The sequence below is a fragment of the Cryobacterium sp. TMT3-29-2 genome, assembly GCF_004564305.1.
GTDB classification, from domain to species: Bacteria; Actinomycetota; Actinomycetes; order Actinomycetales; family Microbacteriaceae; genus Cryobacterium; species Cryobacterium sinapicolor.
The window spans coordinates 1-57,211 of record NZ_SOGK01000136.1; the positions used below are offsets into that span (position 1 = coordinate 1).

Here is a 57,211-nt window from a genome sequence, read left to right on the forward strand (position 1 = left end):
GAGACTGCCGTTGCCGCTGGCGCTGCCGGTGGTGTTGCCGCTGACGCCGTTGCCGACCCGGCCGGCCCCGCGGCGCGGCCGTTCGCCGACTACCCGGCCGGCACCCTCGACACGGCCGTCGCCGACCGCGCCCGCCTCTGCGTCGCGGCAGTGCCCGACCTCCGGCTGCTCCCGGACGGGCAGACCATCGGGCAGTGGGCGATCACCCTGGCCGAACTGGCGGTGGCCAGCCTGGCCGCCGGGCACAGCGCGATCCTGGTCGTGCCGGACTACCGCGATCAGGACCAGCTGCAGGCCGCCCTCGACCTGGTGGCCCCGACCGGCTCGGTCAGCCGGGTCGACGCGCGGCAGTCGAACCCGGACCGCTACCTGGCCTTCCTGGCCGCCCTCGCCCCGGCTCCGCGAATCGTGGTGGGCAACCGTTCGGCCGTCTACGCGCCGGCCCACGACCTCGGTCTGATCGCGCTCTTCGACGACGGCGACCCGCTGCACGGCGAACCGCTCAGCCCTTACGTTCACGCGCGCGACGCCGCGCTCGTGCGCCAGGGCCAGTCCGGTTGCGCCCTCGTCTTCCTCGGTCACACCCGCACCGTCGAGGTGCAGCGGCTGGTCGAGCTGGGCTGGCTCACCGCGGTGCACCCCGCCAGGAACCGGCATCCGCGGGTCATCCCCACCGACTTCCAGTCCGAGCCGGACCAGCAGGCGCGCGCCGCGCGCATCCCGACGGCCGCGTGGCGGGCCGCGAAGGAGTCGCTCGCCCAGGGGCCCGTGCTGGTGCAGGTGGCCAGCCCCGGCTACGCGCCGATGCTCGCTTGCCAGAGCTGCAAAAAGGCCGCCCGCTGCATCACCTGCCAGGGGCCGCTCGCCCTGGCCTCGAAAAACTCCACCCCGTCGTGCCGCTGGTGCGGGGCACTGGCCGCCAACTGGAGCTGCACGCATTGCGAGGGGCGGTCTCTGCGGGTCGTCACCCTCGGCACCGGGCGCACCGCCGAAGAACTCGGCCGGGCGTTCCCCGGTGCGCGCATCATCGTCGCCGACGGCGACCACCCGCTGCAGCACCTCGGCCCCGAACCGGCCCTGGTGATCGCCACCCGCGGCGCCGAGCCCATCCCCACGGGCGGGTACCGGGCCATCCTGCTGCTCGACGGCGAACGGATGCTCGCCCGGGAGTCCCTCCGGGTGGGGGAGGACTGCCTGCGCTGGTGGTGCAACGCCGCGGCCCTCGCGGCCCCGGGCGCCGCCGTGGTCCTGGTCGGCGTGGGCGGTCTCGTTGCACGGGCCCTCAACTCCTGGCAGCCCGAGATGCTCGCCGCGTCGGAGCTGGCCGACCGCCGTGCGCTGAGGTTCCCGCCTGCCGTGCGGGCGGCATCCGTCACCGGAACCGACGCGGATGTGGCCGCGGCCCTGGCAGACCTCGCCGCAATGGACGGCATCGACGTGCTGGGCCCGGTCACCACGGAGGACCCTCTCGTGCGGGCGATCGTCAGGCTGCCCTACGCCAGTGGCGACGAGGTGGCCCGCGCCCTCAAGGCCGCCATCGTGCGGAACGCCGCCCGCCGCCGGCGCCCGAAGGGGGCCGCCTTCCGCCCCGCACCTAAACTCAAAGTACGATTCGACGACCCGGAGCTGCTCTAAATGAAACTCGTCTTCGCCGGCACGCCCCAGGCGGCCGTGCCCAGCCTGGTCGCCCTGGCCCAGTCCCACCACGACCTGGCGGCCGTGATCACCCGGGCGGATGCCCCACTGGGCCGCAAACGCGTGCTCACCCCGTCGCCGCTCGCGCGGGCGGCCGCGGAACGCGGATTGCCCCTGATCAAGACCAACCGACTCGACGAGGCTGCGACCGCGGAGATCGCCGCGCTGCAGCCCGACCTCGGCGTCATCGTGGCCTACGGCGGGCTCGTGCGCGAACCGCTCTTGTCGGTGCCCCGGCTCGGCTGGATCAACCTGCACTTCTCCCTGCTTCCGCGCTGGCGCGGCGCCGCGCCCGTGCAGCACGCCCTGATCGCCGGCGATGAGCTGACCGGGGCCGCCGTGTTCCAGTTGGTGCCGGAGCTTGACGCCGGAGCCGTGTTCGGCCAGTCCGAGCAGACCATCGCCGAGGGCGACACTGCGGGCAGTCTGCTGCAGAGCCTCAGCGACAGCGGCGCTAGTCTGCTGCTGCAGGTGATCGATGCCCTCGAGGCGGGCAGCATCCAGGGGACCCCGCAGTCCGGCCCGGTCACCCTGGCCCCCAAGCTGACCCTCGCGGATGCCCGCATCGACTGGACCGGCTCGGCGGACTCGGTGCGCAACCGGGTGCGCGGCGTCACCCCGGAACCGGGCGCGTTCACGGTGCTCGGCGACGCCCGCCTCAAACTGCAGGCCGTTGCCCTGACCCAGGGTTGCGAGCCCCAACCGGCCGGCCTGATCCGCGAGATCGACAAGAAAGTGCTGATTGGTACGGGGACCGAGCCGCTCGAGCTGGTCACCGTGCAACCGGCCGGAAAGACACAGATGAAGGCAATCGACTGGTGGCGTGGAGTGAATGTGACGGAGGTGGTCGCCTCATGAGCGACGACCGCGGAGTGAGCCCCGCGCAGGGCGGCCGGCGGCCGGCGACGAAGCAGACCGACTTCGTGCAACCGGCCCGACGGGTGGCCTACGAGGTCATCGCCGCCGTGCGGGAATCCGACGCCTACGCGAACCTGCTGCTGCCCACCCGCATCAAGCGGGCGGCGCTCGGCACTGCGGATGCTGCGCTGGCCACCGAACTGACCTACGGAACCCTGCGCATGCAGGGCTTCTACGACCGAGTGATCGCCGACGCGGCCGGTCGGCCGGTCAACGCCATCGACCCGGCCATCCTGGACGTGCTGCGCCTCGGCGCGCACCAGCTGCTCGCCACCCGGGTCGCCACCCATGCCGCCGTGAACGAGTCCGTCGAACTCGCCCGTCAGGTGGGCTCCCGCGCCGCCACCGGCTTCACGAACGGGGTGCTGCGCACCATCTCGCGCTCCAGCGCCGAGGAATGGCGTGAGCGCGTGCTCAGCGAAGCCGGCAGCGACGACGACCGCCTCGCCGCGGAACACTCGCACCCGGTCTGGGTGGTGCGCGCATTCCGCCAGTCCCTGCGCCTCGAGGGCCGGGAGGCCGAGCTCGAGGAGCTGCTGGCCGCCGACAACGCCGCGCCCAAGGTGAACATGGTGATCCTGCCCGGCCTCAGCAACACTGAGGACACGGATGGGCTAGGTGTTCCCAACGACTTCTCGCCCACCGGCTTCATGCTGGCCGGCGGCGACCCGGTGCACCTGATGCAGGACAGCGGCGGCCGGCTCCGGGTGCAGGACGAGGGCTCCCAGCTGGCGGCTCTCACCCTCAGCCGGGCCCGCCCGGTCACGCCGGGGGAGCGCTGGCTCGACCTGTGCGCCGGACCCGGCGGCAAGGCCGCGCTGCTCGCCGCCGAGGCGCTGGCCGGCGGGGCCACCCTCGTCGCCAACGAGATCGTCCCCGCCCGCGCCGCCCTCGTGCGCAAGGCGCTGGCCGCCGTGCCCGCCGAGGTACCGGTCTGGGAGCAGGACGGCACCCGGTTCGGCGACGACCACCCCGGGGAATTCGACCGGATCCTGCTCGACGCGCCGTGCACCGGGCTCGGCGCGCTGCGCCGCCGCCCGGAGGCCCGCTGGCGCAAGCAGCCCAAGGACGTCGCCGAACTCTCCGACCTGCAGTCCGGCCTGATCCATGCGGCCCTCGGCGCGCTCAAGCCGGGCGGGGTGCTGGCGTATGTCACCTGCTCGCCGCACATCGCGGAGACTCGCGGGATCGTCGCCACCGCCCTCAAGAAGTGGGAGGGACGCGTGAGCGCCCTGGACACGGCATCCGTGCTGCAGGGGTTGAGCAGTTCGGAGCTCGACCTGGCCGGCGCCGAAGGAAGCGTGCAGCTGTGGCCGCACCGGCACGGCACCGACGCCATGTTCATCACCCTGCTCGAGCGCACCGCGTAGCCGCCGGGCCGGCCGCAGTAGGGTGAAGGCATGGTCACCCGGATAAACCCCAGCATCCTCGCCGCCGACTTCGCCAATCTCGAACGGGACCTGGGGCGCATCCGCACCGCCGACCTCGTTCACGTCGACATCATGGACAACCACTTCGTGCCGAACCTGACGTTCGGCCCGCCGGTCGTCGACCGCCTCGCCCAGGTCTCCCCGCTGCCCTTCGACCTGCACCTGATGATCGAGAACCCGGAGCGCTGGGCGCCCGGCTACGCCGAGGCGGGCGCGTTCTCGGTCACCTTCCACGCGGAGTCCACCACCAACCCGGTCGCTCTGGCCCGCACACTGCGCTCGATCGGCGCCCGGGCCGGTATCGCCCTCAAGCCCGGCACGGCCATCGAGCCCTACCTCGAGCTGCTGCCCGAGTTCGACCAGGTGCTCGTGATGACGGTCGAACCCGGCTTCGGCGGGCAGAGCTTCATGCCCTCCACCATGCGCAAGCTCCGCACTCTGTCGGACGCCGTGAGGAAGTCCGGCCTGGACGTCTGGTTGCAGGTCGACGGCGGTATCACCGAGGACACCATCGTGATCGCCGCCGAGGCCGGGGCGAACACCTTCGTCGCCGGCTCCAGCGTGTTCAACGCCGCCGACCCGGCGAAGCAGATCGCCCTGCTGCGTGCCGCCGCGACCGAACACCGGCACGCGCACTAGTACCCTAGACAAGTGAAGACTTTTGACGACCTGTTCGCTGAACTGAGCGACAAGGCACGGACCCGCCCCGACGGCTCGGGGACCGTGCGTGAACTCGATGCCGGCGTGCATGCCATCGGCAAGAAGATCGTCGAAGAGGCCGCCGAGGTCTGGATGGCCGCCGAGTTCCAGAGCGACGACGAGACCGCCGCCGAAATGAGCCAGCTGCTCTACCACGTGCAGGTGATGATGCTGGCGAAGGGGCTGACCCCCGCCGACCTGTACCGCCATCTGTGACGCGTCACCTTGTCCGTGACGCGTCAACCGAGAGACCCCACCCGGTTCACCCCGTGAGACCTGCTAGCCAGAACCTGAAGACGCAGAGAGTGCCCCAATGCTGAGAATTGCCGTGCCCAACAAGGGCTCGTTGTCCGAAACCGCCGCGCAGATGCTGTTCGAGGCCGGATACACCGGCCGCCGCGACCCGCGCGACCTCGTCGTCGCCGACCCCCGCAACGACGTGGAGTTCTTCTACCTTCGTCCCCGCGACATCGCCACCTACGTGGGCTCCGGAGCCCTTGACGTGGGCATCACCGGCCGTGACCTGCTGCTCGACTCCGGCTCCACCGCCCAGGAGATCGCCAGCCTCGACTTCGGCGACTCCACCTTCCGCTTCGCCGGCCCGCACGGCCGGTTCACCGACCTGGCCGACCTGTCGGGCCTCCGCGTCGCCACCAGCTACCCCGGTCTGGTCGAGGCTTTCCTGGCCGAGAACGACGTGAGCGTGACCCTGGTCACCCTCGACGGCGCGGTCGAGTCCGCCGTGCAGCTGGGCGTGGCGGATGCCGTCGCCGACGTCGTCTCCACCGGCTCCACCCTGCGCAAGGCCGGCCTCGAGATCTTCGGCCCGGTCATCCTGCAGTCGACGGCCGTGCTGATCAGCTCCGAGAATGACAAGCCCGGCATCGCGACCCTGCTGCGCCGGCTGCAGGGGGTGCTCGTGGCCCGCCAGTACGTGCTGATGGACTACGACATCCCGCAGGTGCTCCTCGACGACGCGTGCCTGCTGGCGCCCGGCATCGAGTCGCCCACCGTGTCGTCCCTGCACGACCCGGAATGGGTCGCCGTGCGCGTGATGATCCCGCGCCTGAACACCAACCACGTCATGGACGCCCTCTACGAGCTCGGTGCCCGCGCCATCCTGATCAGCTCCATCCACAACGCGCGGCTGTAACCGGCGAAATGCAGATGCGGCGACACACAATGGAGGCACAATCGTGAGTCTTTCGGTGCGGGTCATTCCCTGCCTCGACGTGGCCGACGGCCGCGTGGTCAAGGGCGTGAACTTTCAGAACCTGCGCGACGCGGGCGACCCGGTCGAGCTCGCCCGCCGGTACTACGAGCAGGGCGCGGACGAACTCACCTTCCTCGACGTGAACGCCACCGTCGACAACCGCGCCACCACCTACGACGTCGTGCGCGCCACCGCGGAGCAGGTCTTCATCCCGCTCACGGTGGGCGGCGGCATCCGCACGGTCGAGGACGTGTCCCGGCTGCAGGCCAGCGGTGCCGACAAGGTCGGGGTCAACAGTGCCGCCATCACCCGGCCGGCCCTGATCGGCGAGATCGCCGACCGGTTCGGCTCCCAGGTGCTCGTGCTCTCGCTCGACGTCAAGCGCAGCGGCCGCACCGAGTCCGGCTTCGTCGTCACCACCCACGGCGGCCGCACCGAAACCGACCTCGACGCGCTCGCCTGGGCGCGGACGGCGATCAAGCTGGGAGTCGGCGAGCTCCTTGTCAACTCCATCGACGCCGACGGCACGAAGGCCGGCTTCGACGTGGAGCTCATCACGCTGATGCGCGCCCTGAGCACCGTTCCGGTGATCGCGTCCGGCGGCGCCGGCCGGGTCGAGGACTTCCCCCCGGCCATCGCGGCGGGGGCGGACGCCGTGCTCGCGGCATCCGTGTTCCATAGCGGTCAGCTGACCGTCGGCGACGTCAAGGCGGAGCTCCGGCACGCCGGAATGCCCGTGCGCTGATGACGACCTGCCTCACCCGACCTGAAACGGCTCCCCGATGACCGACGTGCCCTCCAGCAGCGACGATGCCCTCTCCCGGGCCGGGTTCAACTCCGACGGACTGCTGCCGGCAGTGATCCAGCAGTGGGACACCGGCGAGGTGCTGATGCTCGGCTGGATGAACCGGGAGGCCCTGCGCCGCACCCTGAGCGAGGGGCGCGTGACGTTCTGGTCGCGCAGTCGCCAGGAATACTGGCGCAAAGGCGACACCTCCGGTCACGGGCAGTACGTGAAGTCCGCCGCGTTCGACTGCGACGCGGACACCCTCCTGGTCCAGGCCGACCAGGTCGGCGCGGCCTGCCACACCGGGTCACGTACCTGCTTCGACGGGCGCGGCGTCGAGGTCGTGACCGGCACCCGCCCCGCGGACCCTGCCGTGGCACCCGAGACGGCCTCCACCGACGAGCTCAAGGACTGACCATGGCACCGAACAGCTCCAGCACAACCCCGTCGACCAGCGCCGAGCAGTTCGCTCGCCAGATCGACGACCACCGGGTGTTTCCCGTCGTGCGCGAACTGTTCGCCGACGGCGAGACCCCGGTGGGCATCTACCGCAAGCTCGCGGCCGGCCAGCCCGGCAGCTTCCTGCTCGAGTCCGCCGAGCAGGGCGGCATCTGGTCCCGGTTCTCGTTCGTGGGCGTGTCCTCTTTCGGCGTGCTCACCCAGCAGGGAGACGAGACCCGATGGCTCGACTACGGCCTCTCTGCCGAGCGCGCCCTCGGCGACGCTGCGGGCCTCGGCCCGCTGGCAGCCCTCGCGGCCCTCCACGAACGCTGGGAAACCCCGCGGATGCCCGGCCACCCGCCGCTGACCGGCGGCCTCGTCGGATTCATCGGTTGGGAAGCGATCCGCCAGATCGAGCTCCTGCCGAACCGTCCGCCGGCGGACTACGACGTGCCCGGCCAGGCCTTCAGCTTCGTGGCCGACCTCGTCGTGATCGACCACAAGTTCGGCACCGTGCAGCTCATCTCCAACGTGCTCAACGACGGCCACGACGAGACGGATGCCCTCTGGGCGGCCGCCCAGGAACGGCTCGACGCCCTGCAGACCCGCCTGGCCGAGCCTTCCGAGGCTTGGCTGGCCGAGGTCGACCTCGGCCAGCCCTCCGCCCCGACCAACCGCACCCGGCGCGAGGACTTCCTCGCCGCGGTGGACTCGGCCAAGGAGCACATCGTCGACGGCGACGTCTTCCAGGTGGTCATCTCCCAGCGCTTCGATCAGGAGTGCACGGCCGACCCGATCGACGTCTACCGGGTGCTGCGCAGCCTCAACCCGTCGCCGTACATGTACCTGCTCAGCCTCGAATCGCCGGAGAAGGAGGCCTACTGGATCGTGGGCTCCTCCCCGGAGGCGCTGGTGAAGGTGCAGAACGCCCGGGTGTTCACGCACCCGATCGCCGGATCGAAGCCGCGCGGCGCGACCCCGGACGCCGATGCAGACTACGAAGCCGAGCTGGCGGGCGACCCCAAGGAACGCGCCGAGCACCTGATGCTCGTCGACCTGGCCCGCAACGACCTGCTCAAGGTCTGCGCGCCCGGCTCGGTCGAGGTGACGGAGTTCATGCGGATAGAGCGGTTCAGCCACATCATGCACCTGGTCTCCTCGGTCGAAGGGAACCTGCTGCCGGGCCGGTCCGCCATCGATGTCTTCCGCGCCACGTTCCCGGCCGGCACCCTCTCCGGGGCCCCAAAACCACGCGCGCTGGAGATCATCGACGCGCTCGAGCCCGCACAGCGGGGCGTGTACGGGGGAGTGGTCGGCTACTTCGGGTTCGCCGGGGACGCCGACCTGGCTATCGCCATCCGCACCGCCACGATCATGAACGGCGTCGCCCGCGTGCAGGCCGGCGGCGGACTCGTCGCCGACTCCGACCCGGCGTCGGAATACCAGGAGTCGCAGAACAAGGCGGCGGCGCCCCTCCGCGCGGTCGCGGTCGCGAACGCCATGAAGCGGGTGCGCTAGGTGGCATCCGCTCGGCGGCTCAAACTCGGGCACATCCTCGTGGTCCTGGCGGCCAGCGGGCTGGCCCTGCTGGCCTGGACCCAGGTTTGGGTGAATGCCACCGTGGGGCAGTCCGGCTCGGCGCTGCAGATCCTCGAGGTATCCGGCTCCACGGCCGCCCCGGGCGTGACGGCCCTGGCCCTCGCCGGCCTGGCCCTCGCCGGCGCCCTGAGCATCGCCGGTCCCGTCATCCGGGTTGTCCTCGGTGTGCTCGAGGTGCTGCTCGGCTTCTCCGTGTCCCTCTCCGCCGTCCTGGCCATCACCGATCCGGCGGCGGCCAGTGCCGGAGCGGTCACCGATGCGACCGGGATCTCCGGCGCCGACTCGGTCGTCGACGCCGTCGTCTCGGCCGCGGTGACGCCGTGGCCGTTCGTCGCGTTGGTCGCTGGCGTGGTCATGGCCGGCGCCGGGATCGGGGTCCTCGTCACGGCCAGGAGCTGGCCTGGGCCGACGTCCCGCTACCAGGCCGTGCGCTTCGAGCCGGCCGAGCCCGCCGGGGCAGTGGATGCCGGCGGCCCCGGCCCGGCCGCTCCGACCTCCGACGCCGTCGACGACTGGGATGGCCTGAGCCGCGGCGAAGACCCCACCGCGCCGCGCTGAACCCCTACCTGATTCCCGGTTTCACCTGGTGCGTGGGGGAGGCCGGGGAACCCTGGGGCCGCTAGACTTGATCTGCCCGTCAACGCATAAAAGGAGAACCATGAGCTTCGAATCGGTAGACCCAGGAGAAGGCCACTCCATCGCGGCCTGGACCGCCGTCACCATCATGCTCCTCGCCGTCGCGATCGGCACCGTCGCCTTCTTCCTCGTGATCCCGTGGCTCGTGTGGGCGTCCGTCGGACTGCTCGTGGTCGGCCTGCTGGTCGGTTGGGTCCTCGCCAAGATCGGCTACGGCGTGGCCGACACCCAGTCCACCCACCAGGGCAACTAGTCGAGTGCTGTCTGACCTTCTAGCCGGGGCCGTCGCCGACGCCGAACAGCGCCGGGCGGTCCGTCCGTTCTCGATCGTGGAGGCAGCGGCCCTGTCGCAGACGCCCGCGATCGACGCCCTGTCGCTGCTCGCTCCCGCAGAGCGCGTCAAGATCATCGCGGAGGTCAAGCGCGCCAGCCCGTCCCGGGGCACTCTGGCGGAGATATCCGACCCGGCTGCCCTTGCCGTCTCTTACGAGTTCGGCGGGGCCAGCGCGATCAGCGTGCTCACCGAGGGCCGCAAGTTCCTCGGCTCCCTGGCCGATCTCGAGCAGGTGCGGTCCGCCGTCCGCATCCCCGTGCTGCGCAAGGACTTCATCGGCCTGCCGTACCAGGTCTTCGAGGCGCGGGCGGCAGGCGCCGACATGGTCCTGCTCATCGTCGCCGCACTCGATCAGGCCACTCTGGTCTCCCTGCACGACCTCGTGCGCCAGCTCGGCATGACCGCGCTGGTGGAGACTCACAGCGCCGACGAGGTCGATCGCGCCGTGTCCATCGGCGCCAGCCTCGTCGGGGTGAACGCCCGCGACCTGTCCACGTTCGAACTCGACCAGGACCTGTTCGGTCGGCTCGCCGACGGGATCCCCTCCGGCGTCGTCCGCGTCGCCGAATCGGCCGTCAAGACCGCCGTCGACGTCGCTCACTACCGCGCCGCCGGCGCCGACATCGTGCTCGTCGGCGAGGCCCTCGTCACGAACGATCCCATCCGCACCCTCTCCGAATTCCTGGCGGTATAAATGTCAACGTCCCTCAGAACAGAAGCAGGTCCGTACTTCGGCGACTTCGGCGGGAGGTTCGTGCCGGAATCACTCGTGGCAGCTCTCGACGAGCTGACGGACGAGTACGCGATCGCGCGGCAGGACCCGGCCTTCGCGGCCGAACTGATGGAACTGCACCGCAGCTACACCGGTCGCCCCTCGATCATCACCGAGGTGCCCCGGTTCGCCGCGCACGCCGGCGGCGCCCGCATCATCCTGAAGCGGGAAGACCTCAACCACACCGGTTCGCACAAGATCAACAATGTGCTCGGCCAAGCGCTGCTCACCAAGCGCATCGGCAAGTCCCGCGTCATCGCCGAGACCGGCGCCGGGCAGCACGGCGTGGCGGCCGCGACGGCCGCCGCCCTGTTCGGGCTCGACTGCGTCGTCTACATGGGCGAGGTCGACACGGAACGCCAGGCCCTGAACGTGGCTCGGATGCGCCTGCTCGGCGCCGAGGTCGTCCCGGTCAAGACCGGGTCCCGCACCCTGAAGGACGCCATCAACGACGCCATGCGTGACTGGGTCACCAACGTCGAGACCACCAATTACATGTTCGGAACCGTCGCCGGGCCGCATCCATTCCCCGCAATGGTGCGTGACTTCCAGAAGATCATCGGTGAGGAGGCCCGCCAGCAGGTGCTGGACCTCACCGGCCGCCTCCCCGACGCGGTCACCGCCTGCGTCGGTGGCGGGTCGAACGCAATGGGCATCTTCCACGCGTTCCTCGACGACCCGGAGGTGGCCCTGGTCGGCTACGAGGCCGGCGGCGACGGCGCGGAGACCCTGCGTCACGCGGCGACGATCACCAAGGGGCGCCCCGGCATCCTGCACGGCGCCCGCAGCTTCCTGCTGCAGGACGAAGACGGGCAGACCGTCGAGTCGCACTCGATCTCCGCGGGCCTGGACTACCCCGGGGTTGGCCCGGAGCACGCCTGGCTCGCCAGCATCGGCCGGGCCACCTACCTCCCGGTCACCGACGACGAGGCGATGAGCGCCCTCCGGCTGCTCAGTCGCACCGAGGGCATCATCCCCGCCATCGAGTCGGCGCACGCCCTCGCCGGCACCCTCGATCTCGGCAAGCAGCTCGGGCCGGACGCCACCATCCTGGTGAACCTCAGTGGGCGCGGCGACAAGGACATGGAAACCGCGGGTCGGTACTTCGACCTGCTCGACAAAGGCGCGGCACAGGTATGAGCACGGAAACAGGCACGCACCCCACGAGCGGAATGACGAGCACGGTCGAGGCGACCATCATTCGCCGCCGCTCCGAGGGAGGCGGCGCCCTGATCGGCTACCTGCCCGTCGGGTTCCCGACCCTGACCGAGAGCATCGACGCGGCCGTCGCGCTCGCGCACAGCGGCGTCGACATCATCGAGCTGGGTCTGCCGTATACCGACCCGGTGATGGACGGGCCCGTCATCCAGGCGGCGACCCAGCAAGCTTTGGCCAACGGCTTCCGGCTGCGCCACGGTTTCGAGGCCGTCGCGGCGATCACCGCGCAGGTGAACGTCCCCGTGCTGGTCATGACCTACTGGAACCCGATTCTGCAGTACGGCGCGGACCGATTCGCCGACGACCTGGTCGCTGCGGGCGGCGCCGGGCTGATCACGCCCGACCTCATCCCCGATGACGCCGCCGCCTGGATGGGCGCCAGCACGCGCACGGGGCTCGACCGCGTCTTCCTCGCCGCGCCGTCGTCGTCCGACGACCGCCTGCGCCAGGCAGTGGATGCCAGCCGCGGATTCGTCTACGCGGTCTCCACCATGGGGATCACGGGTGCCCGCGGCGACGTGGACTCCGCCGCGCGGGTGCTCGTCGACCGCCTCCGCTCCGTGGGCTCCACGAGCGCGTGCGTCGGACTCGGCATCTCCACACCGGAGCAGGTGCGGGAGATCCTCGCCTACGCCGACGGCGCCATCGTCGGTTCCGCCCTGGTCAAGGCCTTGGCCGACGGGGGAGTGCCCACCCTCGCCGCTCTTGCCCGTGACCTCGCAGCGGGCGCCCGGGATCTCCGCCCCGCCAGCTCGGCCCCCACTCGCTAAGGTAAGTTGACCGAGGCGGTCTCGGTCACTCCGGAGTGCCCGCGCCACGATGAAAGGTAGTTCCCAGGTGTCTTTTCTTCTGAGCATCCCGAGCCCGAACCCCGAATGGAGCTCGTTCACCCTCGGCCCGTTCACCATCCACGCCTATGCCCTGTGCATCCTGGCCGGGATCATCGCCGCCACCGTCATGACGAGCCGTCGGCTGACCTCGCGCGGCGGTGAGCCGGGCGTGGTGCTCGACATCATCCTCTGGGCCGTCCCCCTCGGCATCGTCGGCGCCCGTTTCTACCACGTGTTCACGCACCCCTCCGACTACTTTTTCGAGGGTGCCAACCCTCTGGAGGTGTTCGCGATCTGGAACGGCGGCAACGCCATCTTCGGAGCGCTTCTGGGTGGGGCCGTTGGCGCGTACATCGGCTGCCGCATGTCGGGCATCCGTTTCTGGGCCTTCGCCGACGCCCTGGCGCCGGGGATGCTGGTGGCGCAGGCCATGGGCCGCCTCGGCAACTGGTTCAACGAGGAGCTCTTCGGACTGCCGACCGATCTGCCCTGGGGCCTCGAGGTCTCTGCGGCGAACCCTGCCTTCCCGATCGGTCTTCCCCCCGAAACCCTGTTCCACCCCACCTTCCTCTACGAGATGATCTGGAACGTGGTCGGTGTCGTCCTGATCCTCGCGATCGAACGCACGGTCTCGCTCCGCTGGGGCAAGGCCTTCGGCGTCTACCTGATCTGGTACGGCCTCGGCCGCAGCGTCTTCGAGTCGATCCGGGTCGACCCGAGCGAAATCTTCTTCGGCCTCCGCACCAATGTGTGGGCCGCCTTCGCAGCCATCCTGTTGGGGATCATCCTGATCGCCGTGCAGAGCCGGCGGCACACGGGCCTGCCCGCCAGCGTGTATGTTCCCGGCCGTGAGTGGAAGGGCCCCGACGCTGAGGTAGAATCTGAGGAGTTTGATTCGGACCCCGAGGATCACGGTGATGAGGCCGCCGGTCCCGCCGGAGCAGACGACGTTGCAGCCACAAGCACCAGCAACTCGCGCCTCTAAGCTCAGGTTATCGTCAACCTGTTCCACGGCTTGTGACCCGGTATGACGGGCCGCCGCGCAAATGTCTACCTGAGCGGGCCAGCGTCGTCCCCACTTGCCAGTTACTTTCGTGAGGACGGTCCAATGCCGCAAACACCCCTCTTCTCGCGCTTCAGCGCAGTGCCGAAGCCGCAGGGCCTCTACAACCCGGCCGAGGAGCGCGACGCCTGTGGCCTCGCCATGGTCGCCACGCTTCGCGGCACCGCCGGGCACGACATCATCACCCTCGCCCTCGACGCGCTCCGAAACCTCGAGCACCGCGGCGCGGTCGGCTCGGATGCCGGCACCGGTGACGGGGCGGGAATCATCACCCAGGTTCCCGACGAATTCCTGCGGGAGGTAACCGACTTCGCCCTGCCCGAGGCGGGCCGTTACGCGGTCGGCAATGTGTTCCTGCCCGTCGATCCCACCAAGCGCAGCGGAATCAAGCGGCAGATCAACCGGATCGCCCTGGAAGAGGGGCTCGTCATCCTCGGCTGGCGCGAGGTTCCCGTGCGCCCCGACGAGGTCGGCAACCTGGCCCGCGCGGCCATGCCGGCCATCCAACAGCTGTTCGTGCGGAGCACCCGCACGACGGACGCCGGAGACACTCTCGGCGACATCGCGCTCGACCGCCAGGCCCTCCGGTTGCGGAAGCGCGCCGAACGCGAGCTGGAGATCTACTTTGCGTCTCTGTCCTGCCGCACCGTGGTCTACAAGGGAATGGTGACGACGCTGCAGCTGGAGCCGTTCTACCCGGACCTGTCCGACCCGCGATTCGTCTCGAAGCTCGCGCTCGTGCACTCCCGCTACTCCACCAACACGTTCCCGTCCTGGCCGCTCGCGCAGCCGTTCCGGATGATCGCCCACAACGGCGAAATCAACACCGTGCAGGGCAACCGCAACTGGATGCAGGCGCGCCAGTCCCAGCTCGAAACGGAGCTGCTCGGTGACCTGGCGCCGCTGCTGCCGATCGTCACCCCCGGCGGCAGCGACTCGGCCTCCTTCGATGAGGTCGTCGAACTGCTCAGCCTGTCCGGGCGTTCGCTCCCGCACGCCGTGATGATGATGGTGCCGGAGGCCTGGGAGAACCAGGCCGACCTCGACGCCGAGCGCCGCGCGTTCTACGAGTACCACTCCATGCTGATGGAGCCGTGGGACGGCCCGGCCGCGATCGTGTTCACCGACGGGTCCCTCGTCGGCGCCACCCTCGACCGTAACGGGCTGCGTCCCGGCCGCTACGTCATCACCGACGACGGTCTCGTCGTGCTCGCCAGCGAGATCGGTGTACTCGACATCGACCCCAGCCGCGTGGTGCGCAAGGGCCGCCTGCGTCCCGGCAAGATGTTCCTTGTCGACACGGTCGCCGGCCGCCTGATCGAAGACGACGAGATCAAAGCCGACCTCGCGGCGAGTGAGCCGTGGGGAACCTGGCTGGACGCCGGGCGTATCAACCTCAAGGACCTGCCCGACCGGGAGCACATCGTGCACCCGCCGGCATCCGTCGTGCGGCGTCAGCGCACCTTCGGCTACACCGAGGAGGAGGTGCGGATCCTGCTCGCGCCGATGGCTCGCATCGGCGGGGAGCCGCTGGGCGCGATGGGCTCCGACACGCCCATCGCGGTGCTCAGCGACCGACCCCGGTTGCTGTTCGACTACTTCACGCAGCAGTTCGCCCAGGTGACGAACCCGCCGCTCGACTCCATCCGCGAGGAAGTCGTCACCTCCCTCAAGCTCGGGCTCGGCCCGGAACGCAACCTGTTGTCGGTGGGCCCCGAGCACGCCCGGCAGGTCGTGCTCGACTTCCCCGTGATCGACAACGACGAGCTCGCGAAGATCCAGCACATCGACCCCGCGCCGGGCAGCCGCACCACCACGACCATCCGCGGGCTCTACCGGTTCGAAGACGGGCCAGACGCGCTCGAGGCCCGCATCGCGGAGATGTGCGCCGAGGCCGACGCGGCCATCGACGACGGAGCGATGTTCCTCGTTCTGTCAGACCGGGACTCCAACAAGGACCTGGCCCCGATCCCGTCGCTGCTGATGATCGCCGCGGTGCACCACCATCTGATCCGCACGCAGAACCGGATGAAGGTCGGCATCGTGGTCGAGGCCGGCGATGTGCGAGAGGTGCACCACGTCGCGCTCCTGATCGGTTACGGCGCCTCCGCCGTCAACCCGTATCTCGCGATGGAAACCTGCGAAGACTTGGTGCGCAGCGGCTACATCACGAACGGCACGCCCGAACAGGCCGTGCGCAACGTGATCAAGGCCCTCGGCAAGGGCGTGCTCAAGATCATGTCCAAGATGGGCATCTCGACAGTCTCCTCCTACGCGGGCGCGCAGACCTTCGAGGCCGTGGGACTGAGCCAGGAATTCGTCGACCAGTACTTCACCGGCACCACCAGCAAGCTCGGCGGCATCGGCATCGAGGTCGTCGCGGCCGAGAACGAGGCCCGGCACCGGGCGGCGTACCCTGAGGACGCCGCGGTCACCGCGCACGAACGCCTCGCCACCGGCGGCGAGTACCAGTGGCGCCGCGACGGGTCTCCGCACCTGTTCAACCCGGACACCATCTTCCGGTTGCAGCACTCCACGCGCACACGCCGCTACGACATCTTCCGCGAATACACCAAGCTCGTCGACGACCAGGCGTCGAGCCTGATGACCCTGCGCGGCATGTTCACCTTCACCACCGGCAAGCGCCACGCCGTGCCGCTGGACGAGGTTGAGCCGGTCTCCGCCATCGTGAAGCGCTTCGCGACCGGCGCGATGAGCTACGGCTCGATCTCCGCCGAGGCGCACGAGACCCTCGCCATCGCGATGAACCGCCTCGGCGGCAAGTCCAACACCGGTGAGGGCGGCGAGGACCTCGACCGGTTGCTCGACCCGGAGCGTCGGAGCGCCGTCAAGCAGGTGGCGTCCGGCCGGTTCGGGGTCACCAGCATGTACCTCTCCCACGCCGACGACATCCAGATCAAGCTGGCGCAGGGTGCCAAACCCGGTGAGGGAGGCCAGCTGCCGCCCACGAAGGTCTACCCGTGGATTGCGCGCACCCGGCACGCCACCGCCGGCGTCGGCCTCATTTCGCCGCCCCCGCACCACGACATCTACTCGATCGAAGACCTCAAGCAGCTGATCTTCGACCTGAAGCGGGCGAACCCGGCTGCGCGCATCCACACCAAGCTGGTCAGCCAGTCCGGCATCGGCGCGGTCGCCGCCGGTGTGGCCAAGGCCCTGTCGGACGTCATCCTCATCTCCGGCCACGACGGCGGCACCGGGGCAAGCCCGCTCAACTCCCTCAAGCACGCGGGAACCCCCTGGGAACTCGGTCTCGCCGAGACCCAGCAGACCCTGATGCTCAACGGGATGCGCGACCGCGTCGTACTGCAGGTCGACGGCCAGTTGAAGACCGGCCGCGACGTCATCATCGGCGCGCTGCTCGGTGCAGAGGAGTTCGGTTTCGCCACCGCCCCGCTGATCGTGGAGGGCTGCGTCATGATGCGCGTCTGTCACCTGGACACCTGCCCAGTCGGGGTGGCCACCCAGAACCCGGAGCTGCGAAAACGCTTCACCGGCAAGGCCGAGCACGTCGTCAACTTTTTCGAGTTCATCGCCCAGGAGGTGCGCGAGTACCTCGCCGAGCTCGGTTTCCGTAGCGTCGACGAGGCGATCGGCCACCGCGAGGTGCTCGATGTGAACGGAGCGCTCACGCACTGGAAGGCCTCCGGCCTCGACCTGTCGCCCATCCTCATCGGTCCGGACTTCTCGGCGGGCGAGCCGCGCCAGTCCGGCCGGCCGCAGGAGCACGAGCTCGAGCTCCACTTCGACAACGAACTGATCCGGCAGAGCGCCGGCGTGCTCGAACACGGCGGGAAGATCTCGATCGCCCTGCCCATCCGCAACACCGAACGGGCCGTCGGCACCATGCTCGGCCACGAGGTCACCGTGCGCCACGGCGAGAACGGCCTGCCGTCCGGCTCCATCAACGTCACCCTCACCGGAAGTGCCGGGCAGTCCTTCGGCGCGTTCCTCCCAAGCGGCATCATCCTGCGGCTCGAGGGTGATTCCAACGACTACGTCGGAAAGGGGCTCTCCGGAGGCCAGATCACCGTGCGGCCCGACCGCGGCAGCCTGTTCCCGGCCGAGCAGAACGTGATCGCCGGCAACGTCATCGGGTACGGAGCGACCCAGGGCAGCATGTTCATCCGCGGCATCGTGGGCGAACGCTTCCTGGTGCGTAACTCGGGCGCCACCGCCGTCGTCGAGGGCGTCGGCGACCACGCCCTCGAGTACATGACCGGGGGACTGGCCGTCATCCTCGGCGAGACAGGCCGCAACCTGGGTGCCGGCATGTCCGGCGGAACCGCGTACGTCTACGGTCTCCGCACCGAGAACGTCAACAGTCAGGCCCTCGACTCCGGCGAGCTCACGCTCCTGCCACTCGGCGCCGCGGACCGTGAGATCGTGCGCGACCTGCTCGAACAGCACCACGATCAGACCGAGTCCGCCCTGGCGGCACGGCTACTGGCCGATTTCGAGACCACCATGTCCACTTTCGTCAAGGTGCTGCCGCGCGACTACGCGGCCGTCCTGGCAACCAGGCAGACCGCCGTCACCGAGGGCCTCGATCCCGATGGCGTCGTCGTCTGGAACCGCATTCTGGAGGTAACCAATGGCTGATCCGAAGGGATTCCTCAAGACCACCGAACGGGAGCTGCCCGCCCGCCGGCCCGTCTCCGTTCGTCTCATGGACTGGAAAGAGGTCTATGAGCAGGGCGACGCCACGCAGCTCAAACGCCAGGCCGGCCGCTGCATGGACTGCGGTGTCCCGTTCTGCCAGCAGGGCTGCCCGCTCGGAAACATCATCCCGGAATGGAACGACCTCACCTGGCGCGACGAGGGCCGTCAGGCCATCGAACGGCTCCACGTGACGAACAACTTCCCGGAGTTCACCGGTCGTCTCTGCCCGGCGCCCTGCGAGTCGGCCTGCGTGCTCGGCATCAGCCAGCCGCCGGTGACCATCAAGCAGGTCGAGGTCTCCATCATCGATCAGGCGTTCGCCAACGGATGGGTGCAGCCCCAGCCGCCCGGACGCCTCACCGGCAAAACGGTCGCCGTCGTCGGCTCCGGCCCGGCCGGCCTCGCAGCCGCCCAACAGCTCACCCGGGCCGGCCACACGGTCGCGGTCTTCGAACGCGACGACCGCATCGGCGGGCTGCTGCGTTACGGCATCCCGGACTTCAAGATGGAGAAGAAGCACCTCGAGACCCGTCTGGGCCAGATGACCGCCGAGGGCACCCGCTTCCGTGCGGGCGTCACCATCGGCGTCGACATCGCCTGGGACGACCTTCGGGCCCGCTATGACGCCGTGGTCGTCGCCACGGGGGCCCTGGTGCCCCGCGACCTGCCGATCCCCGGCCGCGACCTGCCGGGCGTGCACTTCGCCATGGAATACCTGGTGCAGCAGAACCGGGTCGGCGCCGGCGACACGGTCGACCAGCAGATCACCGCGGAGGGCAAGCACGTGGTCGTTCTCGGCGGCGGTGACACGGGTGCGGACTGTATCGGCACGGCGCACCGCCAGGGCGCAGCATCGGTCACCAACCTCGCCATCGGCCGCCAGCCGGGCACGGATCGACCGGAGCACCAGCCCTGGCCGCTGTCGCCGACACTGTTCGAGGTGTCGAGCGCCCACGAGGAGGGCGGCAACCGCGAGTACCTGGTGTCGACGGTGGAGTTCCTGGCCAACGAGTCCGGCGAGGTGCGCGCCATCCGAGTGGCTGAAACCGAATTCCTGGACGGACGCCGGGTGCCCAAGGCCGGCACGGAACGCGAGATCCCCGCGGACCTGGTTCTTCTGGCCATGGGTTTCACCGGTCCCGAATCGCGCGAGCTGACCGACCAGCTGCACGTACCGGTCGATGGGCGGAGTAATGTCGAACGTGACGAAAAATACCAGACCAGCCATGAGGGCGTGTTCGTAGCCGGTGATGCCGGCCGGGGCCAATCCCTCATCGTCTGGGCGATCGCCGAAGGTCGGGCTGCCGCGGCAGCCGTCGACACATTCCTCGAAGGCGAGACGCAACTGCCTGCACCGGTCACACCGACCGATCATGCCTTCGCAATCTGATTGGTCACTGATCCAGTGATTCGATTCCAAGAGATCCACCATCCCGTGGTCTCCCGCCCCACAACAGAACAGATGCGCCAAACAAGCGCGGAAATCGGAGATATTTCAGTATGAGACGCGCCAAAATCGTCGCCACCCTCGGGCCGGCAGCATCCAGCTACGATCAAATTCGTGCCCTTATCGATGCCGGTGTCGACGTCTGTCGGATGAACCTGAGCCACGGGGACTACCAGGTCCACGAGGGTGTTTACGCCAACGTACGGAAAGCGGCGAACGACTCCGGTCGTGCCGTCGCCGTGATGGTCGACCTGCAGGGACCGAAGATCCGTCTCGGCAAGTTCGAAGGCGGCCCTTACGAACTGGCCGTCGGTGACATCTTTAAGATCACCACGGAAGAGATCCTGGGCAACAAGGAGCTTTCCGGCACCACGTACAAGGGCTTGCCCCAGGACGTCAAGCCGGGTGACTTCCTGCTGATCGACGACGGCAAGGTCAAGGTCGAGGTGGTGGCCACGAACGACACCGTCGTCACGACCACGGTCGTCGTCGCCGGCCCCGTCTCGAACAACAAGGGCATCAACCTGCCGGGAGTCGCCGTCAACGTTCCTGCGCTGTCCGAGAAGGACGAAGCCGACCTGCGCTGGGGCCTCCGCCTCGGCACGGACCTGATCGCGCTGTCGTTCGTTCGCGACGCCGCCGACATCACCCGCGTTCACGAGATCATGGCCGAAGAAGGCCGCCGCGTTCCCGTGATCGCGAAGATCGAGAAGCCGCAGGCCGTCGAGAACCTCGAAGACATCGTCGACGCGTTCGACGCCATCATGGTCGCCCGTGGCGACCTGGGCGTCGAACTGCCGCTCGAGGCCGTCCCGATCGTCCAGAAGCACGCGGTCGAGATCGCCCGTCGCATGGCCAAGCCGGTCATCGTGGCGACGCAGATGCTCGAGTCCATGATCCACAGCCCGGTGCCGACACGTGCGGAGACGTCTGACGTCGCCAATGCCGTGCTCGACGGCGCGGATGCGGTCATGCTCAGTGGCGAGACCAGCGTCGGGGAATACCCCGTCGTGACGGTCCAAACGATGGCGCGCATCGTCGCCTCGACCGAGGACCACGGCCTGGAGCGCATCGCTCCGCTGACGAACAAACCCCGTACCCAGGGTGGTGCGATCACTCTCGCTGCCATCGAGGTTGCCGAGTTCGTCGAAGCGAAGTTCCTGTGTATCTTCACGGAGTCCGGTGACTCGGTCAGAAGGATGTCCCGTCTGCGGTCGAAGATCCCCATGCTGGCCTTCACCCCGGAGCCCGGAATCCGTCGTCGTCTGGCCCTCACCTGGGGAATCCAGACCTACCTGGTCGACCGCGTCACCCACACGGACGCCATGTTCGGACAGGTGGATGACATCCTGCTCGGCCAGGGTCTGGCCCAGCTCGGTGACAAGGTCGTCGTCATCAGCGGTTCCCCTCCCGGAATCGCGGGTTCCACGAACGACATCCGTGTGCACCGCGTCGGCGATGCCCACAATGAAGTTCACCCGGCCTACGCGAAGAGCTAGTAGCGCCACCACGACAGAGCCCCGCCACCCGGTTTCGGGTGGCGGGGCTCTGTCGTGTGCTGCTGCAAATCCCTGGCCTCTCGGGCACACGGACTCACCGCCTCCGGGCGGCACTCTGTTCCCCTACAGTGCCGCCCAGGAGGCTGTGCGCGTGAACACCCCGCGAACGGAGCGCGGCCAACGTCCGTGGCGTACACGGGTCCCCCGACCCGGTAGCCTAGACATGTCCAACCAAAGGCTAGGCTAGCACCTGATGGACATGTCTAATGTCACCGATCGGCCCTGCACGGGGACGGCCATGCGGGGAGGGGAACCAAACGTGAACTACGAAGCACGTACGGAACGGGCGCGCAAGCTCGTGGCCGACCTCGACCTCCCGCGTCCGCTGACCGTCGAGCGACTGCACCAATACATGGAAGGGCTGCGAGGCAAGGCGATCGTGATTCGAGCGGCGAGTCCGCGCCTGATCGAATCCGGAGTCTGCGGGCTGTGGATCGAGGTCGCGGGCGAGAACTTCGAGCGCATCCACCATGCGCCGACGGACTCCGCCGTCCACCGGCAGCAGTTCATCAACCACGAGTTCGGCCACATGATCCTGCGGCACGAGAAGACACTGGTGTCGGCCGATCGCGTCGCGCTGCTCGCGCCGCTCATCCCGTTGGACTCGATCGCGTATGCGCTGTCGCGCAGCAACTTCACCGACGGGCAGGAAGCCCTCGCCGAGGCGATCGGGGACCGGCTGGCCCTGATCATGCTGCAGGACAACGCCGACGCGGCCCACGGCCCCCGCACCGGCTTCGGACGGGTGCTCTAGTGCAGATCATCCTGCTGACGGTGTCCGTCGCCCTTTGGTTTGCTGTCGCGTTCTGCGTGCCGACTTTCGTTCGGGGTCACCGTCGAACTTTGTTCTGGGTGCTCACGGCACTTGCGACGACCCTGACGCTGCAACCGGATTTCGTCTACTACCGAGTCGATCCTCTGCTGGGCGGCGTGCACGTCACGTACTTCGTTTTCCACGCGACCGCCATCGTGTCCGTGGCGCTCGTGAGCAACCTCGTCCAAGAGGCGATCTCGCCGCTTGGCATCACGTCCCGGCGGCGGCGGGCGACGGCAGCGGTGGCGGGTGCGATCATCCTCGTGCAGGCCCTGCTATTCTTCGGCGGCGACTGGCACCTGACGAGTGATATTCGGCAACCATTCCTCGCCCGAATCGACTATGCGCTCTACGCCGCCACGACTTGGCTGGCGATGGCCTACTACTCCGTCTCGGTGGCCTCGGCCTGCCTCCGTGACCGGCGCACCCAACGCCGCACCATCACTCGGATCGCCCTGGGCTTCGTCGTATTCGGATGCTTCTGGATCATGATCTACACCGCCGTCAGCCTGGCCAGCGCGGCTGCATCAGTCCTACTCGGGGGATTCGTCTTCCAGGGGTGGCTACTCGTCCTGTACCAGGCCGCCCTGCTTGCCGCGCCGATCAGCCTGGCCGTCGGACTGGGCCTGACGGCCGGGGCCGATGCGATCCAGGTCCTCCGGAAGACCGGCCGCGACCGCGTCCTGCTTTGGCGGATCACGCCGCTTTGGGGGCGACTGCTGGACGGGTCCCCGGAACTCAGCATCGAGAGCGACCTCTCGCACGCCGGGCTGCTCCTCGTACGGGATCCCGGTGCGCACCTCTACCGGCGTTACGTCGAGGTTCGGGATAGCCTGCTCCTCGATCCCGGCCAGTACCTGACGCAAGCCGAACGGATTCTGATCAACACCGCCGAGGACCACGTGCGGGCCGGCCCGGCCACAGTCCCGTTCAGCGCCCCCCTTGCCAGCTCAGAGACACCCGACAGGATCGCACACCGTGATTGACCCGCGAGTAGCCGCCGGAAGGTCCACCACCCCCGGCGAACTGATCAGCCCGCAGCGGGAGTTGGCACGCAAGCTCAACCTGCTGCTGGACGTGGTCGTCGCCGAGGGCAACACGCCGCACACCTACAGGCAGATCGCCGCCGGCCTCCAGGCGCGGGGCCTGTCGCTTTCCCGCGCGCGGTGGGCGTACATGATCACCGGGGACGGACCTCTCGTGACCGACGTGGACCTGCTCAAGGGCATCGGCGAGTTCTTCCGTATCCCACCCGAATACCTGCTGGGCTCGGACAGTGACCTCCCGGAACGCGTCGACTCCCAGCTGGCGTTCGTGAAGAGCCTGCGCGCCCAGCGCGTCGTGAACTTCGCGGCACGAGCGCTCGGAGATGTGTCCCCGGAGACGCTGCGCTCGATCACCGCGCTCCTGGAAGAAGACATGCAGAGTGGCACGGCCGCCCGGCCCGCTCAGGACCGACCAACCGACTGACTACCTGCCCGGAGCCGCGGGAGCGCCGAAACGTCCCGCCACCGAGGGCACGTACACGCTGGGGTGTTGGTACCGGTGGTGGGACTCGAACCCACACGTCCTTGCGAACAAAGCATTTTGAGTGCTCCGCGTCTGCCATTCCGCCACACCGGCTCACAACACCTGCATCAGAATACCGTAGGCTTTCCCCCGTGACCGACCAAGACTCCACCCCAGTACCTCCTCGCCGCGTTGTCGTTGCCGAGGATGAGTCCCTCATCCGCCTCGACATCGTAGAAATCCTCCGTGACGCCGGATTCGAGGTGGTCGGTGAAGCCGGCGACGGAGAAACCGCTGTCGCCCTGGCCACCGAGCTGCGGCCCGACCTGGTCATCATGGATGTGAAGATGCCGCACCTCGACGGCATCTCCGCGGCAGAGCGCATCACCAAGGCGCACATCGCGCCCGTCGTGCTGCTGACCGCGTTCAGCCAGAAGGAACTGGTCGAGCGCGCCACGGAAGCCGGTGCGCTGGCCTACGTGGTCAAGCCGTTCACTCCGAACGACCTGCTGCCCGCGATCGAGATCGCCCTCTCGCGGTACAGCCAGATCATCACCCTCGAAGCCGAGGTGGCCGACCTCGTCGAGCGCTTCGAAACCCGCAAGCTCGTCGACCGTGCCAAGGGCCTGCTCAACGAGAAGATGGGCCTCACCGAGCCAGAGGCGTTCCGCTGGATCCAGAAGGCGTCCATGGATCGCCGGCTCACCATGCACGACGTCGCCCAGGCGATCATCGAGCAGCTCAGCGCCAAGAAATAGCCCGCTTCAGAGGCCGACGGCCGGGCAGGTCACCCTTCGAGGTGGCCTGCCCGGCCGTTTTAACCAGGCGGGCTCTACGCCTCGGGCCGGTTGGACAGTTCCTTGATCAGATTGGTGATCCGGATGGTCGAGCAGCGGCGACCCTGGTCATCCGTGACCGCGATCTCATGGGTCGTGAGCGTGCGTCCCAGATGCACGGGCGTGCACACGCCCGTGACGTAGCCCGACGTCGCCGACCGGGTGTGCGTGGCGTTGATCTCGATCCCGACGGCCAGGCGGCCGGGACCCGCGTGCAGATTGGCCGCCATCGACCCGAGCGACTCGCCGAGAACCACGTAGGCGCCACCATGCAGGAGCATCGCGGGCTGCGTGTTGCCCTCGACCGGCATCCGGGCGACGGCCCGCTCAATCGTGAACTCGACGAACTCGATGCCCATTTTCTCGGCCAGGGAGCCGGCTCCCCGCTGCTGGACCCACTCGAGGGCGTCTGTGGTCTGCTCGATCATATTCACCTTCGGTCGCTGCACCTGCCCGCGCCGGATGACGCTTGTAGGCTGTCTCTGTGTCAGATTCCGAAAAGCCTACCCTGATGATCATCGACGGCCATTCCCTGGCCTACCGGGCGTTCCACGCCCTCCCCGTGGACAGTTTTCAGACCCACGACGGACAGCACACGAACGCCATCCACGGCTTCCTGTCCATGCTGCTCAGCCTGCTGCGCAACGAGAAGCCCACACACATCGCCGTGGCCTTCGACATCTCCCGGTACTCGTTCCGCACCCGCGAATACGCCGATTACAAGGGCACGCGGGCCAGCACTCCGAGCGAGTTCATCGGGCAGGTACCGCTGCTGCAGGAGGCCCTGGCGGCGATGAACATCACGACGTTGACCAAGGAAGACTTCGAGGCCGACGACATCCTGGCGACACTGTCCGTGCGCGGTAACCAGGAGGGCTTCCACGTGCTGGTGGTCTCGGGGGACCGGGACACCATCCAGCTCGTCAACGAGAACGTCACCCTGCTCTACCCGGCGAGCCAGGGCGTCTCGGCGCTCACCCGCTACGACCCCGCCCGGGTGCGCGAGAAATACGGCATCGAGCCGGCGCAGTACCCGGATGTCGCGGCCCTGGTCGGCGAGACCAGCGACAACCTGATCGGCATCTCCAAGGTGGGGGAGAAGACCGCCGTGAAGTGGCTCGGCCTCTACGGCAGCCTCGACGGCATCCTCGAACACGCCGAGGAGATCAAGGGGGTCGTCGGCAACAATCTGCGCGAGCAGAAGGAGAACGCGATCCGCAACCGCCGCCTCAACCACCTCGTCACCGACCTCGAGCTCCCGGTGGACCTCGCCGACCTCGTTCGGTGCGCCATCGACGAGCCGGCCGTACGCGATGTGTTCGGCCGGCTCGAGTTCCGCACCCTGCTCGACCGGGTGATCAAGCTCGAGGGGGCCGGTGCCGTCGAGGGTGTCCCCGTGGTCGTGCCGGAGGAGGCTCCTGTCGCCGCGCCGAAAGCCCCCGCAGCCCAGGACCTGCTCGACGAGGAGTTGGGGGCCTGGATCGTCCGGGCCGTCGCCGCCGCTCCGCAGGGCCTCGGCCTCTGCGTCGAGGTGCAGGACGGCCGCGCCATCGGGTTCGGCGTGTCCGGCCCGACCGAGTCGGTCAACCTGCCCTGGCAGCCCGGACGCGCGGACTACCTCGCGTTCGAGTCCTGGCTGGCCAGCGATTCGCCCAAGATCATGCACGACGCCAAGCGCCAGATCAAGGCGCTCCGCCGCAGCGACCTGGCCTTCTCCGGGCTGGTGTTCGACACCCTGATCGCGGGCTGGCTGCTGCGCCCCGGGGTGCCCGACAAGACCCTCGCCACGCTCGTCACGCGCTACCTCGACGAGACCCTGCCGGTGACCGACCCCAACCAGCTGATCCCGGCTGAGAACGAGGCCGGGGGCGTGCCCCTGGAGTCCTGGTACACGTTCCGGGTGGCTGCGGCCATCGACGCGCTGCTCGACGAGGGGTCTCGTGAGGTGCTCACCGCCATCGAGATGCCCACCCTGCTGTCCCTGTCCGACATGGAGCTGGCCGGTGTGGCCGTCTCGCACGAACAGTTGTCCGCACTGTCCGGCCAGCTCGGCGAACGCGCCGCTGGTCTCGCCGCCGGCGCCTACGCGGAGATCGGACGTGAGGTGAACCTGGGTTCGCCCAAGCAACTGCAGGAGGTGCTGTTCGACCAGCTCGGCATGCCCAAGACCCGGGCGAACAAGACCGGGTTCTCCACGGATGCCGGGGCTCTCGCCGATCTGCAGACCAGCAACCCGCATCCGTTCCTGGACATGCTGCTGCAGCACCGCGACGCCACCAAACTCCGCCAGATCGTGGAGACCCTGGACAAGGCCATCGACGAGACGGGCCGCATCCACACCAACTACGTGCAGATCGGCACGGCCACCGGACGGATCTCCTCCACCGACCCCAACCTGCAGAACATCCCGGTGCGCACCGAGGAGGGCCGCCGCATCCGGGCCGCGTTCCAAGCCGGGAACGGGGCCGAGTGCCTGCTGACCGCCGACTACTCGCAGATCGAGATGCGCATCATGGCGCACCTCTCCGGTGACCCGGGGCTGATCGAGGCCTTCAACGCCGGCGAGGACCTGCACCGGTTCGTCGGCGCGAGCGTGTTCGGCGTGGCGCCGGAAGACGTCACGAACGAGATGCGCTCCAAGGTCAAGGCCATGTCCTACGGCCTGGCCTACGGACTCAGCGCCTTCGGCCTGTCCCGGCAGCTGCGCATCGACACGAAGGAGGCCAAGCAGCTCATCACCGACTACTTCGCCCGCTTCGGCGCGGTGCGAGACTACCTGCGCAACGTCGTCGAGCAGGCGAAAGTGGATGGCTACACGGCCACCATCTTCGGCCGCCGCCGCCCGTTCCCAGAGCTGCACAGCGCCAACCGGATGGTGCGCGAGAACGCGGAGCGCGCGGCCCTCAACGCGCCGATCCAAGGGTCCGCCGCCGACATCATGAAGATCGCGATGAACGGGATCGCCGAAGACCTGGCCGAGGGGGCGCTTGAGTCGCGCATGCTGCTGCAGGTGCACGACGAACTGATCTTCGAGGTGGCCCCGGGGGAGTGGGACGCGCTTCGCCGGGTCGTGACGCACCAGATGGAGACCGCCGCCGACCTGCTGGTTCCCCTCGACGTGCAGGTCGGCCGCGGCGACAACTGGGACGCCGCGGCCCACTAGGTCAACCCCGGATGGCCGGCCTCCCGAATGCGGGGGTCGGCACCCCGCCCGCAGTCGTGGGCGTGTTCTAGGCTCGGGTCATGACAACCGACAACCAGCGCACCCCCACGGCGATCGACCGGATCGCCGAGGACTGGGTGGACACCCTCGTCGACATCGACCCGACCGTGGGCACCTACATCGGGCGCACCGAGGCGGACGGCCGCTTCGGCGATTACTCCCCGGACGGCCTGGACCGAGGCGTCGACGCGGCCCGCTCCTTCATCGCCCGGCTCGACGCCGCCACGGCCGTCGACGACGTCGACGTCGTCACTCGCACCGACCTGCGCAGCTCACTCGCCCTCGACCTCGAGAGCTCCGAGGCCGGTCTGCCGTTGCGCGACCTGAACGTGATCGCGTCGCCGGCCCAGGGCATCCGGGAGGTCTTCGACCTCATGCCCACCGACACCGTCGCGGACTGGGACACCGTCTCCGCCCGGCTGCACGCTCTGCCCGCGGCCATCGACGGCTACATTCAGACCCTGCGCCTCGGCATCGAGCGCGGCAGCATGCCGGCCCGGCGCCAGGTGCGGGAGGTCATCCAGCAGGCCCGGCGCCACGCCGCGAACGACGGCTTCTTCGCCGAGTTCGCCGCCAATGCCGGCCCCGAGAAAGGATCGCTCCCGGCCTCGCTGGCCACGGATCTCGGCACCCGCGCGCGCGGCGCCGCCGAGGCCTACGGCACCCTCGCCGATTTCCTCGACGCCGAGCTCCAGGCCAAGGCCCCCAGCCGCGACGCCATCGGCCGCGACCTCTACGCGCTGCAGTCCCGCCGTTTCCTCGGCGCCACCATCGACCTCGACGAAACCTACGAGTGGGGCGTGGAGGAGCTGGCCCGGATGGTCCTGGAGCAGGAGAGCATCGCCGACCAGATCAAGCCGGGCGCGAGCGTGCTCGAGGCCATCGCGATCCTCGACACCGACCCCAGCCGCAAGTTGCACGGAACCGACGCCCTGCAGAAGTGGATGCAGGAGACCAGCGACCGCGCCGTCGCCGAGCTCTCCGAAACCCAGTTCGACATCCCCGACGAGATCAAGCGCCTCGAGTGCATGATCGCCCCTACCCAGGAAGGCGGAATCTACTACACCGGGCCCACGGACGACTTCGCCCGCCCGGGCCGGATGTGGTGGTCGGTGCCGGTCGGAATCACCGAATTCGACACCTGGCGCGAACTGACCACCGTCTACCACGAGGGCGTTCCGGGCCACCACCTGCAGATCGGCCAGGCCGTGCACAACCGGGGGAAGCTGAATACCTGGCGCCGCCAGCTGGCCGGCACCTCGGGCCACGCCGAGGGCTGGGCGCTCTACGCGGAGCGGCTGATGGAACAGCTCGGCTACCTCGACGACCCGGCGGACCGCCTCGGCATGCTCGACGGGCAACGGATGCGCGCCGCACGCGTCGTGCTCGACATCGGCGTGCACCTCGAGAAGCAGCTGCCCGACGGCTCCGGTCCCTGGACCGCCGACCACGCCTTCGACTTCCTCGGCCGGAACGTGAACATGAACGCGAGCTTCGTCACGTTCGAGGTCAACCGGTACCTCGGCTGGCCTGGACAGGCGCCGTCCTACAAGGTCGGGCAGCGCATCTGGGAGGAACTCCGGGACACCTATGCGGAACGGGAGGGCGACGCATTCTCGATCAAGGAACTCCACCGCAAGGCGCTGGACCTCGGCGGGGTCGGCCTGGACACCCTCCGCGCGGCGATGCTCGGCTAGCGTTCGGGGCCGATCGGCGTAGTTTCGGGGAGGGGCAGGCAAGTTGCCGGCCTCTCTTACAAACAGCTAAGCTTGACTGTCACGTTTGTGACGAACCGTCCACTGCCATGCACGGTGCACGAGAACGAGATTTTCCCGTGTGTGGCCCGAGCTATGTCCATCCTGGAGCAACTACTACATGACAAACGCAACGACCGAACGGGCACCCAAGCAGGTCGCCATCAACGACATTGGATCTGCTGAAGACTTTCTTGCCGCGGTCGAAAAGACTCTGAAATTCTTCAACGACGGAGACCTCATCGAGGGCACCGTCGTGAAGATCGACCGCGACGAGGTTCTCCTTGACGTGGGCTACAAGACCGAGGGTGTCATTCCCTCCCGCGAACTTTCCATCAAGCACGACGTTGACCCCTCCGAGGTCGTCAAGGTCGGCGACCTGGTTGAGGCCCTCGTTCTTCAGAAGGAAGACAAAGAAGGCCGTCTCATCCTGTCCAAGAAGCGCGCTCAGTACGAGCGTGCATGGGGCGACGTTGAGAAGATCAAGGAATCGGATGGCGTTGTCACCGGTTCGGTCATCGAGGTTGTCAAGGGTGGCCTCATCGTGGACATCGGACTCCGCGGGTTCCTCCCGGCCTCGCTCATCGAGCTGCGCCGTGTTCGCGACCTGACCCCGTACTTGGGCCAGGAGATCGAGGCCAAGATCCTCGAACTCGACAAGAACCGCAACAACGTCGTGCTGTCTCGTCGTGCACTGCTCGAGCAGACCCAGTCCGAGAGCCGCACCACGTTCCTCAACAACCTCCAGAAGGGACAGGTCCGCAAGGGCGTCGTCTCGTCGATCGTCAACTTCGGTGCGTTCGTGGACCTGGGTGGCGTTGACGGTCTGGTTCACGTCTCCGAGCTCAGCTGGAAGCACATCGAGCACGCCAGCGAGGTCGTCGAGGTCGGTCAGGAAGTCACCGTCGAGATCCTCGAGGTCGACCTCGAGCGCGAGCGCGTGTCGCTCTCCCTCAAGGCCACGCAGGAAGACCCGTGGCAGGTCTTCGCCCGCACCCACGCCATCGGCCAGGTTGCACCGGGTAAGGTCACCAAGCTCGTTCCGTTCGGCGCGTTCGTTCGCGTTGCCGAGGGTATCGAGGGACTCGTCCACATCTCCGAGCTCTCCGGCAAGCACGTCGAGCTCGCCGAGCAGGTCGTCTCGGTCGGCGACGAGGTCTTCGTCAAGGTCATCGACATCGACCTCGAGCGTCGCCGCATCTCGCTGAGCCTCAAGCAGGCCAACGACGGAGTCGACCCCGAGGGCACCGAGTTCGATCCGGCGCTCTACGGGATGCTCACCGAGTACGACGACCAGGGCAACTACAAGTACCCGGAGGGCTTCGACCCGGAGACCAACGAGTGGCGTGAAGGCTTCGAAACCCAGCGCGAGAAGTGGGAGCAGGACTACGCTGCAGCCCAGGCTCGCTGGGAAGCCCACAAGAAGCAGGTTGCGTCCGCGAACGACGAGATCACCGCCGTCGGCGATGTCCCGTCCGCAGCAGGCAACACCTTCTCGAGCGAGACGGCTGGCGCTGGCACGCTCGCGGACGACGAGGCCCTCGCAGCACTGCGCGAGAAGCTCTCCAGCTCCAACTAGTCACCGCTCCACCCCGTAACACAGCACGACAGACAGGCCGGTCCCCTTGGGGCCGGCCTGTTCGCGTTGATGCGTGCCGCGTCGAATCGCGTCGGGACCGCGGGCCAGTGCCGAAAACCCGCTCGACCATAGACTGCGGAATTGACTCGTCTGCTTCTCCTCTCCGCGGCCACCGCGACCGCGTTGCCCGTCGGCGGGTGCGCGGCAACCGGCCCGTCGACACCGGATGCGTCGTCGTCAGCACCGCAGGCCACCCCGAGCAGGTCGTCGGTTCCATCACCGTCGCCGGTCGGCTCTGCGTCGCCCGTGCCGGGGGACTGCACGCGCGCGGACACCGCGACCGTGGCCACGAGCTACACGGTCCTGTCCGACGACTCCACGACTCCACGACTCCACGACTCCGTGACGCCCGTGTCGCCCGTGTCGCCCGTGTCGCCCGTGTCGCCCGTGTCGCCCGTGTCGCCCGTGTCGCCCGTGACGCCCGTGTCGCCCACGACGATCACCTACACCGCGTTCACGTAGGCCGGAGAAACGCCCACCCGGAGCGAGACCGTCTTCGGGCCGGTCGTCACGCTTCTCGCCTACGCCTACGCCTACGCCTACGCCTACGCCTACGCCTACGCCTGCGTCTCTGACGGGAGCGGCGGACTGTGGACGTTCACGGCCACGAGCACCACCCCGGGGGCGCTGGCGTGCGTCCTGGGCTTCGGCGGTCGGATAGTCACCCGCGACGCGGCCTACAATGAGGGCCTGGTCGCACCGGAGACGGTGGACTGCACCGGCAACCCCCGCCGCTGAATCGCCCCCACCGCAACTGTTGCCCATTCGGACAACTGTTCCCGGTGCGCGGGCAACAATCGTCCGATTCGGCGACAGTCACCGTAGCGGGGAGAGGCCAGCCGCGCCTCACGAGGCTCGATAGCATGGCAGGCGTGTACTTGATTGGACTGACCGGCGGGATCGCATCCGGAAAAAGCACCGTGGCTCGGCGGCTCGTCCGGCACGGGGCTGTGCACATCGACGCCGACCACCTGGCCAGGGTCGTGGTCGGCCCCGGAACCCCGGGGCTCGCCGCGATCGCGGAGGCGTTCGGCGACACGGTCCTGCTGCCCGACGGCAGCCTGAACCGGGCGGCGCTCGGGGCGGTGGTGTTCCGCGACCCGGAGGCGCTCGACCGCCTCAACGCGATCGTGCACCCCGAGGTGCGGGCGCGTTCGAACGCCGTGATCAGGGCTGCGGAAGCCGAGGATCCGAACGCGATCGTCGTCTACGACGTGCCCCTGCTGGTGGAAGCCGGCGTCGACCATCCGTTCGACCTCGTCGTGGTCACCCAGTCCGACGAGCCCACCCGGGTGCGCCGCATGGTGGAGCTGCGGGCGATGGATGCCGGCGAAGCGGAGCGCCGGATCCGCGCCCAGGCCAGCGACGCCGACCGTCACAAGATCGCCGACGTCGTCATCGACACCGGCGGCACCCTCGAGCAGACCCTGGAGCAGGTCGACGTGCTGTGGGAGCAGGTGCGGGTTCACAGCCAGCAGCGCACTGTCAGAGGCGCTCCGTAGACTGGGGAGTATGGAACCCACGCGCTCTGTCAATCCGTTCGAGGTGGTGAGCGAGTACACGCCGAGCGGCGACCAGCCCGCCGCGATCGCCGACCTGGCCGGTCGCATCAACGCCGGCGAGACCGACATTGTGCTGCTCGGCGCCACCGGGACCGGCAAGTCCGCGACCACGGCCTGGCTGATCGAACAGGTGCAACGCCCGACGCTGGTGCTCGCCCACAACAAGACCCTCGCCGCGCAGCTCGTGAATGAATTCCGCGAGCTGTTGCCCAACAATGCCGTCGAATACTTCGTGTCGTACTACGACTACTACCAGCCCGAGGCCTACGTACCTCAGACCGACACCTTCATCGAGAAGGACTCCTCGATCAACGCGGAGGTCGAGCGGCTACGGCACTCCACCACGAACTCCCTGCTCAGCCGACGCGACGTCATCGTGGTCTCCACCGTCTCCTGCATTTACGGTCTGGGCACGCCCGAGGGCTACCTCGAGGCGATGGTCGCCCTCCAGGTCGGCCAACAGGTCAACCGGGACTGGCTGATCCGCAAATTCGTCGCCATGCAGTACCAGCGCAACGACATCGACTTCTCCCGCGGCCACTTCCGGGTGCGCGGCGACACCATCGAAATCATCCCGATGTACGAAGAACTCGCCATCCGCATCGAGATGTTCGGCGACGAGATCGAGGCGCTCTACAGCCTGCATCCGTTGACCGGTGACATCGTCAAGAAGCTCGACTCCGTGGCCGTGTTCCCGGGCTCGCACTACGTGGCCAGCACCGACGTCATGCAGCGGGCGATGGGCACCATCCAGGCGGAACTCGACGAACGACTCGAGCAGCTGGAACGCGAGGGCAAATTGCTCGAGGCCCAGCGCCTGCGCATGCGCACGCAGTTCGACTTGGAGATGATGGAGCAGATCGGCTTCTGTTCCGGCATCGAGAACTACTCCCGGCACATCGACCAGCGGCAACCGGGGGAGGCCCCGCACTGCCTGCTCGACTACTTCCCCGACGACTTCCTGATGGTGATCGACGAGTCCCACGTCACCGTGCCGCAGATCGGCGCCATGTACGAGGGCGACTCCTCACGAAAGCGCACGCTCGTCGACCACGGGTTCCGGCTGCCGAGCGCCCTCGACAACCGGCCGCTCAAATTCGGGGAGTTCAAGGGACGCGTCGGCCAGACCGTCTACCTGTCCGCCACCCCAGGCAAATACGAGATGGGCATCGCGGACGGCGTCGTCGAGCAGATCATCCGTCCCACCGGCCTGATAGACCCGCAGATCATCGTCAAGCCCAGCAAGGGCCAGATCGACGACCTCCTCGAAGAGATCCACAAGCGCGTCGAACGCAACGAGCGCGTCCTGGTCACCACCCTGACCAAGAAGATGGCGGAAGAACTCACCGATTTCCTCACCGAAGCCGGCGTGCGGGTGCGCTACCTGCACTCGGATGTCGACACGCTCCGCCGCGTCGAACTCCTCACCGAGCTGCGGGCCGGCGTCTACGACGTGCTCGTGGGCATCAACTTGCTCCGCGAGGGCCTCGACCTGCCCGAGGTGTCGCTCGTCGCTATCCTCGACGCAGACAAGGAGGGTTTCCTGCGGTCGGCGACCTCGCTGATCCAGACAATCGGCCGCGCGGCCCGCAACGTCTCCGGCGAAGTGCACATGTACGCCGACCGGCTCACCGCCTCGATGGAGCGCGCGATCGACGAGACCGACCGCCGCCGGGAGAAGCAGGTGGCCTACAATACCCTGCACGGCATCGACCCCACCCCGCTGCGCAAGCGCATTGCGGACATCACCGAGGTGCTCGCCCGGGAGGAGGCAGACACCGCCGAGCTCCTGGCCGGCCGCGACACGCGCCGCAAGGGCGTCGCGGCGACTCCGCGCCGGCAGGGACTGGCCGCGAACGGCGCGAACGACCTCGAGTCGATCATCGCCGACCTCAACGGCCAGATGCTCGAGGCGGCGGGAGAGCTCAAGTTCGAGCTCGCGGCCCGCCTCCGCGACGAGGTGTCCGAACTGAAGCGCGAGCTGCGCCAAATGGAGAAGGCCGGCCACATCTGACCCACAGAGCGCACGCCCTGGTGAATATCGAACATTTGTTCGCTCAGGGCGTGCCGATTCGCAGGGTGGAGCGCGTGGCGCTGCATAGAATCGGATGGTGTCAATTTCCCAGGTAGAGACCGGCTCGAAACTCAACGTCCGCGGCGCCCGCGTGCACAACCTGCACAACGTCGACCTCGAAATCCCGCGCGATTCGCTGGTCGTCTTCACCGGCCTGTCCGGCTCCGGCAAGTCGTCGCTCGCGTTCGACACCATCTTCGCGGAGGGACAGCGACGTTACGTCGAATCGCTGTCCGCATACGCGCGTCAGTTCCTGGGCCAGGTCGACCGCCCCGACGTCGATTTCATCGAGGGGTTGAGCCCCGCCGTCTCGATCGACCAGCGCTCGACCAACCGAAACCCGCGCTCGACCGTGGGAACCATCACCGAGGTCTACGACTACATGCGGTTGCTCTGGGCACGCATCGGCGTGCCGCACTGCGCCGTCTGCGGTGAGGTCATCCAGGCCCAGACCGTGCAGCAGATCGCCGACCAACTGATGGAACTGGATGAGGGCATCCGTTATCAGGTGCTCAGCCCGGTCGTGTCGCAGAAGAAGGGCGAATTCGTCGACCTGTTCAAAGAACTGGCCGCGGGCGGCTACTCCCGCGCCATCGTCGACGGCACCCAGATCCAGCTCAACGAGCCGCCCGTGCTGAAGAAGCAGCTCAAGCACGACATCTCCGTGGTCATCGACCGTCTGGTCGCCGGCCCTGACCTGCTGAGCCGACTCACCGACTCCCTGGAGACGGCGCTCAAACTGACCGACGGTATCGTGCAGGTCAACTACGTCGACCGGGAGGGCGACGAGGCCTGGCAGAGCTACTCGGAGAAACTCTCCTGCCCCAACAACCACCCCGTGCAGCTCACCGAGATCGAGCCGCGCACGTTCTCCTTCAACGCGCCCTTCGGTGCCTGCCCGGAGTGCTCCGGTCTCGGCACGCGCATGTCGGTCGACGCCGACCTGTTGCTCGGCGACCCCGAGCTCAGCATCGCGGAGGGCGTCGTGCTGCCCTGGACCACCCAGGGCAAAGGGCTGTTCCAGTACTACGAGAAACTCCTCGACGGGCTCGCCCGCGACCTGGACTTCTCCCTCGACACCCCATGGGGCGAGCTGCCCGACGAGGTGCAGGACGCCGTGCTCCGCGGCGACAACTTCGAGGTCAAGGTGAAGTGGAAGAACCGCTACGGCCGGGAGATGAGCTACACCTCCGGATTCGAGGGCGTCGTGCCCTACATCGAACGCCAGTACCTGCAGGCGGAGTCGGACACCCAGCGTGCCCGGTGGGGTGAGTACCTGCGCGAGGTCGACTGCCCGGTCTGCTCCGGAACCCGGCTCAAGCCCGAAGTCCTCGCCGTGCTGGTGCACGGGGCCAGCATCGCGGATGTCTGCAACCTCAGCCTCACCGACGCCTGCGGTTTCATGAACAAGCTCGAGCTGACCGACCGGGAGGCCGTCATCGCCGCGCAGGTTCTGCGCGAGATCAAGGCGCGCCTGGACTTCCTGATCCGCGTCGGCCTGAACTACCTCAACCTGGCCCGGGCTGCGGCGACCCTCTCCGGCGGCGAGGCGCAGCGCATCCGTTTGGCCACCCAGATCGGCTCCGGCCTGACCGGGGTGCTCTACGTGCTCGACGAACCGAGCATCGGACTGCACCAACGCGACAACCGACGGCTGATCGAGACGCTGGTCTCCCTGCGCGACCTCGGGAACACTCTGATCGTGGTCGAGCATGACGAGGACACAATCAAGGCCGCAGACTGGGTCGTCGACATCGGCCCGGGCGCCGGCGTGAACGGCGGTCACGTCGTGCACTCCGGCTCCTACGCCGACCTGCTCACCAACACGGAGTCACTGACCGGTGATTACCTCGCCGGCCGCAAGTCGATCCCGACCCCGGCCATCCGTCGCCCGATCGACCCGGCCCGGGAGATCTCCGTGATCGGGGCCGAGGCCAACAACCTCAAGAAGGTGTCGGTCAGCTTCCCGCTCGGCACGTTCACGGCCGTGACCGGTGTCAGCGGCTCCGGCAAGTCGTCCCTCGTCAACGACATCCTCTACCGGGTTCTGGCCAACCGCCTCAACGGTGCCCGCAAACTCCCCGGTCGGCACACCCGGGTTACCGGCCTCGACCAGCTCGACAAGGTTATCCACGTCGACCAGGCCCCGATCGGGCGCACCCCGCGCTCCAACCCGGCCACCTACACCGGCGTCTTCGATAAGATCCGCACCCTGTTCTCCGAAACCATCGAAGCCAAGGCGCGGGGTTACCTGCCCGGACGCTTCAGCTTCAACGTCAAGGGTGGGCGCTGTGAAGCCTGCTCGGGCGACGGCACGATCAAGATCGAGATGAACTTCCTACCCGACGTCTACGTCGCCTGCGAGGTCTGTGGGGGAGCGCGCTACAACCGCGACACCCTCACCGTGCACTACAAGGGCAAGAGCATCGCGGAGGTACTGGACATGCCGATCAGCGAGGCCGCCGATTTCTTCGAGGCGATCACCTCCATCCACCGGTTCCTGAACACCCTCGTCGAGGTCGGCCTCGGTTATGTGCGACTCGGCCAGAGCGCCACCACCCTGTCCGGCGGCGAGGCCCAGCGCGTCAAGCTGGCCACAGAACTGCAGCGCCGCTCTAACGGCCGCAGCGTCTATGTGCTCGACGAGCCGACGACGGGCCTGCACTTCGAAGACGTACGCAAGCTGCTGCTCGTTCTGAACAGTCTCGTCGACAAGGGCAACACCGTGATCGTGATCGAGCACAACCTCGACGTGATCAAGTCCGCCGACTGGGTGATCGACCTTGGTCCCGAGGGTGGCTCCGGCGGCGGCCGCGTGCTCGCCACGGGGACCCCCGAGCACGTCGCCACCGTGAAGAAGAGCCACACCGGCATGTTCCTCAAGGAGATCCTGGCGGCGCACTGACCGCCACCGGAAACATCATGTCCGACGCGTTGAGCTACCGCCCCAAGACGGGCGAAATCCCCACGAGCCCCGGGGTATACCGGTTTCGCGACGAAACCGGGCGGGTGCTCTACGTCGGCAAGGCCAACAATCTGCGGGCCCGCCTGGCGAACTACTTCGCCCCGCTGAGCAGCCTGCACGAGCGCACCCGGCGCATGGTCACCACGGCCGCATCGGTCGAGTGGACGGTCGTCGGTACCGAGGTCGAGGCCCTCCAGCTGGAGTGGACCTGGATCAACGAGTTCGACCCCCCGTTCAACGTGAAGTTCAAGGACGACAAGTCCTACCCGTACCTCGCGGTCACCCTCGCCGACGAGGCGCCGCGGGCCTTGGTGACCCGCACCACGGGCATCCGCGGGGCCCGGTATTTCGGACCGTACCCCAAGGTGTGGGCCGTGCACGAGACCATCGAACTGATGCTCAAGGCATTCCCGATCCGCACCTGTAACAACGCCAACTACAAACGCGCCATGCAGTCCGGCAAGCCGTGCTTCGGCGGGCAGATCGGGCGGTGCTTCGGCCCCTGCTCCGGCCTGGTCTCCATCGAGGAACACCGGGTGATCGTGAACGCATTCGTCAGCTTCATGGGCAGCCAGGATCGCAAGCTGATCAACCAGCTGACCGCGGAGATGAAGGATGCCGCGGTCAGCCAGAACTACGAGGTCGCCGCGAAAAGGCGTGACCAGGTGCGGGCGCTGAACGCCGTGTTGGAGAAGAGCGCCGTCGTGCTCCGCGACAGCGTCGACATCGACCTCTTCGCCATCGACCAGGATGAACTCGCCGCGGCGGTGCAGCTGTTCATCGTGCGTGGCGGCCGAATCCGCGGTGTGCGCGGCTGGATGGTCGACAAGGAGCTCGACCTCACGACGAGCGACCTGATCGACTCGATCATGCTCACGGCCTACGGGTCGGGGGCCGTGCCGCCCCGGGAGATCGTGGTGCCCGAGTTGCCCGACGATGCCGCGGCGCTGGAGACCTGGCTGGCCGGCGTCGGCAAGCGGAAGGTGCGGCTCGTCGCCGCCCAGCGCGGCGAGAAGGCCGCCCTGCTCGCCACCGCCACCCAGAACGCCAAGCACGCCCTGATGCTCTACAAGACCCGGCGGAGCTCCGACTTCGTCGCCCGGTCCAAGGCACTCGAAGACATCCAGGAAGCATTGGAGATGTCGTCCGCGCCGCTCCGAATGGAGTGCTACGACGTCTCGCACCTGAGCGGCACCAACATCGTCGCGTCCATGGTGGTGTTCGAAGACGGGTTGCCTCGCACCGACGAGTACCGCCGGTTCAGCATCCCCGAGTCGACGGATGACACGGACTCCATCTATCGCACGCTCACCCGCCGCCTGGCCTACCTGGTCCCCGACGAGGAGGTGACGCCGGAGGTCGAGGCCGACGCCACGGTGAAGCGCAAAAAGTTCCGGTACCAGCCGAACCTGCTCATCGTCGACGGCGGCCAGCCTCAGGTGGCCGCGGCGGCACGGGCGCTGCGCGAATCGGGTGTCACCGGCATCCATCTCTGCGGAATCGCGAAGCGGCTCGAAGAGATCTGGCTGCCGGACTCCGACTACCCGGTGATCCTGCCGCGCAACAGCGACGCCCTATTCCTGATCCAGCGCATCCGCGATGAGGCGCACCGGTTCGCGATCATGCACCAGCGGTCGAGGAGGAAGCGGGACATCACGTCGGTGCTGGGCGAGGTGCCCGGCCTCGGGCCGGCCAGGGTCAAGGTGCTCCTGCAGCATTTCGGCTCCGTGGTGCGGCTCAGGGAGGCTCCGGCGGAGGCGATCGCGGAGGTTCGCGGCATCGGTCCTGTCCTGGCCGAGGCGATTCATCGGCACTTGCGCGCTTGAACGGCCCGGCTGATCGGTAGGCTGGACACTTAGGTTCCACCCGATCGAAGGCGCAGTCCAGAATGACAACGGAGAACGACAGGCAGGAAATGCTTATCGTGACGGGGATGTCCGGCGCAGGCCGATCCACCGTGGCCAATGCCCTGGAAGACCTGGGCTGGTACGTCGTGGACAACCTTCCGCCGCAGATGCTGCGCCCGCTGGCCGAACTCGTCGGCCGCGCCGGTACCAGCCTGCCCAAGATCGCCTCCGTGGTCGACATCCGCGGCCGGGACTTCTTCACCGACTTCCAGGAGATCCTGCACTCTCTGCGGAAGACGTCTCAGGTGCGCGTCATCTTCCTTGAAGCCCGCGACGACGTGCTCGTGCGGCGGTTCGAATCGGTGCGCCGACCGCATCCGCTGCAGGGCGACGGCACCATCCTCGACGGGATCGCGGCCGAACGCGTCAAGCTGAGCGCCGTCCGCGAGTCCTGCGACCTCGTCATCGACACCTCCGACCTCAACATCCACCAGCTGGCCACGTCGATCTCGGACCGTTTCGCGGCCGAGGACGCCGCCGGGGTGCACGTCACGCTGATGAGTTTCGGATTCAAGTACGGCCTGCCGACCGACGTCGACATGGTCGCCGACGTCCGTTTCCTGCCCAACCCGTTCTGGGTTCCCGAACTCCGCAGCCACAACGGCCAGGACGCCGAGGTGCGGGACTTCGTCCTCGCCCAGACCGGGGCGCGGGAATTCATCGCGCACTACGCCGCCGCCTTGGAACCGGTCCTCGCGGGCTACCAGCGGGAGAACAAGCGCCACGCGACCATCGCGGTCGGGTGCACGGGCGGAAAGCACCGCTCGGTCGCCATGGCCGCGGAAATAGCGGCACTGGTCAAGGACTTCCCCGGTGTCGCGGTCAGCGTCAAGAATCGCGACCTCGGACGGGAATAACAAGGCGACGGCGACTGCACCCAGCAGGCGCCGAATCCAGCCGGCACGACTACAACTCGGCCCCACATCAGGCCGGGACGACAGAATGGACAAGCGATTGGCACTCACCGCCGACGTCAAAGACGAGCTTGCTCGCGTCGAAATTTCCAAGACCACGGTGCGTGCAGCGGAACTGGCCACCATCCTCCGTTTCTCCGGCGGACTGCACATGATTTCCGGGCGGATCGCCATCGAGTCGGAGCTTGACACCCCTCTGCTCGCGCGGCGCGTGCGGAAGGACCTTGCCGAGCTGTACGGCGTGCGCAGCGACGTGACCGTGATCCCCGCCGCCGGCCTGCGGCGCGCCAGCCACTACCTGGTGCGGGTACTCGACGGCGGTGAGACGCTCGCGCGCCAGACCGGACTCCTCGACGCGAGACGGCGTCCGATTCGCGGGCTGCCGAATCGTCTCACCACGGGCTCGAAGGAAGAGATCGCCGCCGTCTGGCGCGGCGCCTTCCTCGCCCACGGGTCCCTGACCGATCCGGGCCGCTCGGCGGCGCTAGAGGTCACCTGCCCCGGGAACGAATCCGCCATGGCCCTGGTCGGAGCCGCCGGCCGCCTCGGAGTCGTTGCCAAGGCGCGCGAGGTGCGGGGCGTGCACCGGGTCGTCATCCGTGACGGCGACGCCATCGGTGCCATGCTCGTGCAGATGGGGGCTCAGGAGACCGTGCTGAACTGGGAAGCCCTCCGCCAGCGCCGGGAGGTGCGTGCAACCGCGAACCGACTGGTCAACTTCGACGACGCGAACCTGCGCCGCTCCGCCCAGGCCGCGGTCGCCGCGTGCGCACGCGTGCAACGCGCCATGGAAATCCTCGGCGAGGAGATCCCGGAGCACCTTCGCTACGCGGGTGAGCTGCGCTTGTCCTTCCGGGACTCCAGCCTGGATGAGCTCGGCCATCACGCCGACCCGCCCATGACGAAGGATGCCGTCGCCGGCCGCATCCGTCGCCTGCTGGCCATGGCCGACAAGAAGGCGACGGACCTGGGCATGCCGGGCACCGACGCGAACTTGCCAGCCGACCTCGACGACGTCTGACCGCCCGACATTCAGCGTTCATCCACGTTCGTCACAGCAACACCGCATCCTGAGTAGACTGGAATGGTTGCTCACGAACTGGTGGCGGAGCATTTCGCGCCGACGACTACAGAGGAGATGCACATTGGCTGAATACACACTTCCGGCTCTGGCCTACGACTACTCGGCCCTCGCGCCAAGCATCAGCGGCACAATCATGGAACTCCATCACGGCAAGCACCACCAGGCTTATGTCACCGGTGCCAACACCGCCCTGGCCCAGCTGGCCGAGGCCCGCGACACCGGCAACCTCACCTACGTGAACAAGCTCGAGAAGGACCTCGCGTTCAACCTCGGCGGCCACGTCAACCACTCGATCTTCTGGACCAACCTGTCACCCGACGGCGGAGACAAGCCCACCGGCGACCTGGCCGCTGCGATCGACGACAACTTCGGTTCCTTTGACAAGTTCCAGGCCCACTTCGCGGCTGTGGCACTCGGCGTGCAGGGCTCCGGCTGGGCGGTCCTCGCCTGGGACTCGATCGGCCAGCGCCTGATCATTCAGCAGTTCTTCGACCAGCAGGCCAACTTCGCGGCCGGCACGATCCCGGTTCTGATGCTCGACGTCTGGGAGCACGCGTACTACCTCGACTACCGCAACGTCCGTGCGGACTACGTGAAGGCCTTCTGGAACATCGTCAACTGGGCCAACGTCCAGGAGCGCTTCACCATCGCACGCGAAAAGACCACCGGGCTGCTGCTCCTCTCCTAAGGGGAGCCGGGCCCCACGGGGGCCCGCAGCCCGTCCGATTCACCCACCAAAACGCGCTCACGCGCACAAGCAATAGGAGACCTCAGTGTCTGTAAAGATTGGTATTAACGGATTTGGCCGCATTGGCCGTAATTATCTTCGCGCCGTCCTGGCCCAGGGCAGCGACATCGAGATCGTCGCCGTGAACGACCTCACCGAGGCGAAGACGCTGGCTCACCTTCTTAAATATGACTCCATCACCGGTCGCCTCCCCGCCACCGTCGAGGTCGACGGAGACACCATCCTCGTCAACGGTAAGCCGATTAAGGTTCTCGCCGAGCGCGACCCCGCCAACCTGCCCTGGGCAGCACTGGGCGTCGACATCGTGATCGAGTCCACCGGCCGCTTCACCAAGGCCGAGGATGCGCGCAAGCACATCACCGCCGGTGCCAAGAAGGTCATCGTTTCCGCTCCCGCCTCCGGCGACGCGGCAACCATCGTCATGGGCGTCAACGAGGCGGACTACGACCCGGCCAAGTTTGACATCATCTCCAACGCGTCGTGCACCACGAACTGCCTCGCGCCCCTCGCGAAGGTCTTCAACGACAACTTCGGCATCAAGCACGGCCTGATGACCACGATCCACGCGTACACGGCCGACCAGAACCTGCAGGACGGCCCGCACTCCGACCTGCGTCGCGCCCGCGCCGCCGCCCTGAACATCATCCCGACCTCGACCGGTGCCGCCAAGGCCCTCGGCCTGGTTCTGCCTGAGCTCAAGGGCAAGCTTGACGGCTTCGCGCTTCGCGTTCCGGTTCCCACCGGCTCCATCACCGACCTCACCGTCGTCGCCGAGCGCCCCGTCACCGTCGAGGCCATCAAGGCTGCGTACAAGGCTGCCGCCGAGGGTCCCCTCAAGGGCATCCTGATGTACACGGAGGACGAAATCGTCTCGAGCGACATCGTCACCGACCCGCACTCCTCGATCTTCGACGCCGGCCTGCTGCGTGTCATCGGCGACCAGGTCAAGCTCTCCGCATGGTACGACAACGAGTGGGGCTACTCCAACCGCATGGTTGACCTCACCGCGCTCGTCGCCAAGAGCCTCTAACGGGGTCCGCAGTGACGCTGCGTACTATCGATTCACTGGGGCAGCTCGGCGGAAAGCGCGTCATCGTCCGGTGTGATCTGAATGTGCCGTTGCAAGACGGTCAGATCACCGACGACGGCCGCGTGCGGGCATCTCTGCCCACCATCAAGGCGCTCATGGAGCAGGGTGCCCGAGTTGTGATCGTGTCGCACCTCGGCCGACCGAAGGGCGCACCGGAAGCCAAGTACAGCCTGGCTCCCGTCGCGGCCCGCCTCGGCGAGCTCCTGGGCGCGGACGTGGCCTTCGCCACCGACACGGTCGGCGCTTCGGCGCAGGCCGCCGTCGCCGCGCTCACCGACGGTGAGGTGGTCGTTCTCGAGAACCTCCGCTTCAACGCGGGGGAGACCGCGAAGGACGACGCCGAGCGCGCATCATTCGCCACGGAGCTTTCGGCTCTGGGTGACGTGCTCGTCTCGGACGGCTTCGGCGTCGTGCACCGCAAGCAGGCCAGCGTGTACGACCTCGCCGGGATCCTTCCCAGCGCGGCCGGGCTCCTGATCGCCGCGGAGCTCGAAGTCCTGGACCGCCTCACCGAAAAGCCCGAAGCTCCGTACGCGGTGGTTTTGGGCGGCTCGAAGGTGTCCGACAAGCTCGGCGTGATCGGGCACCTGCTGCCCCGGGTCAACTCGCTCCTCATCGGAGGCGGAATGGCTTACACGTTCCTCGCCGCGCAGGGACACAAGGTGGGCGCAAGCCTGCTGGAAGTCGACCAGATCGAGACCGTTCGCGGTTACCTTCTGGAAGCGGAGCGCCTGGGCGTGAAGATCGTGCTGCCGACGGATATCGTCGTCGCCTCCAAATTCGGGGCAGACGCCGAGGTTGCGGTCACTCCGGCCAACGCGATCGAGGACACCACCTTCGGTGCCTCCGGTCTCGGCCTGGACATCGGTCCGGAAACCGGTGCGGCGTTCGCCGACATAATCCGGTCGTCGAAGACGGTCTTCTGGAACGGCCCGATGGGCGTGTTCGAGATGGCACCGTTTGCCGAGGGCACCCGTGCGGTGGCCGGCGCGCTGACCGAGGTCGACGGCCTGAGTGTTGTCGGTGGCGGAGATTCGGCCGCGGCCGTGCGCATCCTCGGTTTCACCGATGACCGGTTCGGTCACATTTCTACCGGCGGCGGCGCCAGCCTCGAGTTCCTCGAGGGTAAGCGCCTGCCAGGACTGGAGGTCCTCGGATGGCAGTAAACGAACACCCACGGCGTACTCCGCTGATCGCCGGCAACTGGAAGATGAACCTGGATCACCTCCAGGCCATCGCATTCGTCCAGAAGCTCGCGTGGAACCTCAAGGATGCGAAGCATGATGTCGCCGCGGTCGAGGTTGCGGTGTTCCCACCGTTCACCGACCTCCGCTCCGTGCAGACGCTCGTCTCCGCCGACAAGCTACCGATCGCTTTCGGCGGTCAGGACCTGTCGGCTCAGGATTCGGGTGCGTTCACCGGCGAGATCTCCGGCGCGTTCCTCGCGCAGCTCGAGTGCAAGTACGTGTTGATCGGTCACTCCGAGCGACGCACACTGCACGCCGAGACTGACGAGGTCGTCGCGGCGAAGGTCGCGGCAGCGCTCAAGCACAACCTGGTTCCGATCATCTGCGTCGGCGAGTCCGCCGCAGACTTGGAACTGCACGGTCCGAGCGCCGTGCCGGTCGCCCAGTTGCGGGCGGCCCTGTCCGGCGTGACCAACGCGGCCGACTTCGTCGTTGCCTACGAGCCAGTCTGGGCGATCGGTTCCGGCAAGGCGGCAACGCCTGAGCAGGCCGAGCAGGTTGCGGCGCAGTTGCGTCTCGTGCTGAAGGAGACGCTGGGTCAGGATGTGGCCGACAAGACCCGCATCCTGTACGGCGGTTCCGTGAAGGGTTCGAACATCGCGGGCTTCATGCGCGAACCGAACGTCGACGGCGCCCTCGTGGGCGGCGCCAGCCTGGACATCGACGAGTTCTCGAGCATCGTCCGGTTCCAGCAGCACGTCGGTCTGTAACAGGACGACTGCATGAAAACTGCTGTCTCACCTCGACAGCAGGACGTAACCAGCCCACCGGCCCCCAACAGGGGGTCGGTGGGCTGGTTCGTGAGTCAGGCTATGATTATCACTGATCTTGATGGGTTTCTTGTGCCCATCGCACTGTGAAAGGTTTCGCGTGGAGATTCTCCAGGTTGTGTTGCAGGTGTTGCTCGGAATTACGAGCCTCCTGCTGACCATGCTCATTTTGCTTCACAAGGGGCGTGGTGGCGGTCTGTCCGACATGTTCGGCGGAGGTGTCACTTCCAACCTCGGCGCGTCCGGGGTCGCGGAGCGCAACCTCAATCGGATCACCGTCATCCTGGGGCTGCTCTGGATCACCTGCATCGTGATCCTGGGACTCATCACCAAGTTCGACACGGGGCTTTAGCCGCCCGTTTCACAGGTTCGACGAGCTTCGGCTCAACCGGTCAATCGGCTTCAACGCCCTTTTCAAGCGGAGGAACATAATGGCATCTGGTGGCAGCGCAATCAGAGGATCCCGGGTCGGTGCCGGCCCCATGGGCGAGCAGGACCGCGGCTTTCACGCGGACCGCATCAAAGTGTCTTATTGGGACGCCCTCGGCAACGAGACCGTTCGATATTTTGCGGCGAACCTCCCCGACGAGGAGATCCCCGAAACGATCGATTGCCCGTCGTCGGGGCTCCCGGCCGGGCGCGACAAGGAGAATCCGCCGTCGGTGGTCAAACTCGAACCGTACAAGACGCACCTCGCGTACGTGAAGGAACGCCGTACCGAGGAAGAGGCAGAGTCGCTTCTCGAGGAGGCGCTGCAGCAGCTTCGCGTGCGCCGGGGAAAATTGTCCGCGACGAACTGACGCATCTGGTTCAATGTGAAAGGCCCCGACTCCGGTCGGGGCCTTTCACATTGAGCGGGTTCAGCAGGGGCGGTGGCCGCGTTTAGAAGTTCGACGCGGTGAGGTTCTCGGGTACCTCCGCAGCCGCCTCCCGGTCGACGAAGAAGTTCGTGTACCGGCGGCCCTTGATGCCCGCCACGGGAACCTCGTCGCGACTCGCGCCCGCGAGGGCGAGTCCGAGTGCCGAGGCCTTGTCCGGACCGGCCAGCACCATCCACACGCATCGTGAGGAGTTCAGGGCCGGGCGGCTGAGGCTGAGCCGCTCCGACGGGGGCTTGGGGGAGTTGCGCACGGCGAGCACGCTCTTGCCGTGCTCGCGGATACCGGGCTGGTGCGGGAACAGGGAGGCGACATGGCCGTCCGGGCCTACGCCGAGGAAGGTGATGTCGAAACGCGGCAGGTCGGTTCCCTCGATCGAGGAGGACTCAAGCAATGCGGCGTACTCCTCGACGGCGGCGTCAAGGTCGACCCCCTCGTCGGAGGCGGCGAACGGGTGGATGTTCCCCTCCGGGATCCGGATGTGATCGAGCAGGGCCGTGCGGGCCTGGAGCTCGTTTCGGTCGGGGTGCTTCTTGGGCACCCAGCGCTCGTCGCCCCACCAGAAGGTGACTTGGTCCCAGTCGATGGTGTCGCGGGCCGCAGAGGCGTTGACAGCCGCCAGGACCTCCATTGCGACGGTCCCGCCGGCCAGGACGACGTTGACCTCACCCTGTTCATGCAGGAGGTCCACGGTCGTTGTGATGAAACGTGCCGCAACCGAGGCAGCCAGGGCCGCCCGATCGGGGTGCACGAGTACGCGTCGTTCGTTGGTCACGGTCGTCCTTCGTTGTGTTCTGCGACCACATCGTCAAGGTGCGGTAGGCCGCGCGTGATGACCTCACCATACAGCTCATCGGGGTCGAGGCGTCGCAGCTCGTCGCTGAGGCAGTCGCGCAGACTTCGGCGCTTGAGGGTGAGGTCCTGGACCGGCTGGCCGGGCTGGGTGAGTCTGGCGATATTGGGAACGTCGCGTTCGAGCGAGATCAGCCCGGCCGAGCGGGTCAGGTGTACGCTTCGGATGCCGTGGGACAGAGGCCCCGTGGTGAACTCGTACTCGACGGGGACCTGCAACTGCAGGGCGAGCCAGGCGGCAAGCAGGGTCGTGGATGGGGAGTCCGCGGCACCGGACACCTGCACCGCGGTCACGGGCAGGTACGGCGGCTGGTCGAGGACGGCCGCGAGCTGGGCACGCCAGAGGGTGAGCCGGGTCCAGGCGAAGTCCGTGTCGCCGGGCCGGTAGGAGCTGCAGAGGTGGTGCAGCGCGCCCTGCGGGTCAGGCTGCGCGGAGGCATCCGTGATGCGCCGGTGGGCGATGCGTCCGAGTGGCGATTCGGCGGGCACGGTCGGCGCCACACCCGGCCACCAGGCCACGACCGGGGCATCGGGCAGGAGCAGGCCCATAACCAGGCTCTCCGGGTCGCTGGCGGCCTCGCCGTAGGCGCGCAGCACGATCACCTCGCTGGCGCCCGCGTCGCCACCGACGCGGATCTCCGCGTCGACCCGGGGGGCGAGCGGAGCGGCGGTGGCGTCCTGGTCCATCGTCGACAGAACGATCACGCGCATGGGGTGTTCCCGGGACGCGTCGTTGGCGGCTTCGATGGCCTCTTCCTCGCGGCCCATGGTCGACGCGATGATCAGCGTGAGGACACGGCCGAGGGCCACGGCACCGCCTTCCTCACGGATGCGCACCAGGGACTTCGAGATCTTGGAGGTGGTGGTGTTGGGCAGATCGACGATCATGGGCGTCTCCAGTGTCGGCCGTCTCGGGACAGCAGTTCATCGGCTGAGGCAGGACCCCAGGTTCCGGGCCGGTATTGCTCCGGCTGGCCCTGCTCCGCCCAGAAGTCCTCGATCGGGTCGAGGATCTTCCAGGAGAGCTCGACCTCCTCATGCCGGGGGAAGAGGGGCGGGTCACCCAGGAGCACGTCGAGGATCAGACGCTCGTAGGCTTCGGGGCTGGCCTCCGTGAAGGCATGCCCGTAGCCGAAGTCCATCGTCACATCGCGCACCTGCATGCCGGCGCCGGGCACCTTGGAGCCGAACCGGATGGTGACGCCCTCGTCGGGCTGTACCCGGATGACCAGGGCATTCTCGCCCAAGGGTGCGGAGTTGCCCTTCCCGAAGAGGTGCTGGGGGGCGCGTTTGAAGACCACGGCGATCTCGGTGACCCGGCGGCCCAGCCGCTTGCCCGCACGCAGGTAGAACGGGACTCCCGACCAACGCCGGTTCTCGATGGTCAGCCGCAACGCGGCATACGTTTCGGTGATCGATTCAGGGTCCATCCCCTCCTCGTCCAGGAAACCCAGGACTTTCTCGCCGCCCTGCCAGCCGCCGGTGTACTGGCCCCGGGCGGTGCCGCGAGCCAGGTCGTCAGGAAGCCGAACGGAAGCGAGGACCTTCTCCTTCTCCGTGCGCAGGTCGGCCGCGTCGAAGGAGATGGGCTCCTCCATGGCGGTCAGCGCCAGGAGCTGCAGAAGGTGGTTCTGGATGACGTCCCTGGCCGCGCCGATACCGTCGTAGTAGCCGGCTCTGCCACCCACGCCGATGTCTTCGGCCATGGTGATCTGAACGTGGTCGACGAAGTGGGCGTTCCAGATCGGCTCGTACAGCTGGTTGGCGAAGCGCAGGGCCAGGATGTTCTGCACGGTCTCCTTGCCCAGGTAGTGGTCGATGCGGAAGACCGAGTCGGGCGGGAAGACCGACTCGACGACGGCGTTCAATTCGCGCGCGGTCTGCAGGTCGCTGCCGAAAGGCTTCTCGATCACGACCCGCCGCCACTGCCCGTCTGTCTGCTCGGCCAGGCCGGAGCGACGGAGCTGCTCCGTGACCTGGGGGAACGCCTTCGGCGGGATCGACAGGTAGAACGCATGGTTCCCCATCGTCCCGCGCTCCCGGTCGAGCTGGGCGATGGTGTCCTTGAGTAGCTGGAACGACGCGGCGTCGTCGAAGGACCCCGGAACGAAACGGATGCCCTCGGCCAGCTGGGTCCAGACGTCCTCGTTGAACTCCGTGCGCGCGTACTCCTTGACCGAGTCGTGCACGACTTTCATGAAGTCCTCGTCGGTCCAGTCCCGGCGAGCGAATCCGACGAGCGCGAAGCCCGGCGGAAGCAGGCCGCGGTTGGCCAGGTCATAGACGGCCGGCATGAGTTTCTTCCGCGACAGGTCACCGGTGACGCCGAAGATCACGAGGCTGCTGGGCCCGGCGATACGATTCAGACGGTAGTCGTTCGGTGAACGCAGTGGATTGAACTCCGGGGTGATTTCCACCGGGGACATGCAGCTCCTTCGAGGTGTGGCGGTCGAGCACGATCGAATCCGGCGCCGGCCGGGTGGCCGGCGCCGAACGGTCTAGCGCAGGGCGTCGAACAGGGTCGTGATGTTTGTCGCCGGGTCGGTCAGCGTCAGCGTCAGCACCGGGCGACCGTGGTCCGCCAGCACGCTGGCGTCACCGCTGGCCTGGGCCTGGATGAGTTCCCCGAACGTGAAGGGGCGCTCCGGGATGTCGAGGTCGACGTCCGGGGTGGTGAGGATCTGCAGGAACACGCCGGAGGCCGGTCCGCCCTTGTGCAGCTGGCCGGTGGAGTGCAGGAAACGGGGTCCCCAGCCGAACGTGACCGGGCGCTTGGCCAGTGCTGCCAGCAGGTCGCGGATTTCGGCGAGCTGCGGGAATGCGAGCCGGTTGACGTAGGCCTGCACTGAGATGTAGCCGTCCGTGCCCAGCTCCTCGATCAGGGCATCGACAGCGGAAGCCAGGTCGCTGGCGGCCCCGATCACGTGCGCGGTGCCGCGGATCTCGATTCCGTCCGAGATGAACGCGGCCGGGGCCGGCTCGGGGCGGGCGTCGAGCAGGCCGCGAGTCGCGTTCTTCGCGGCCTCGACATCCGGCTGGTCGAACGGGTTGATTCCGAGCAGGCGGCCGGCGACGGCCGTGGCGTACTCCCAGACGAGGAACTGCGCGCCGAGGGTGCCGCTGACCCGGATCTCATCGCGTCCGTTGTCGTCGGGGAACACGTGGAGGCCGGCGTCGGCGACTAGGCGCACAACCTGAAGGTCCGGGAGGTTCAGCGCCAGTTCGGGGGCGTCCGGGTCGAGCACGACCGGGAGGATGCCGATGCCCTGCTTGCCGGTGGATTCGGCGATGAGCTGTTCGGCCCAGTCCGGGAAACCGACGATGTGGGTACCGTCCGCGACGATCGCGAGCTTGTCGCGGCGTGGGGTGGTCGCGGCGATGGCCGCACCCAGGATGAGGCCCGGGTTCTCGGGGCTGTCCACGGCGAGGGAGAGCGAAATGGCCTCCGCCTCGTCGAGCAGTTCGGCGATGTCGACGCCGGCGAGGCCGGAGGGGACAAGTCCGAACGCGGTCAGTACCGAAAAACGTCCGCCGACCGTCGGGTCCGCGTTGAAGACGCGGTAGCCAACGGCGCGGGCGTCCGCGTCGAGCGGGGAACCGGGGTCGGTCACGATGATGATGCGCTCGACGGGGTCGATACCGGCCTTGCGGAACGCGCGCTCGAAGACGCGGCGCTGGCTGTCGGTCTCGGCGGTGGATCCGGACTTCGATGACACGACGAGTGCCGTCACGGCCAGGTCCTCGCCGAGGGCCGCGAGGACCTGCCCGGGGTCGGTCGAGTCGAGCACGGTGAGGTTCACGCCCGAGGTGCGGGTGATGACCTCGGGGGCCAGCGACGAGCCGCCCATGCCGGCGAGGGCGATGCGGGTGACGCCGGCGGCCCGCAGGGAGTCACGCAGGGCGAGGATCTCCGGGACCAACGGGCGGGAATCCGCGACGGACTCCGTCCAGCCGAGTCGCTTCGCGGCTTCGGCTTCGGCGTCCGGACCCCAGAGGGCCGGGTCGAGGGCGGTGATCCCGGATGCGACGAGGTCGGCCACCAGGGTCGGGACCGTGGTGCGAACGGCCTCCGCCGCCGCGCCGGTGACCGAGATTCGGAAACTCACAGCGCGGCCTCGGTCTCGGTCGCCTTGGCGGCGTCGAGCGCAGCGGTCACGGTGTCGAGGAGTTCGTTCCAGGAGATGATGAACTTGGCGACGCCTTCGGCTTCGAGAACCTGGGTGACGTCGTTGTACGAAACACCCTCGTTGGCGAGGGCGTCGAGGACCCGGTTGGCTTCGTCGTACGCTCCGGTGATGGAATTGGCGGGGATGACGCCGTGGTCGAGTGTGGCGTCGAGGGTCTTCTCGGGCATGGTGTTGACGACCTCGGGCGCGACCAGGTTGGTCACGTAGAGGGTGTCGGGGAGGGTGGTGTCCTTGACGCCGGTGGAGGCCCAGAGGGGACGCTGCTTGTTGGCGCCGGCGCTGATCAGGCCGAGGGCGCGCTCGGTGGAGAAGGCTTCCTCGTAGACCTGGTAGGCGAGCTGGGCGTTCGCGACGCCGGCCTTGCTCTTGAGGGCGAGCGCGGCATCCGTGCCGATGACCTCGAGGCGGGCATTGATCTCGGTGTCGACCCGCGACACGAAGAACGATGCCACGGAGTGGATCGTGGCGAGGTCGATGCCGGCCGCCTTGGCCTTCTCCAGGCCGGACAGGTACGCGTTGATGACCTGGCGGTGACGCTCGAGGCTGAAGATCAGGGTGACGTTGACGCTGATACCGAGGGCGATCGTCGCGGTGATCGCGTCGAGGCCTTCCACCGTGGCGGGGATCTTGATCATGGCGTTGGGCCGGTTGACCTTCGCCCACAGTGCCTGGGCCTGCGTGACCGTGCCGGCCGCGTCGTGGGCCAGTCCGGGCTCGACCTCGATCGAGACGCGCCCGTCGACGCCGTGGGTGCGATCGTAGACGGGGCGGAAGATGTCGCTGGCCGCGGTCACATCGTCGGTGGTGATCTCGAACACGGCGTCGTGCACGCTGGTTCCGGCGGCGGCAAGAGCGGCCACCTGCTCCGCGTACGCCTCGCCCTTGCTGAGGGCGCCGGCGAAGATCGTCGGGTTGGTGGTCACGCCGACGACGTTCTTCGTGTCGATCAGGTTCGCCAGGCCGCCGGAAGCGATGCGCTCACGGGACAGGTCGTCCAGCCAGATGCTGACGCCGGCCAGTGACAGCTCGGCGAGGGGAGTGGTTTCAGTCATATTTCGTATCTCCTTGGAATGCAGGGTAATCAGGTGTGTGCGGTGTCGCGGCGCGGCGATCTCAGTGCGCGGCGAGGGATTCCTTGGCGGCGGCCACGACGGCATCCGTCGTGATGCCGAATTCACGGAACAGGGTCTTGTAATCGGCCGACGCACCGAAGTGCTCGATCGAGACGCTGCGGCCGCGGTCGCCGACGTACTTGTCCCAGGTCAACGCGATGCCCGCCTCGACCGACACCCGGGCGGTGATCGATGCCGGCAGAACCGACTCGCGGTACTCGGCGCTCTGCTCCCTGAACCATTCGAGACTGGGGGCGGAGACGACGCGCGCGCTGATGCCCTCCGTCTGGAGCTGCTCGCGGGCCGCGAGGGCGAGTTGCACCTCGGAGCCGGTGCCGATCAGGATCACGTCGGGGGTTCCGCCCTGCGCCTCGGCGAGCACGTAGGCGCCCTTCGCGACGTTCTGGGCGGATGCGAGCACGTCGCCGGTGGCGTCGCCCTCGCCGCGTTCGAACACGGGAATGTTCTGGCGGGTCAGTACGATGCCGGCCGGGCCCTGGCGACGCTCGAGGATGGTCTTCCACGCCCAGGACACCTCGTTGGCGTCGCCGGGGCGCACCACATCGAGTCCGGGGATGGCGCGCAGGGTTGCGAGCTGCTCGATCGGCTGGTGGGTGGGACCGTCCTCGCCGAGGGCGACGGAGTCGTGCGTCCAGACGAAGATCGTCGGGGACTGCATCAGTGCGGCCAGACGGATGGCCGGTCGCATGTAGTCGCTGAAGATCAGGAAGGTGCCGCCGAAGGGGCGGGTGTTCCCGTGCAGCACGATGCCGTTGAGAATGGCGGCCATGGCGTGTTCACGGATGCCGAAGTGCAGCACACGGCCGTACCGGTCGCCGGTCCATTCACCGGTGGAGTGCTCGGCCGGGATGAACGAGGCCGCACCAGCGATGGTGGTGTTGTTCGATTCGGCGAGGTCCGCGGAGCCGCCCCAGAGTTCGGGGATGACGGCGCCGAGGGCGGTCAGGACCTTGCCGGACGCGGCACGGGTCGACACCTCCGTTCCGGCGGCGAAGACGGGCAGGGCCGCGTCGACGCCGTCGGGCAGGTCGCCGGAGAGCACCCGGTCGAGTAGGAGTTTGCGCTCGGGGTTCGCGGTCGCCCAGGCGTCGAACTCGACGGTCCAGGCGGCGTGCGCGGCGGCGCCGCGGTCTACGGCCCGGCGGGTGTGCGCGATGACCTCGTCGGTGACCTCGAAGGTCTGCGCGGGGTCGAAGCCGAGAACCGTCTTGACGGCGGCCAGCTCCTCCGCGCCGAGCGCCGAACCGTGGATCTTGCCCGTGTTCTGCTTCTTCGGGCTGGGCCAGCCGATGATGGTCTTCAGGATGATCAGCGACGGCTTGTCGGTGACGGCCTGGGCCGCCTCGATCGCGTCGTTGAGCGCGGCGACGTCCTCGACGTAGGCGCCGGTCTTCTTCCAATCGACGGTCTGCACGTGCCAGTCGTAGGCCGCGTACCGGGCCGCGACGTCCTCGGTGAAGGCGATGTTGGTGTCGTCCTCGATGGAGATCTGGTTGCTGTCGTAGATCGCGATCAGGTTGCCGAGCTGCTGGTGTCCGGCGAGGGAGGAAGCCTCGCTCGTGATGCCTTCCTGCAGGTCACCGTCTCCGGCGATCACGTAGACGAAGTGGTCGAACGGGCTGGTGCCGGCGGACGCATCCGGGTCGAACAGTCCCCGCTCGAAGCGGGAGGCGTAGGCGAAGCCGACGGCGGAGGCCAGTCCTTGGCCCAGGGGACCGGTCGTGATCTCGACTCCGTCGGTGTGACCGTATTCCGGGTGCCCGGGGGTCTTGGAACCCCAGGTGCGCAGCGCCTTCAGATCGTCGAGCTCGAGGCCGTAGCCGCCCAGGTACAACTGAACGTACTGGGTGAGCGAGCTGTGTCCGACCGAGAGGATGAAGCGGTCACGACCGATCCACTCGTTGTCGGACGGGTCCCGCCGCATGACCTTCTGGAACAGAAGGTAGGCGGCCGGAGCAAGGCTCATGGCGGTACCCGGATGTCCGTTCCCGACCTTCTCCACGGCGTCGGCCGCGAGGAGGCGTGCGGTGTCGACCGCCTTGCTGTCGATGGAATCCCACTGCAGTGCTGCCACTTGGTATTGACCCTTCTGAAGACAAGGGAGAAGGTTGCTGAGAACCCGCACCCGCTATTGTGCGCGCCCGAGGACATCAGCGTCATCACGGTGTCGCAGCAGATGCCCGGTTCCGGTGGATCAGCATGCATGCACCGAGATTGGCGAGCATGCCCCAGTATAGGCAACGCCGGTTCGGACCCGGTGATGTGTCCTTCCGTGGCGCACCCGAGCGGGCCGTCGACGGTCCCGGTTCCGGCTGGTCGCCTAGAATCACATTCACTGTCACCAGCATTGGAGGAGCCATGCCCGGAGCCGCCGAAACCTACATCCTGAGCACCCCGCGCACGTTCCGCCGCACGGCCAGGGCCTACCTGTCGCTGACCAAGCCGCGGGTCGTGGAGCTGCTTCTGGTGGTGACCGCTCCCACGATGATCCTGGCAGAGCAGGGCATCCCGAGCCTGTGGCTGGTCCTTGCGACCCTGATCGGCGGTTCCCTCAGTGCCGGCTCGGCCGGGGCATTCAACTGCTACCTCGACCGGGACATCGACCGGGTGATGAAGCGCACCCGGAATCGCCCACTGGTCACGGGGGAGCTCTCCGACCGGCAGGCGCTGGTGTTCGCGTGGCTGGTCGGATTGGCATCCATTCTCTGGTTGCTGGCCTTCACGAACTGGCTCGCCGCGGCCTTGTCGCTCGCCGCCATCCTGCTCTATGTCGTCTTCTACACGATGGTGCTGAAACGGCGCACGGCCCAGAACATCGTGTGGGGCGGGATCGCGGGCTGCATGCCGGTGCTGATCGGCTGGGCGGCCGTGACCGGCGACCTGTCATGGCCGCCGTTCATCCTGTTCCTGATCATCTTCCTCTGGACGCCGCCGCACTACTGGCCGCTGTCCATGAAATACCGGGACGACTATCAGGCGGCGGGGGTGCCGATGCTTGCCGTCGTTCGGGGCCGGAGTCAGGTGGGCCTGCAGGTCATCCTCTACGCCTGGGCGACCGTCGCCTGCTCGCTACTGCTCGTGCCGATCGCCGACATGGGTCTGTTGTACCTTTTCGTGGCCTTGGTCACCGGCGCCTGGTTCATCTACGAAACGCACCGGCTCTACGGCATGGCGATCCGCCATGCGGAGGTGTCCCCGATGCGCGTCTTCCACGGGTCGATCGCGTACCTCACCCTGCTGTTCTTGGCCGTCGGGGTTGACCCGCTGCTCCCGTTCTAGAGAAGCGCCTGGGGCGACGGCATCGGCTAGCGGCGTCCGACCAGAGCGGCGTCGGTTGCCAGCGGTGACAGGCGCATGTCGACCGGTGCGCGGAGATCAAGGACCAGCGCGGTCATGACGGCAACGAGCACGCAGGAAAGCACCATGTGGATGCCGACCAGCCCGGCCGGGAGCCCCGTGTTGGACTGGATCAGGCCGACGCCGACCTGCATGGCCTCGACGAGCAGCAGCAGCAGGGCCCAGCCCTGCGTGGGCAGGGCGCGCGAGAAGGCGGCGACCAGGAGGATCACGGTGAGGACCACGGTGGCATAGGCCGGCCAGCTGTGCACGTGCTGCAGGACTTCGGGGTCGAGGCCGGTGCGCGGAGCATCCGCGTCGCCGGCGTGCGGGCCGGAGCCGGTGGTGAGGATGCCGACGAGGATCGTGATGAACACGACCGCACTGGTCACGTAGGCCAGCGTCCGGTACCGGACCGGCACCGCGAGGGTGCGTTGCACCCGACCGGTGTAGACGCGGTGCACGAAGACGGTGCACAGCGATACCAGGATCACGGAGATCACGAAGTGGAAGCCGACCACATACGGGTTCAGCTGCGCGAGGACGCTGATCCCGCCGATGACGGCCTGAGCGGGAATGCCCAGGCCCGCCAGCAGGGCGATCCAGAACAGGTCAGGGCGCTCCTTGCGCAGGCGGACGACGGCAAGGAACGCCGCGATGGCGATCAGGCCGAGGGCGATCCCGAGCAGGCGATTGCCGAACTCGATGAAGCCGTGGATTCCCATCTCGGGCGTGTTGACCAGGGAATCGGCGGTGCACTTGGGCCAGGTGGGGCAGCCGAGGCCCGAGCTGGTCAGGCGCACGAGGCCGCCCGTGCCGACCAGAAGAATCTGGGCGGCGAGGTAGACCCACGCGATCACCCGCACGCGCCTGTCGATCCTGTTCGGCAACCACGCCGCAATTCGATTCACCGGTTCTGCTCCCTCTTCAATGGACCACATGTGAAAACGCCGGGTCGCACGAAGGATCCCGTCGCCAGCCTGTAGAATTAGGTGTTTCATGGGCGGGAACACAGCGGTTGACATAATCGCGGCGCACCACCCCGTCGTTCTTAAACATCTTAGGTACGCAACGTAGCCGCCCACACAACCCGTTCCCCGACCGGGTCTCCGCTGGAGGCCATTCTGGGAATGACCGGACTGATATCCGGGTTGCCGTGGATGGGAGAAGAGGTAGATATGTCTGACGTCCTGCTTGACCGCCCTGAACTTTCGGGGCTCGGCGTGTATGAATTCGGTTGGTCGGATTCCGACGCTGCCGGGGCCTCCGCTCGCCGTGGCATCTCGCCGGAGGTGGTGACCGACATCTCCAACCTCAAGAGCGAGCCGGAGTGGATGTTGCAGCGTCGCCTGAAGGCCCTCGAAC

At 67.7% G+C, this 57,211-nt stretch carries 47 protein-coding genes, 1 tRNA gene and 1 pseudogene; 40 read left to right on the forward strand and 9 right to left on the reverse strand.

Annotation, left to right across the window (positions count from 1 at the left end):
• From E3O67_RS17090 to E3O67_RS15845, 21 genes are all read left to right on the forward strand, one after another.
• Positions 1-1,635 (forward strand): primosomal protein N' (locus E3O67_RS17090; protein WP_167726691.1); only part of this gene is annotated, 1,635 nt, incomplete at its 5' end.
• Entirely contained in the window at positions 1,636-2,553 is a 918-nt protein-coding gene (gene fmt, locus E3O67_RS15750; RefSeq protein WP_135103138.1) for a methionyl-tRNA formyltransferase, read from the forward strand.
• Complete coding sequence (locus E3O67_RS15755; RefSeq protein ID WP_135103139.1) at positions 2,550-3,983, forward strand: RsmB/NOP family class I SAM-dependent RNA methyltransferase; 1,434 nt, start codon at positions 2,550-2,552, stop codon at positions 3,981-3,983. The genes fmt and E3O67_RS15755 overlap by 4 nt, the downstream gene beginning before the upstream one ends.
• Positions 3,984-4,013: 30 nt before the next feature.
• Positions 4,014-4,682, forward strand: coding sequence for a ribulose-phosphate 3-epimerase (gene rpe / locus E3O67_RS15760; protein WP_134431120.1), 669 nt, complete (start codon positions 4,014-4,016; stop codon positions 4,680-4,682).
• Positions 4,683-4,694: 12 nt separating this feature from the next.
• Entirely contained in the window at positions 4,695-4,958 is a 264-nt protein-coding gene (locus E3O67_RS15765; protein ID WP_104100525.1) for a phosphoribosyl-ATP diphosphatase, read from the forward strand.
• A gap of 97 nt (positions 4,959-5,055) precedes the next feature.
• Entirely contained in the window at positions 5,056-5,895 is an 840-nt protein-coding gene (hisG, locus tag E3O67_RS15770; RefSeq protein ID WP_134431123.1) for an ATP phosphoribosyltransferase, read from the forward strand.
• Positions 5,896-5,938: 43 nt separating this feature from the next.
• Complete coding sequence (hisF, locus tag E3O67_RS15775; RefSeq protein ID WP_134431125.1) at positions 5,939-6,700, forward strand: imidazole glycerol phosphate synthase subunit HisF; 762 nt, start codon at positions 5,939-5,941, stop codon at positions 6,698-6,700.
• Positions 6,701-6,737: 37 nt separating this feature from the next.
• Positions 6,738-7,157, forward strand: coding sequence for a phosphoribosyl-AMP cyclohydrolase (gene hisI / locus E3O67_RS15780; protein ID WP_134431128.1), 420 nt, complete (start codon positions 6,738-6,740; stop codon positions 7,155-7,157).
• A 2-nt stretch (positions 7,158-7,159) separates the two neighbouring features.
• Positions 7,160-8,701, forward strand: coding sequence for an anthranilate synthase component I (locus E3O67_RS15785; protein WP_134431131.1), 1,542 nt, complete (start codon positions 7,160-7,162; stop codon positions 8,699-8,701).
• Complete coding sequence (locus E3O67_RS15790; RefSeq protein WP_134431134.1) at positions 8,702-9,340, forward strand: Trp biosynthesis-associated membrane protein; 639 nt, start codon at positions 8,702-8,704, stop codon at positions 9,338-9,340.
• A 100-nt stretch (positions 9,341-9,440) separates the two neighbouring features.
• A complete protein-coding gene (locus E3O67_RS15795; RefSeq protein WP_134431137.1) occupies positions 9,441-9,671 on the forward strand; it encodes a DUF6704 family protein in 231 nt (76 codons plus the stop codon).
• 4 nt (positions 9,672-9,675) lie between these two features.
• Complete coding sequence (gene trpC / locus E3O67_RS15800) at positions 9,676-10,446, forward strand: indole-3-glycerol phosphate synthase TrpC (protein ID WP_134431139.1); 771 nt, start codon at positions 9,676-9,678, stop codon at positions 10,444-10,446.
• Entirely contained in the window at positions 10,447-11,664 is a 1,218-nt protein-coding gene (gene trpB, locus E3O67_RS15805) for a tryptophan synthase subunit beta (protein ID WP_135103140.1), read from the forward strand.
• Positions 11,665-11,696: 32 nt separating this feature from the next.
• Positions 11,697-12,512, forward strand: coding sequence for a tryptophan synthase subunit alpha (gene trpA / locus E3O67_RS15810; RefSeq protein WP_134431254.1), 816 nt, complete (start codon positions 11,697-11,699; stop codon positions 12,510-12,512).
• 49 nt (positions 12,513-12,561) lie between these two features.
• Positions 12,562-13,557 (forward strand): prolipoprotein diacylglyceryl transferase, encoded by a 996-nt coding sequence (gene lgt / locus E3O67_RS15815; protein WP_134431145.1) that lies wholly within the window; start codon positions 12,562-12,564, stop codon positions 13,555-13,557.
• A gap of 123 nt (positions 13,558-13,680) precedes the next feature.
• Positions 13,681-18,258 carry a glutamate synthase large subunit gene (gltB, locus tag E3O67_RS15820; RefSeq protein WP_135103141.1) on the forward strand — a complete coding sequence of 1,526 codons (4,578 nt, stop codon included), beginning with the start codon at positions 13,681-13,683 and terminating at the stop codon, positions 18,256-18,258.
• Complete coding sequence (locus E3O67_RS15825; RefSeq protein ID WP_134431151.1) at positions 18,251-19,708, forward strand: glutamate synthase subunit beta; 1,458 nt, start codon at positions 18,251-18,253, stop codon at positions 19,706-19,708. The genes gltB and E3O67_RS15825 overlap by 8 nt, the downstream gene beginning before the upstream one ends.
• A gap of 110 nt (positions 19,709-19,818) precedes the next feature.
• Positions 19,819-21,264: a pyruvate kinase gene (pyk, locus tag E3O67_RS15830; protein ID WP_134431153.1), complete on the forward strand. Its 1,446-nt coding sequence runs from the start codon at positions 19,819-19,821 to the stop codon at positions 21,262-21,264.
• Between the two features lie 319 nt (positions 21,265-21,583).
• On the forward strand, positions 21,584-22,078 hold the full coding sequence (locus E3O67_RS15835; protein WP_134431156.1) for a hypothetical protein: 495 nt from the start codon (positions 21,584-21,586) through the stop codon (positions 22,076-22,078).
• A gap of 98 nt (positions 22,079-22,176) precedes the next feature.
• The gene (locus E3O67_RS15840) at positions 22,177-23,124 is read left to right on the forward strand and encodes a DUF6545 domain-containing protein (RefSeq protein WP_135103142.1); all 948 of its coding nucleotides are present in this window, start codon (positions 22,177-22,179) and stop codon (positions 23,122-23,124) included.
• The gene (locus tag E3O67_RS15845) at positions 23,117-23,608 is read left to right on the forward strand and encodes a hypothetical protein (RefSeq protein ID WP_241979300.1); all 492 of its coding nucleotides are present in this window, start codon (positions 23,117-23,119) and stop codon (positions 23,606-23,608) included. The genes E3O67_RS15840 and E3O67_RS15845 overlap by 8 nt, the downstream gene beginning before the upstream one ends.
• Before the next feature lie 67 nt (positions 23,609-23,675).
• Here the strand turns inward: E3O67_RS15845 and E3O67_RS15850 are convergent.
• Positions 23,676-23,761 (reverse strand) — tRNA-Leu (locus E3O67_RS15850).
• A 38-nt stretch (positions 23,762-23,799) separates the two neighbouring features.
• On the opposite strand from E3O67_RS15850, the gene E3O67_RS15855 reads away from it, so the two are divergent.
• Positions 23,800-24,405 (forward strand): ANTAR domain-containing response regulator, encoded by a 606-nt coding sequence (locus tag E3O67_RS15855; RefSeq protein WP_104100541.1) that lies wholly within the window; start codon positions 23,800-23,802, stop codon positions 24,403-24,405.
• A gap of 74 nt (positions 24,406-24,479) precedes the next feature.
• On the opposite strand, the gene E3O67_RS15860 is transcribed toward E3O67_RS15855, so the two are convergent.
• A complete protein-coding gene (locus E3O67_RS15860) occupies positions 24,480-24,911 on the reverse strand; it encodes a hotdog fold thioesterase (RefSeq protein WP_134431161.1) in 432 nt (143 codons plus the stop codon).
• A 56-nt stretch (positions 24,912-24,967) separates the two neighbouring features.
• On the opposite strand from E3O67_RS15860, the gene polA reads away from it, so the two are divergent.
• The 16 genes from polA (at position 24,968) to E3O67_RS15940 (ending at position 46,260) form a co-directional block, all read left to right on the forward strand.
• Positions 24,968-27,646: a DNA polymerase I gene (gene polA, locus E3O67_RS15865; RefSeq protein ID WP_134431163.1), complete on the forward strand. Its 2,679-nt coding sequence runs from the start codon at positions 24,968-24,970 to the stop codon at positions 27,644-27,646.
• Between the two features lie 80 nt (positions 27,647-27,726).
• Entirely contained in the window at positions 27,727-29,403 is a 1,677-nt protein-coding gene (locus tag E3O67_RS15870; RefSeq protein ID WP_135103143.1) for a DUF885 domain-containing protein, read from the forward strand.
• A gap of 178 nt (positions 29,404-29,581) precedes the next feature.
• Entirely contained in the window at positions 29,582-31,039 is a 1,458-nt protein-coding gene (gene rpsA / locus E3O67_RS15875) for a 30S ribosomal protein S1 (RefSeq protein ID WP_134396092.1), read from the forward strand.
• 141 nt (positions 31,040-31,180) lie between these two features.
• Entirely contained in the window at positions 31,181-31,561 is a 381-nt protein-coding gene (locus tag E3O67_RS17165; RefSeq protein ID WP_194092289.1) for a hypothetical protein, read from the forward strand.
• Between the two features lie 410 nt (positions 31,562-31,971).
• Positions 31,972-32,601: a dephospho-CoA kinase gene (gene coaE / locus E3O67_RS15885; protein ID WP_134431174.1), complete on the forward strand. Its 630-nt coding sequence runs from the start codon at positions 31,972-31,974 to the stop codon at positions 32,599-32,601.
• A 10-nt stretch (positions 32,602-32,611) separates the two neighbouring features.
• Complete coding sequence (uvrB, locus tag E3O67_RS15890; RefSeq protein ID WP_135103144.1) at positions 32,612-34,675, forward strand: excinuclease ABC subunit UvrB; 2,064 nt, start codon at positions 32,612-32,614, stop codon at positions 34,673-34,675.
• Between the two features lie 97 nt (positions 34,676-34,772).
• Positions 34,773-37,640, forward strand: coding sequence for an excinuclease ABC subunit UvrA (gene uvrA, locus E3O67_RS15895; RefSeq protein ID WP_241982244.1), 2,868 nt, complete (start codon positions 34,773-34,775; stop codon positions 37,638-37,640).
• A gap of 17 nt (positions 37,641-37,657) precedes the next feature.
• Positions 37,658-39,526, forward strand: a complete 1,869-nt coding sequence (gene uvrC, locus E3O67_RS15900; RefSeq protein ID WP_135103146.1) for an excinuclease ABC subunit UvrC — start codon at positions 37,658-37,660, stop codon at positions 39,524-39,526.
• Positions 39,527-39,588: 62 nt separating this feature from the next.
• Positions 39,589-40,464, forward strand: coding sequence for an RNase adapter RapZ (gene rapZ, locus E3O67_RS15905; RefSeq protein ID WP_135103147.1), 876 nt, complete (start codon positions 39,589-39,591; stop codon positions 40,462-40,464).
• A 97-nt stretch (positions 40,465-40,561) separates the two neighbouring features.
• Positions 40,562-41,542, forward strand: a complete 981-nt coding sequence (gene whiA, locus E3O67_RS15910; RefSeq protein WP_135103152.1) for a DNA-binding protein WhiA — start codon at positions 40,562-40,564, stop codon at positions 41,540-41,542.
• A 124-nt stretch (positions 41,543-41,666) separates the two neighbouring features.
• Positions 41,667-42,293, forward strand: a complete 627-nt coding sequence (locus E3O67_RS15915) for a superoxide dismutase (protein ID WP_135103148.1) — start codon at positions 41,667-41,669, stop codon at positions 42,291-42,293.
• Positions 42,294-42,378: 85 nt separating this feature from the next.
• On the forward strand, positions 42,379-43,383 hold the full coding sequence (gene gap / locus E3O67_RS15920; protein ID WP_134396085.1) for a type I glyceraldehyde-3-phosphate dehydrogenase: 1,005 nt from the start codon (positions 42,379-42,381) through the stop codon (positions 43,381-43,383).
• A gap of 11 nt (positions 43,384-43,394) precedes the next feature.
• Positions 43,395-44,609: a phosphoglycerate kinase gene (gene pgk, locus E3O67_RS15925; protein ID WP_134431191.1), complete on the forward strand. Its 1,215-nt coding sequence runs from the start codon at positions 43,395-43,397 to the stop codon at positions 44,607-44,609.
• The gene (gene tpiA / locus E3O67_RS15930; protein WP_134431194.1) at positions 44,600-45,400 is read left to right on the forward strand and encodes a triose-phosphate isomerase; all 801 of its coding nucleotides are present in this window, start codon (positions 44,600-44,602) and stop codon (positions 45,398-45,400) included. Before pgk ends, tpiA begins: the two co-directional genes overlap by 10 nt.
• Before the next feature lie 160 nt (positions 45,401-45,560).
• Positions 45,561-45,812, forward strand: a complete 252-nt coding sequence (secG, locus tag E3O67_RS15935) for a preprotein translocase subunit SecG (protein ID WP_104170978.1) — start codon at positions 45,561-45,563, stop codon at positions 45,810-45,812.
• A 79-nt stretch (positions 45,813-45,891) separates the two neighbouring features.
• Positions 45,892-46,260, forward strand: coding sequence for an RNA polymerase-binding protein RbpA (locus tag E3O67_RS15940; protein WP_134431197.1), 369 nt, complete (start codon positions 45,892-45,894; stop codon positions 46,258-46,260).
• Between the two features lie 82 nt (positions 46,261-46,342).
• On the opposite strand, the gene pgl is transcribed toward E3O67_RS15940, so the two are convergent.
• The 6 genes from pgl to tkt all read right to left on the reverse strand — a co-directional run bounded on the left by pgl (position 46,343) and on the right by tkt (position 54,584).
• Complete coding sequence (gene pgl / locus E3O67_RS15945) at positions 46,343-47,113, reverse strand: 6-phosphogluconolactonase (protein ID WP_134431200.1); 771 nt, start codon at positions 47,111-47,113, stop codon at positions 46,343-46,345.
• Positions 47,110-48,078 carry a glucose-6-phosphate dehydrogenase assembly protein OpcA gene (locus E3O67_RS15950; RefSeq protein ID WP_135103149.1) on the reverse strand — a complete coding sequence of 323 codons (969 nt, stop codon included), beginning with the start codon at positions 48,076-48,078 and terminating at the stop codon, positions 47,110-47,112. The genes pgl and E3O67_RS15950 overlap by 4 nt, the downstream gene beginning before the upstream one ends.
• Positions 48,075-49,616: a glucose-6-phosphate dehydrogenase gene (gene zwf / locus E3O67_RS15955; RefSeq protein WP_134431206.1), complete on the reverse strand. Its 1,542-nt coding sequence runs from the start codon at positions 49,614-49,616 to the stop codon at positions 48,075-48,077. The genes E3O67_RS15950 and zwf overlap by 4 nt, the downstream gene beginning before the upstream one ends.
• Positions 49,617-49,688: 72 nt before the next feature.
• A complete protein-coding gene (locus tag E3O67_RS15960) occupies positions 49,689-51,296 on the reverse strand; it encodes a glucose-6-phosphate isomerase (RefSeq protein ID WP_134431209.1) in 1,608 nt (535 codons plus the stop codon).
• Entirely contained in the window at positions 51,293-52,429 is a 1,137-nt protein-coding gene (gene tal / locus E3O67_RS15965; RefSeq protein WP_134431212.1) for a transaldolase, read from the reverse strand. Before tal ends, E3O67_RS15960 begins: the two co-directional genes overlap by 4 nt.
• A gap of 61 nt (positions 52,430-52,490) precedes the next feature.
• Entirely contained in the window at positions 52,491-54,584 is a 2,094-nt protein-coding gene (tkt, locus tag E3O67_RS15970) for a transketolase (RefSeq protein ID WP_135103150.1), read from the reverse strand.
• Between the two features lie 284 nt (positions 54,585-54,868).
• On the opposite strand from tkt, the gene E3O67_RS15975 reads away from it, so the two are divergent.
• Positions 54,869-55,789 (forward strand): heme o synthase, encoded by a 921-nt coding sequence (locus tag E3O67_RS15975; protein ID WP_134431218.1) that lies wholly within the window; start codon positions 54,869-54,871, stop codon positions 55,787-55,789.
• 26 nt (positions 55,790-55,815) lie between these two features.
• Here the strand turns inward: E3O67_RS15975 and E3O67_RS15980 are convergent, their stop codons facing one another.
• Entirely contained in the window at positions 55,816-56,757 is a 942-nt protein-coding gene (locus E3O67_RS15980) for a heme A synthase (RefSeq protein ID WP_135103151.1), read from the reverse strand.
• A gap of 267 nt (positions 56,758-57,024) precedes the next feature.
• Here E3O67_RS15980 and E3O67_RS15985 point away from each other — a divergent pair.
• Positions 57,025-57,211: pseudogene (locus E3O67_RS15985) on the forward strand (Fe-S cluster assembly protein SufB); the annotation flags it as partial.

Bases quoted from the DNA above. Each gene is read 5' to 3' on its own strand.
- fmt (WP_135103138.1), top strand. From the start codon at position 1,636: ATGAAACTCGTCTTCGCCGGCACGCCCCAGGCGGCCGTGCCCAGCCTG.
- E3O67_RS15755 (WP_135103139.1), top strand. From the start codon at position 2,550: ATGAGCGACGACCGCGGAGTGAGCCCCGCGCAGGGCGGCCGGCGGCCG.
- rpe (WP_134431120.1), top strand. From the start codon at position 4,014: ATGGTCACCCGGATAAACCCCAGCATCCTCGCCGCCGACTTCGCCAAT.
- hisG (WP_134431123.1), top strand. From the start codon at position 5,056: ATGCTGAGAATTGCCGTGCCCAACAAGGGCTCGTTGTCCGAAACCGCC.
- hisI (WP_134431128.1), top strand. From the start codon at position 6,738: ATGACCGACGTGCCCTCCAGCAGCGACGATGCCCTCTCCCGGGCCGGG.
- E3O67_RS15785 (WP_134431131.1), top strand. From the start codon at position 7,160: ATGGCACCGAACAGCTCCAGCACAACCCCGTCGACCAGCGCCGAGCAG.
- E3O67_RS15795 (WP_134431137.1), top strand. From the start codon at position 9,441: ATGAGCTTCGAATCGGTAGACCCAGGAGAAGGCCACTCCATCGCGGCC.
- trpB (WP_135103140.1), top strand. From the start codon at position 10,447: ATGTCAACGTCCCTCAGAACAGAAGCAGGTCCGTACTTCGGCGACTTC.
- trpA (WP_134431254.1), top strand. From the start codon at position 11,697: ATGACGAGCACGGTCGAGGCGACCATCATTCGCCGCCGCTCCGAGGGA.
- lgt (WP_134431145.1), top strand. From the start codon at position 12,562: ATGAAAGGTAGTTCCCAGGTGTCTTTTCTTCTGAGCATCCCGAGCCCG.
- gltB (WP_135103141.1), top strand. From the start codon at position 13,681: ATGCCGCAAACACCCCTCTTCTCGCGCTTCAGCGCAGTGCCGAAGCCG.
- E3O67_RS15825 (WP_134431151.1), top strand. From the start codon at position 18,251: ATGGCTGATCCGAAGGGATTCCTCAAGACCACCGAACGGGAGCTGCCC.
- pyk (WP_134431153.1), top strand. From the start codon at position 19,819: ATGAGACGCGCCAAAATCGTCGCCACCCTCGGGCCGGCAGCATCCAGC.
- E3O67_RS15860 (WP_134431161.1), bottom strand. From the start codon at position 24,911: ATGATCGAGCAGACCACAGACGCCCTCGAGTGGGTCCAGCAGCGGGGA.
- E3O67_RS15870 (WP_135103143.1), top strand. From the start codon at position 27,727: ATGACAACCGACAACCAGCGCACCCCCACGGCGATCGACCGGATCGCC.
- rpsA (WP_134396092.1), top strand. From the start codon at position 29,582: ATGACAAACGCAACGACCGAACGGGCACCCAAGCAGGTCGCCATCAAC.
- uvrB (WP_135103144.1), top strand. From the start codon at position 32,612: ATGGAACCCACGCGCTCTGTCAATCCGTTCGAGGTGGTGAGCGAGTAC.
- uvrC (WP_135103146.1), top strand. From the start codon at position 37,658: ATGTCCGACGCGTTGAGCTACCGCCCCAAGACGGGCGAAATCCCCACG.
- rapZ (WP_135103147.1), top strand. From the start codon at position 39,589: ATGACAACGGAGAACGACAGGCAGGAAATGCTTATCGTGACGGGGATG.
- tpiA (WP_134431194.1), top strand. From the start codon at position 44,600: ATGGCAGTAAACGAACACCCACGGCGTACTCCGCTGATCGCCGGCAAC.
- E3O67_RS15940 (WP_134431197.1), top strand. From the start codon at position 45,892: ATGGCATCTGGTGGCAGCGCAATCAGAGGATCCCGGGTCGGTGCCGGC.
- E3O67_RS15950 (WP_135103149.1), bottom strand. From the start codon at position 48,078: ATGATCGTCGATCTGCCCAACACCACCACCTCCAAGATCTCGAAGTCC.
- zwf (WP_134431206.1), bottom strand. From the start codon at position 49,616: ATGTCCCCGGTGGAAATCACCCCGGAGTTCAATCCACTGCGTTCACCG.
- tal (WP_134431212.1), bottom strand. From the start codon at position 52,429: ATGACTGAAACCACTCCCCTCGCCGAGCTGTCACTGGCCGGCGTCAGC.
- E3O67_RS15975 (WP_134431218.1), top strand. From the start codon at position 54,869: ATGCCCGGAGCCGCCGAAACCTACATCCTGAGCACCCCGCGCACGTTC.